Consider the following 57,127-nt stretch of genomic DNA (forward strand, 5'->3'; position numbering starts at 1 on the left):
CCCGGCCGCAATCTGCCGGGCCACGGCAATCACGCTGCGCAGCGGCATCACGATCAGCCGGGTAATCAGCCACGCGGCAATCACCCCGACCAATAAAGCTAGGGCCGATGACACAATGATCAGCAAGCTGCTCTTGGCCAACTGCGCCTGCATCGACTGGTCCTGCGCGGCATAGGCCTGGTTGACCTGCGCCACCACTTGCGCGGCCCGCTCATGCAACTGTTGGTAGACGATTTTTTCCTGGGCCAGCAGGCCGGTGTATTCGGTGAGTTTTTCGCTGAAGGCTCCGATATGCCCGACCACTTCATTGAGCACGGTCTGATAGCCAGGATCCTTGACCAGGGTCTGCAGTTGCCCGGCCTGGACCAGGGCCTGATCGGCCTGCTCGATGTGGCCTTGCCCGGCACTGTCCGCGTCGCCCTTGCGGCTCTGATCCAGGCGCACATGGGCTTCGTTCATGGCCTGCAACATCAGGCGCGAAACCTGCCCCACCTGCCCGGCCTGCTCGATAAACTCGGCGCCCTCTTTGCCTTGGCTTTCCTTGAGGTTATAGGCCCCATCGTCGGCCAGGCCGGCCTGCAATACATCGAGGTTGTTGGCGACACTGGACACCGACCAACTGGCCATTTCCAGCGCCAGGTCCTTGGCCTGGGTCAGCTCGACAAATTCGTCAAATGCCTTGCGATAGGCGCCCAGCGCCTGCTCGACCTCGCTCATGTTGAGCGCCTGGGCTTCGGCCACCAGGCTATCCACCCGTTGGTGCAGGACCTCGACCGAGTCGGCATCGCTGCGCAATGCATACTCCTGCTCAATCAAACGCACATTCAGCAGCCCCTCATTGAGCGAGGACATGCCCTTGAGCCCCACAAAACGCTGGCCAACGGTTTGCAGGGACCACACGCCAATCGCCGCCACCAGGGCCGTCAACAGCAATACCAGGGCAAACCCCAGCCCCAGCTTCCTGGCCAGCCCAAGGTTGGCAAATCGTCGTTGCACGGCCGAAATCATTGCGCAAAGTCCTCTTGGGGTGGCGAACGCCAGCAAGTCCAGTATTCGTACAACGAGATTCGCAATCCCGGGCCCTGCAACACAAGACGTTGGCGCCACAATAATGGCAAAAAGCTACACCCCCGTCGTTTTCAGAATGGTGGAGGTCGATCCTGTGGGGCCCATGGCTTTGAACAATGCCAGGGCCCGATGATCGCAGGCATAGGCCACATTGATCCGCAGCCAGTCAGCGTGCTCGCCGGTCGGGCTGAACAACTCGCCGGAAGACAGCAAGACCCCAAGCTGTCGGGCCCTTGCGTGCACCCTTGAGCCATCCCCTGAACCCGGGCGCGCCCACACAAACATGCCACCTGCGGGCACCGCAAAGACCTCCCACTCTTCATCCTCCAGCACCTGCAAGGTCTTCGCCATCTCCGCGCTCAGCCGTCGGCGCAGGCGCTGTACCCATTTGCGGTAGGTGCCGTTGGTCAGGAGACTGGCCACCATCGCTTCGGCAAAGCGTGAGGTGCCCATACCGGTCAAGGTCTTGAGCTTGAGCAATTGGCTGATGAGGGCCGTGCTGGCGGTGAGATAGCCAACCCGCAGGGCGCTGCTCAGGGTCTTGGAAAAGCTCGAGACATAGATCACCCGATCATCATGGGCCAACGCCGCCAGACGGGTACAGGAAGCATGTTGCAGGTCGCCGTAGACATCCTCCTCGACAATCAGGAAGTCCCGAGTGTGGGCCAGGTGCAACAGACGCTCGGCGACCACCCGCGACAGGCTGGTGCCCGTCGGGTTGTGATAGAGGCTGTTGATGAACAGGCACTTGGGGCGGTGGCGGGCCAGCAGCGTTTCCAGGGCCTGGATATCCGGGCCGCTGCGGGTTCTGGGCACCTCCAGCAACATGACACCGTGGAAAGCCAACTGACGATACAGGTTGCCGTAGCCAGGGCTCTCGACCACCACCGTGTCGCCGGCCTTGAGCAAGGTGCGGATCAGCAGGTCCTGGGCATGGGTCGCGCCGTGGGTGGTGAGGATCTGCTCGGCAGTGCTGGCCACCTGGATCTGTGTCAGGCGCTTGTGCAATTGCTCACGTAACGCCGGCAACCCCAGGGGCGTGCTGTAATTGAAAACCCCAGCGGTATCGGTCCGGCTGATTTCGCGAATCGCATAGCTGATGTCATCACTTTCACGCCAGGTGTCTGGCAGCCAGCCGCACCCCAGCTTCAACTCTCCCAACTGGTTATCGGTAAAGGCCCCCCACCTGCGTTCTGCCCCCTCATACCACTGGCACTCCGCCAATGGGCTGCTGGTCACCGGTTGCTCGGCGATAACAAACCCCGAACCGGCCCTTGAGGCCAAGACCCCTTCGGCCACCATGCGCTCCAGCGCCTCGATCACACTGGATTGACTGAGCAGGTTGTCCTGGGCCAGTTGCCGGATGGAAGGCAGGCGCGTTCCGGGGCTGACCCCGCTCTCCCGAATCCATGCGGCAATGGCGCTGACAATTTGCTGAACCACCGGTACAAGGGCTTGTCGATTGATCCCTAAATCCATGAGCCACCCCGCTTCAACTGTTTGGCATTTAACTCAAAACAGTTAAGCACAGAAGGCCAGGATCACCCTGTTCATAAATTTATTAAATCATTGATTTTATTGGATTATTTACCTATTGAAACACAATAACCCAGGGCATTTTGCCACCTGCGGAAACGCCCCACAGCACTGGAAATCACTTTCTCAGTGGTGCACGACGACCCGTCCTAAATAGCCGTCGCACCGCCATCCACGGCCAATGCCTGGCCAGTGGTGAACGCCGCGCCATCGCTGCACAGATACAGCACCGCGCTGGCGATTTCCCCGACCGTGCCAATGCGCCCGACCGGGTGCATGGCGGCGGCAAACTCGGCCTTGCGCGGGTCGGCTTCATAGGCACGACGGAACATGTCGGTGTCGATCACCGCCGGGCACACGGCGTTGACGCGGATTTTCTTTTTCGCGTACTCGATGGCTGCCGACTTGGTCAGGCCAATCACCGCATGCTTGGACGCCGCATAAATACTCATCTTCGGCGCAGCCCCCAACCCCGCCACCGACGCGGTATTGACGATCGCCCCACCGCCCTGGGCCAGCAGCAACGGCAGCTGATACTTCATGCACAACCACACGCCCTTGACGTTGACCCCCATGATGGCGTCGAACTCATCCAGGGTGCCATCGGCCAACTTGCCCTGTTCAATCTCGATGCCGGCATTGTTGAACGCATAGTCCAGGCGACCATAGCTGTTCAGCACTTGCTGCATCAGTTGCTGCACATCCGCCTCCAGGGTGACGTTGCAGCGCACGAACAACGCCTCGCCGCCCGCCTCGCGGATCAACGCGACGGCGCCCTCACCGCCCGCCACATCCAGGTCGGCGACCACGACCTTCAAGCCTTCGCTGGCGAATGCCAGCGCCGTGGCGCGGCCGATACCGTTGGCAGCGCCGGTGACCAGGGCGACCTGGCCGGAAAACGTCATGCTCATTGCTTATATCCTTGGATGAATGCCCGTGGGCCCAGCATAGCCAGGGCCAGGCGCCACGCGTCAGCACTATCAGAGGGCCGGTTGAGCGCCCATGCACGGCAGTGATAAGCCTGCCGGGCCCACTATCAAGCCAGCCTATCGCCGGGCATTCGCAGGTATCGGCCGACCTTGCTCCTGGCGCCTGGAAGGTCTATCACTTGAGGTTCATTTATCCAGAGTCCTTGCCATGACTGCCCAGACCAACCGCCAATTCCTGCTTGCCAAACGCCCGGTCGGTGCGGCCACGCGGGACACCTTCACCTACCAGGAAGTGCCGGTGGGCAACCTGGCGGACGGCCAGGTGCTGGTGCGCAACGAATACCTGTCCCTCGACCCGGCCATGCGTGGCTGGATGAATGAAGGCAAGTCCTACATCCCGCCGGTTGCCATCGGCGAAGTCATGCGCGCCTTGGGCGTAGGCCAGGTCATCGCCTCGAACACGCCGAAATTCGCGGTCGGGGACTACGTGAATGGCGCCCTGGGTGTACAGGATTACTTCCTCGGCGAGCCGCGCGGTTTCTATAAGGTCGATCCGAAACTGGCGCCGCTGCCGCGCTATCTGTCGGCGCTGGGCATGACCGGCATGACCGCCTACTTTGCCCTGCTCGACACCGGCGCGCCCAAGGCCGGCGATACCGTAGTGATTTCCGGCGCCGCCGGGGCGGTGGGCAGCATTGCCGGGCAGATCGCCAAGATCAAAGGCTGCCGCGTGGTAGGGATTGCTGGCGGCGCCGACAAGTGCAAGTTTTTGCTGGATGAACTGGGGTTCGACGCGGCCATCGACTACAAACACGAAGACGTGCCGGCGGCCCTCAAGCGCGAATGCCCAAAAGGCGTGGACGTGTATTTCGATAACGTCGGCGGCGATATCCTCGACGCCGTGCTCAGCCGCCTCGCGTTGAAGGCGCGGGTGGTGATCTGCGGGGCCATCAGCCAGTACAACAACAAGGAAGCCGTGAAGGGGCCGGCCAACTACTTGTCACTGCTGGTCAATCGGGCGCGCATGGAAGGGTTTGTGGTGATGGACCATGCGGCGAACTTTGCCGCCGCCGGGCAGGAAATGGCCGGTTGGATGGCGCAAGGCAAGCTCAAGAGCAAGGAAGATATTGTCGCGGGACTGGAGACGTTCCCTGAAACGCTGATGAAGCTGTTCAACGGCGAGAACTTTGGCAAGTTGGTGCTGAAGGTCAACTGACACCCCACAGCGCCCTTGTGGGATCGAGTGCCAAGCGGCACACCGTAAGCAACTGTGGGAGCTGGCTTGCCTGCGATAGCATCACCTCGGACTGACTGAAAAACCGAAGTGCCTGCATCGCTGGCAAGCCAGCTCCCAGATTTTTAGCGCAAAGGCATCAGGCGATTTCGGCAACCACCGCCGCCAGGGCCTTGGCCGGATCGGCCGCCTGGCTGATCGGACGACCGATCACCAAGTAATCAGAACCCGCATCCAGCGCCTGGCGCGGCGTAAGAATCCGCCGCTGATCGTCCTGGGCGCTGCCCGCCGGACGAATCCCCGGGGTCACCAGTTGCAGCGTAGGATGGGCAGTCTTCAACGCCTGGGCCTCCAGCGCCGAACACACCAGGCCATCGAGGCCGGCTTTCTGCGCCAGGGCCGCCAGACGCAGTACTTGCTCCTGGGGCTCGATATCCAGGCCAATACCGGCCAGGTCCTCACGCTCCATGCTGGTCAGCACGGTCACACCGATCAGCAACGGCTTGGGACCGCTGCGCTGATCCAGCACCTCACGGCACGCGGCCATCATGCGCAGGCCGCCGGAACAGTGGACGTTGACCATCCACACGCCCATCTCGGCCGCGGCCTTGACCGCCATCGCGGTGGTGTTAGGGATATCGTGGAATTTCAGGTCGAGGAACACCTCAAAACCCTTGTCACGCAGGGTGCCGACGATTTCTGCGGCACAACTGGTGAACAGCTCCTTGCCGACCTTGACCCGGCAGAGCTTGGGGTCCAACTGGTCAGCCAGCTTCAGTGCGGCGTCACGGGTGGGGTAATCCAGGGCGACGATGATAGGAGTCTGGCAGACGGACATTGGAATGGGCTCTCAGGCAAGTCGAAATCGGCGCGGATTGTAGCGCAAGCAGCGGCTTTGCGGGATCCGATGATCGGTAAATCCTCGGCAAGCGCCTATTTTTCTGGGAGAACCGACTAATATTTCAAAGTAGATACATTCACGACACGCCTGCAACATGCCCCGACAGTAGCCTCGCCCGCAGGTGACGGCAAAAACGTGACTACCCGGGACCTAGCCATTGCCGGCTCCTGCAAAGGATCAGCTCACCTTGTCCTCGCGACGAACCTGCGCCTGAGTCGCGCTCCAATCCGTCAACAGGCTATACGCCACCGCCAACAAGGTCGGCCCGATAAACAAGCCGATAAAGCCAAACGCGATCAAGCCACCAAATACCCCCAGCAACACGATCACCAGTGGCAGGTTACCGCCGCGGCTGATCAGGTAGGGCTTGAGCACGTTGTCTACGCCACTGATGATGAATGTGCCCCAGACGCCGAGGAACACCGCGTAGGTGTAATCGCCCTTCCATACCAACCAGGCCGTGGCCGGGATCCAGACCAGGGGCGGGCCCATGGGGATCAGGCTGAGCAGGAAGGTGACGATGCCCAGCACCAGTGCCCCGGGCACGCCGGCAATCAGGAAGCCGATCAGTGCCAGCAATGCCTGGGCGGCGGCGGTGCCGATCACGCCGTTGACCACCCGTTGCACCGTACCGGCCACCAGGTCGATGTAGTAGCCGGCGCGATCACCGATCAAACGCTCCAGCAGCCGGTGAACGAACATCGCCAGGCGTGGCCCGTCGCGGTAGAAAAAGAATACAAACACCAGGCTGAGGGTCAGTTCGAGGATGCCGCCGCCGATCTGCGCGCTGCGGGCCAGCAGCCAGTTGCCGACCTGCCCCAGGTAGGGCTTGATCGTGACCATCAAAGCCGCGCCCTGCTGGTCGATACTGTCCCACATGGCCACCAGCCGCTCTCCCACAAACGGGATCGAGCCCAGCCAGCTAGGTGCTTCGGGCAGGCCGTCGACCTGGAGGTCCTTGATCAGCGCCACAGCATCGCGCACATGGTCGGCCAGGTTGAAGCCCAGCCACACCAGTGGCACTGCCACCAGCAACATCCAGCCCAAGGTCAGGATCCCCGCTGCCAGCGACTCGCGGCCGCCCAGGGCGCGGGTCAACAGGCGCATCAGCGGCCAGCTGGCAAACGCCAGCACCGCGCCCCAGAACAGCGCCGACCAGAACGGCGCCATCACCCAGAAACTGGCACCAAACAGCACCAGGAGCAGGATCTGCACCAGCAGGCGATCATTGTTGAGCATGTGCTTTCTCGAAAAGAAGTCTGTTGAGGGAGAGCTTAGGCGAACGGCGCGGGTCCGTTCGCCCTGGAACGATCAGCGGATCACTTGCAGATGCAGGCCCTGGGTCTCGCCAGTAGCGGTTTCCAGGCGCGCCGCACGCACGCCCTTGTCGATCAGGCCCTGGCGCCAGGCTTCAGCGTTGGGTCCGCTCAAACTGACCCGCAAGGTGGTGTCGAGGTTCAATCCACGGGAAATCAGGGTCAACCATATTGCGTCGGGCTCAGCCCCCAGCAAAGGGAAATCCAGGTCGCCGGTGCTTTTCAGTTCGCGCAGCAGTGTGGCAGAGGTCGGCAGCAATTGCCCCAATGGCGCGCTGGCGTCCATTTGCTCAACATGCAGGTAAGCCCGGCGATTGCCGCGGGTGATGCCGTACAGCGCCACCAGAGAGTTGTCCTGAGGGGCGGCCAGGCGCAGCAAGAGGAATTCCTGCTGGCCATCGGCGCCGACCAGCTTGGCATTGCCCAACACTTCATTGGCCCAGAGGCTGCTTTCGCCACAATCACGGGCCTGGCACCAGAACAACAACTGCGCGCCCTGTTCTTGCAACGCCTCGCGCGTGGCTTTGAAGGCCGTGCTGGAACTGTGCTCGGCAGGCAGTTCATAGGTGATGGCGGTTACTTGGCCACGGGCCGTGGCCTGACCGTCGTAGCGCAACTTGCCACTGATCTTGCGGATCGCGCCCATGGGGTAGATGCGTTCTTTTTCTTCGGTGGGACGGTAGTCGACAATCTGCGCATCCACCTGACGGGCCACGCTGGGCAGATCCTGGCTTCCCGGTAGATCAGCAGCGAAGACCAACGGGCTGATGCAGCACAGCCCAAGCACACGGATAATTCCCTTGGCACTACTCATCGGATCGGTGCGCCTGGGCCGGTGGATGCCTTCGCGGTATTCGGATTGTTCATGGTTGACTCCCTTTCAATCCGCCCAGCCTCGACAGTTGCCCCCGCCAAGTCAAGGCGCGGTGAAGAACCGATTGAAACAGTCTGCAACAAGAACCGCTCCCGACTCGTCATTCAGGTGCAAATGATGGCCACCTGCAAGGGTGGTGACAGTGAACGGCACCTGCGCAAGCAGCTCGGGATGTTTGGCCAGCATGCCTTCTTGTGCGACCACCAACTGTGCAGGGCACGCCACTCGACGCACGAAGGCCATGGCCTGTTCTTCCGTCAGGCGTATTGGCGAGGCCAGGGTCAGGCGGCTGTCACTGCGCCAGGTGTAGCCGCCCGGCACCGGCATCAAGCCGCGCTGGGCCAGGAGTTCCGCGGCTTCACGGCTGACGGCCACCACGCCTTTCATTCGCGCTTCCACCGCCCGGTCGAGGGTGCCGTACACCGGTTTGCGTTTGTCCTGCAGGTTGATTTGCGCCTGCAGGGCCATGCCCAGGCGCTCGGCGGGGTCCTCGCCGGTGGCGGTCGGCGGGATCACGCCGTCGATCAATGCCAAGTGTGTCACGCGCTCCGGCATGGCCCCGGCCAGCACCGTGGAAACGACTGCCCCCAGGGAGTGGCCAAGTAATGCAAAACGTTTCCAGCCCAGCTGTTCGGCCACTTGCAGCACATCAAACACGTAATCCCACAAGGCGTACCCTGCCCCAGCCGGGCGGTGGGCCGAGTGGCCGTGGCCGGCCATGTCCAGGGCGACAATGCGCAAACCCTGCAGCTTGGGCGCCAGGCGCGCAAAGCTGTTGGCGTTGTCCAGCCAGCCATGCAGGGCGATCACCGGCAGGCCGTCTTCCGGGCCGAACAGATGGGCCGCCAGCTCAATGTGCGGCAGGCTCAGGCGCACTTCTTCGACAGGCGTGGTCATGCGCAACTGCGCTCGCGGGCTTCCCAACGGGTAAACAGGTTCTTGATCAGGGTCGCCGTGTCCTGCGGCCGCTCCAGGGGAAACATGTGGCCGCCGGGCATGGTCAGCATCTCGCCCATGGGCAGGCGTGCGACGCCGCTGGCGTGATGGCGCATCACCACCCGGCTCTGCCGGCCGCGTACTACGGCCAGTGGCACTTTCAATTGGCGGGTCTGGCCGGGGCTGGTGTGTGGCACGCCCCGATAAATGCTGATTTCCGTGGCCGGGTCGAACCGCAGGCGCAGGCGATCGCCTACCTGGTGCAGACCATGTTGCAGGTAGGCCTCCAGGCAGTCCGGGTCAAACCCGCGAAACAGTGTCTTGCCGGAAAAATACTGACGCGCGGCGTCCAGGTCGCTGAACTCTTCGCGCCGGCCCAGGGTGCGGCCAGCCGGGGTCAGGCGGTCGATCAGGCCAAAACGCTTGGCCGCGCGGATCACCCAGCGGTCGGCCAGGGTCAGCACCGGCGAGTCGAGCATCACCACCCCGCGATACAACTGCGGGCAACGCAGGGCCGCGTGCAAATGCAGCACCCCGCCCAATGAGTGGCCGACGCCCCACACCGGCTCCGGTTGCTGCTCCAGGTGGTGGATCAGTTCGTCCACCAGGTTCTGCCAATTGTCATCCACCGGAAACCGCGGGTCGTGGCCGTGCTGCGACAGGTGCGCCACCGCGTACTCCGGGGCCAGGGCATCGAACAATTTGCCGTAGGTCGCCGAAGGAAAGCCATTGGCATGAGTGAAAAACACATGTTGCGACATAACCAACCCATCATCCAAAACAGAATTCGATTGTCCTCACGCCTGGCCGCTACAGCAATGACTGTAACTGCCAGGAATGATGACACTCACGCCACACCTATCGCGCCGGCGGGTTCTCGCCCAGGGGCACCACGGCCATGGTCAGACGCGACACACAACTGGCCTTGCCCTCGTCACTGGTCAGGCGGATGTCCCAGACATGGGTGGTGCGCCCGATGTGGATCGCCCGGGCCACCGCCGTCACCCGCCCGGAACGCAGGCCGCGCAGGTGGTTGGCGTTGATTTCCAGGCCCACGCAATAGAACTTGCTGGCGTCGATACACAGGTAGCTGGCCATGGAGCCAACCATTTCGGCCAACACCACCGAGGCCCCACCGTGCAGCAGGCCATAGGGTTGATGGGTGCGGTGGTCGATCACCATGCTGGCGGTCAGGGACTGGTCGTCGAAGGTCTCGAAACGGATATCCAGCACTTCACCAATGGTGTTTTTCTGGATGGCATTGAGTTGTTCGATATTGGGGAGGGTGCGCCACAGGCTCATTGCAGTGTCCTTGTTGATTTTATTTGGGTGCTCAATCCTGCCACAGCACTGCCTCGGAACGTGCGCTCCAGGCCTGGAACTGTGGGCCGTAGGTTGACTCGATCACGTTGCGCTTGATCTTCAGGGTCGGTGTCAGAAAGCCGTTTTCCACGGCCCAACTGTCTTTCACCACCACCAGTTGACGCAAGCGCTCATGTTTATCCAGCACCTGGTTGACCTCTTCCAGCAGGCGCTCCAGGCTGCCATGCAAAGATTGCCGGGCCTCGCCGGCGGCCTCCTGCTGGCCCACTGCAGACAGCACGCACAAACCCATCGGCGCGCTCAGGCCATCACCCACCACACACACCTGCTCAATGCGCCCGTGCTCCGCCAGGCGGTTTTCGATGGGGGCCGGGGCGACGTACTTGCCCTTGCTGGTCTTGAAGATCTCCTTGAGCCGCCCGGTCAGGCGCAGGCGGCCTTCGGCATCCTGCTCGCCCTTGTCGCCGGTACGCAGGAAGCCGTCTTCGGTGAGGGTCTCGGCAGTCTTCTGCGGGTCCTTGAAGTAACCGAGCATGGTCGCGCCGCTGCGCACCAGGACTTCACCGGCCGGGTCAATGCGCACCTCCACGTCCGGGCACGGCAGGCCGATCCAGCCAATCTTCTGCTGGCCGGGGCGACAGACATGGGAATAACCACAGCTTTCGGTCATGCCATACACCTCCAGCACATCCAGGCCCAGGCGCAGGTACCAGCGCAGCAACGCCTCGGGCACCGGCGCCGCGCCGGACAGGGCCACCCGCACCGCGTCCAGGCCAAGCCCGGCGAGCACCTTGCGCCCGACGCGCTTGCCGATAAATGGCAGACGCAATAGCAGCTCCAGGCGTTTTTCCGGGATTTTGCCGTACACCCCCATCTGGAACTTGGTCCAGATGCGCGGCACGCCGAACAAGGCCGTGGGCCGGGCGCGTTGCAGGTCGGTGAGGAAGGTGTCGAGGCTTTCGGCAAAAAACACCGTTTGCCCGGTGTAGATCGCAGCCATCTCGACAAACATGCGCTCGGCCACATGGCACAGCGGCAGGTAGGACAGCAGCCGGTCGCCCTCCCCCAGGCCGAACAGCTCGGTGCCTCGGGTTGCCGCAAACGCCAGGGCGCCGAAGGTGTGCATCACGCCTTTGGGCAGGCCGGTAGTGCCGGAGGTGTAGATGATGGTGGCCAGGTCCGTGGCAGCCGGCGCCGGGTCATCCTGGATCGGTGAGCAGGCCTGCAGGTCGGCCCAAGTGAAGTCGAACGGGCCCTCGGGGCACAGCGGCAGGCTGATGGTCGCAAGCCCGGCCTTGATGCCTGGGGCCATGGCCGGCCAGTCGTCGAGCTTGCCGATAAACACCAACGCCGCCTCGGAGTGCTCCAGCACGTGGGCCACGGAGTCGGCGGTGAGGTTGGGGTACAGCGGCACCGAGACATGCCCGGCCATCCAGATCGCCAGGTCGGCGATAATCCAGTGCGCGCAGTTTTTCGAGATCAGGGCAATGTGCGAGCCCTGGGGCAACTCCCGTGCCCGCAGCCAATGGGCGGCGCAACGGGCCTGGTGGCCGACCTCGCCCCAGGTGAGGGTCTGCACCTCGCCGCCACCCGTGGGCTGGACCAGGAAGCGCTGGCGCGGATGGCGCGCCTCACGTTCAAAGAAGACCTGCAGCGGCAAACGAAAAGCGACAGACATGGGACGCGCTCCTGTGTGTTCCGATGGTAGCCAACCAAGCACTTGCTTGGTGGACTATTCCATGCACACAGGAGCACTGCAAGTCGCTTGCAGGCAGAATGCAATCAAACTGTGGGAAAGGGCTTGTGTGGGGGTGGGCTTACTCGCGAATGCGGAGTGTCAGCCAATACATTCATTGACTGATGCACCGCATTCGCGAGCAAGCCCGCTCCCACAGTTGATTGTGTTGTGCCTTAAAAATCAGGGGTTTTTCACGTTGTTGAGGCTCATCAGCCCCGCCAGCGGGAAGTCCCCTTCCAGCTCCGCCAGGCTGGCGGTGTGCATCGGTTGCGGCTGGCGCTGGTGCCCGTGCTGCAAAAAGCTGATCAGGTTGCCCACCAAAGGCTGATGGCTGACCAGCAGCACATTGTCATCGGTGTCGAGTTTTTCCAGGACTTGCAGGGGGTTGCCGTCCGGCGTCAGCCACGACACCGTGCGGATTTCTGGCACAAACCCCAACGCCTCGCGCACCAACTGGGCAGTCTGTTGCGCCCGCACATAAGGGCTGGCGATGATCGCGCTGATGGGCTGGCCGATCAGGTGCGCGGCGCTGTGCAGCACTTCTTCGCGGCCACGCTCGGTCAGGTTGCGCTGGGCATCGCTGGGTGCATGGGACTCGGCTTCACCGTGACGCAACACCCACAGCTTCATAGCTTGGGCTCCTCATCGCGCACCGGGTGCGGGGCTGGCGGCACGCTGTGGGCGGCTTCGCCTTCCGGGGCACGCGGGGTTGGCCAATCGGCAAAGGGCCAGGGTTTCTGCTCGCTGTGGAAGCTGCCAAAACGGCCAATCTGCGCGAGGAACTGGCTGAGGCTGTCGCCAAAGTTCATCAGGCCCAGGTTCGGTGCGCCGTAGATCAGGCGGTAGATCAATTGCACCACCACCAACGCCCCGAGGATGAACTGCGCTACTTGCCAGACCAGGGCAAACACCAGCATCCACAGGATGCGCAGGGCAATGGATTCATACTTGGGTGCTGCTTTCGGATCGTTCATCGCGGGTTCCTCAGTTGAAACCACTGGTGGAAATAAAGTCGACATCAGTCTTGGGCTCGGCACGCATCAGCAACTCGATGACCTGGTTCAAGGTGCGCCCTTCGAACAGGATCGCGTGCAGGCCGGCGACCAACGGCATATAGACCCCGGTTTCCTGGGCCTTGGCCTTCAGTACTTTGAGAGTATTGACCCCTTCGGCCACTTCACCCAGGCGGGTGACGGCATCTTCCAGGCTCAGGCCCTGGCCCAGGGCGAAACCGACCTGATAGTTGCGGCTTTTCGGTGACGAACAGGTGACGATCAAGTCGCCCACCCCGGCCAGGCCAAGGAAGGTCATGGGGTTGGCGCCCTGGTTGACCGCAAAGCGGGTCATTTCCGCCAGGGCGCGGGTAATCAGCATGCTCTTGGTGTTTTCCCCCATGCCCAGGGCCACCGCCATGCCGGCGATGATGGCGTAGACGTTTTTCAGCGCGCCGCCCAGTTCTACGCCAAAGCGGTCAGCACTGGCATAGACACGGAAGGTACGGCCATGCAGCACGGCCTGCACCTGTTCGCACAGGGCTTCGTCTTCACTGGCGACCACCGTCGCGGTCAAGGCATGTTCGGCCACTTCCCGCGCCAGGTTCGGCCCGGAGAGCACACCAATGCGCGCCTGGGGCGCGATTTCTTCGAGGATTTCGCTCATCAGCTTGAAGGTCTGGGCCTCGATACCTTTGGTCAAGCTGACCAGCATCTTGCCCGCCAGCCGCTCGGCATGGGGCGCCAGCACCGAGCGCAGGGCACTGGAGGGCAGCGCAACGAAGCACAGGTCGCAGTCATCCAGGGTGGCCTGCAGGTCCGTGACCGGCGTGACCGCAGCGTGAATCTTGATGCCCTTGAGATAACGGGGGTTTTCGCGGTTGACCCGGATGGCCTCGGCCTGTTCGGGATCGCGCATCCACTGGCGCACCTGATGGCCGTTTTCGGCCAGCAGATTAGCCACGGCGGTACCAAAACTTCCGCCTCCCAGGACCGCAATTGGGCGCTGTTCAGTCATATGCAATCCGTTAATCCATAAGCAGTGGCGATGGCGGCATTATACGGGCCGGCCAGACGGCGACCAGCCCTTCTGTGTTTTCCGCATTTGTCGGAAAATGGCCGAATAGACCACAGTAATTGCGATGGTGCCGACTGGCAAAAGCGCCCGCCTCAGTTAACATGGGCGGCTATCCGCAATTATCAAGGCCGTGCCGTGTATTTGGGCCCTCCTCCTCGTTCATCTCTGTTTCTGGCGCTGTTGGTCAGCACGCCGTTGCTGGCCGACGATCTGTTCCTCGACAACCAGCCACTGCCCCAGGTCCTGACGGCGACCCGACTCAAGCAGTCGGCCGCCGCCGTACCTGGCAGCATGACGGTGATCGACAGCGAACTGATCAAGGCCAGCGGCGCGCGGGATATCGCCGAGTTGCTGCGCCTGGTGCCGGGGATGATGGTGGGCTACACCTCGGGCAACCAGGCTGCCGTCAACTATCACGGCACCAACGCCAGCGAAGCGCGGCGCATGCAGGTGCTGATCGACGGCCGCTCGGTGTACCGCGCCGGCCTGGCCACGGTGGACTGGAGCGATATTCCGGTGGCCATGGAGGATATCGAGCGGATCGAGGTGTTCCGTGGGCCCAATACCGTCAGCTACGGCGCCAATGCGCTGATGGCGGTGGTCAATATCCTCACCCGCTCGCCGGCCAACAGCCAGGGCACCCGGATGAAAATGATCCGGGGCGAGCGCGGGATCAACGATTGGTATGCCAGCCAGGGCCTGGGCTGGGACACCGGCAACCTGCGGCTGTCGCTGTCCGGGCAGCAGGATGACGGCTTTGACAGCGACCGCGTGGGTGCCGACTACCGCGACAGCCGGCGCCTGAGCCGCTTCAGCCTGAAGGTCAGCCAGACCCTCGACCAGCAGCAAAGCATCGACTGGCAGATCAACGCCAAGGAAGGGACCAACCAGCGGCCATACACCTACAAGCCGGTATTTGCCGGGATTACCGATGGCGGTACCGATTCCGACGTCAGCGCCAAGGACTACGCCGCCTCCCTGCGCTGGAACTTCGATTTCAATCCCGACCACAGCCTGTATATCCAGGGTTCGGCGCAGCAATGGGATCGCCGGCAGATCTGGAAGGCCTGTGATGCCAAGGTCTCGTTCAGCCCGCAGTTGACGCAACTGTGGCAAATGAACCCCAACTACGCTGAAAAGTTGGCGCGGCACATAAAGGATTTTGAAAACGGCAGCCCACCACCCGGCTCCCCTGCCGAGCAGGCATTGGCCGAAGAAGTCCTGAAACAATGGAATGAAGGCGGCAAGGAAAGTGTCTGCGGCAATATCGACCAAAGCACCAAGGAAAGCCGCTACGACCTGGAAGTGCAGGACACCCTGAGCCTGTCCGACAGCCTGCGTCTGGTCAGCGGCATGAATTACCGCTACGACCGCGCCGACTCCGACACCTACTTCAATGGCCGGCTGGACGACACCACCTGGCGCCTGTTCGGCCACCTCGAATGGCGCGCCAGCGAACACTGGCTGTTGCAGGGCGGGGCGATGTATGAAAACACCCAACTGAGCGATAGCTCGCTGATGCCCAGGGTCGCGATCAACTATCTGATCAACCCGCGCCACGGGCTGCGGGCGGTGTACTCCGAAGCCATCCGTTCGCCGGACATGTTCGAGAACAACGTCAATTGGAGCTATAAGGTCACGAACCTCAGCTCCCCCACCTACGGGCAGAACGCCGGCCAGTATTTCGTCAAGACCCGGGGCCCGGGCGACCTCGACAGGGAACTGATGCGCTCCCGGGAACTGGGCTATAACGGCTTTTTTGCGGATATCGGGCTGAACCTTGACGTCAAACTGTTCTATGACGAAATCACCGGCATGATCAGCGAGCCCCTGCGCAATAACCAGTACATCGCCAGTAACAGTAACAGCTCGCGGTTTACCGGCACCGAAACCCAGCTGGACTGGCACCTGAGCGCCGCCGACCGCCTGCGCCTGACCTATGCTTACGTGGATGCCCACGCCAGCAACGCGCTGGACCGGCAACAGACCGCGCGCAACAGCGGCTCGGCCGGCTGGATGCGCGAGTGGGGGCAAGGCTGGTCCAGCGCGTTGTTCTATTATGGCAACGATGCACTCAACCAATATCGCTTTGAACGGGTCGATATGCGGGTCGCCAAACGCATCGCCCTGGGCAAGGCCAACTTGGAGCTGGCCGGCATGCTGCAACAACGCCTTGACCGCCAGCCCACTACCCATGTCGACAATAACTACGACCAGCGCCATGTCCTCTACTTCAGCGCGGAGCTAGAGTTCTGACATGAACCCTGCCCAGTCAAGGATGACCGCCCTCTTCCGCGCCAAGTTCTGGCGCCGCTGCCTGCTGCTCGTCAGCCTGGCATTGGCCGTGCCCGCGTGGAGCGCCGAAATCCTGCTGACCGCCGCCGAGGATGGACCCGGCGTGCAGGCATTCACTCAGGCCCTGCGCGAACAGCGCCCCGCCGATAGCGTCACCTTCAAGGCCCTGCAAGACATGCCCGCCCCCGGCCAATTACCGACCAGCACCCGCCTGATCCTGCTGGACCTGCCGAGCCTCGACTGGCGCCTGCAGGACCCCCAGGGCCCGGCCACCCTGGTGCTGCGCATCAGTCGCCTGCAAGCCCGCGAGCGCCTGGGCAGCCATGTGCCCGGCAAGATCAGCCTGCTGTGGAGCGATCCGCCCCTGGACCGGCAGCTGCGCCTGATCGCCAATATCCTGCCCCAGGCCCGGCGCATTGGCGTGCTGTACGGTAGCGACAGCGAATTCCTGCTGCCGGAACTGCGCCAGCATGCCGCAGCCCTGGACCTGGAAATCGTCGCCCAGCACTGGGACAACATTAATGACAGCCGCCCGCTGCTCAGCCTGTTTAAAAACAGCGATGTGTTGTTAGGGCTGGATGATCCCCAACTGTACAACCCGAAAACCGTGAAAAACCTGCTGTTGAGCAGCTACGCCAGGCAACTGCCACTGATCGGCCCCAATGCCGGCTTCGTGCGGGCGGGCAGTCTGGCCAGTACCTACAGCGATCAGGCCGACTGGCTGAATGTGCTTGACCGCCTGCTTGATCACGCGCCGGCCGGCTGGCCGCGCTCGCTGTACCCGGAACACTTTAAAGTCGTGGGCAACCCGCAAGTGGCGCGCTCGCTGGGGATCGAAGTGGTGGACGAGACCACCGTCGCAACCCGATTGGCCGAAGGGGAAAAACACCCATGACCTTGGTTCGCCGCTGGGATATCAACACCCGCACCCAGATCATCACCCTGGGCCCGGCCCTGTTACTGACGCTGCTACTGATCAGCTTCTTTACCTTCGTACGGATCCAGGACTTGCGCCAGGAACTGGACCACACCGGCCAACTGATCGCCAACCAGTTGGCCCCGGCCACCGAGTACGGGGTGATCTCCGGCAACAATGACGTGCTCGACAGCCTGCTGCGGGCGACGCTGGCCACGCCCCATGTGCGTTTCCTGGAAATCCAGGACAGCGCGGAAAACATCCTGGTGTATGTCGAGCAGCCGTCGGAAAAGCACGACCGTTCGCTGTCGGTGAAAGTTTTCCAGGCGCCGATTCGCCTGCAGCATATCCAGTTGGGCAACGATTTTTTCCAGGACAGCACCGCGCAGCCCAAGGCGCCACAGGCCGACTATCTGGGGCGGGTGATTGTCGGCATGTCCAATGACGCCTTCAGCCAGCGCCAACAGGAAATCCTTTTCAAGGCTGGGATCCTCGCGCTATTCGCCCTACTGTTCACCTTCCTCCTGGCGCGACGCCTGGCCGCCAGCCTGTCGCAACCGATCAGCGCCATGGGCCATGCGGTCAAGGCAATCCAGCAGGGTGATTACAAGACCCCGCTGCCGATTGTCGACGACTCCGAGCTGGGCGACCTGTCACGGCATATCAACAACCTTGCCGAAGGCCTGCACCATGCCAGTCGCGAACAGCAGCAGGCCATGGCGCAGTTGATTCAGACGCGGGAGGAAGCCGAGCGCGCCAACAGCGCCAAATCCGACTTCCTGGCGATGATGAGCCATGAACTGCGCACGCCGATGAATGGCGTACTGGGCATGCTGCAACTGCTCGAAACCACCGCCATGACCGACGAGCAGACCGAGTACGCCGCGCTGGCCTCGGAGTCCACCGAACACTTGCTCAAAGTCATCAACGACATCCTCGACTTCTCGCGTATCGAACGCTCGGCCCTGGAGCTTGAGCATATTCCGTTCAACCTGGTGGAGCTGATCAACAGCTGCGCCCAGGCCTTCCAGCACAGCGCCATACAGCGCGGGCTGGTCCTGGAGTTGCCGATCCCGCCGGGCATGGAAGCGCTGCGCGTGCAGGGCGACCCGACGCGGATCCGGCAGATCCTGGTGAACCTGATCGGTAATGCGCTGAAATTCACCGAGCAAGGCACGGTCAGCGTCGAGCCGAACTGGCAGACCCTGGACCACGAACTGCTGTGGTTCACCTGCACCGTGCGCGACACCGGGATTGGTATTTCGGCCGAGCGACTGGAACTGATGTTCGACGCCTTTCAACAGGCGGACAGCTCTATCTCCAGGCGTTACGGCGGCACCGGCCTGGGCCTGCCGATTGCCCGGACCCTGGCCGAGCGCATGGGTGGCACCTTGCGCGCCCAGAGCGACGAAGGCCTGGGATCGGTGTTTACCCTGGAAATCCCCCTGGCGATCTGCCAGCAGAGCCTGCCGCAGATTGCTCCGGACGCGCAGCACAAAGCCGGCGCCGGTGAAGGCCGCCATGTGTTGCTGGTGGAGGACAACCCGGTCAACCGCACCGTGGTCCAAGCCATGCTGCGTAGCCTGGGGTTTGAGGTGAGCGTCGCCACCGACGGCGCCGAAGCGATCCGCAGTGCCGAGAGCCTGATCTTCACCGCGATCCTGATGGATTGCCGGCTGCCGGTGATCGACGGCTATGACGCCACCCGCCAGATCCGCCAATTGCCCGGCTGCGCCGACCTGCCGATCATTGCCCTGACGGCCAATGCGCTACAGGGCGATCGCGAAGCCTGCCTGGCCGCCGGAATGAACGATTACCTGGCCAAGCCGTTCAAACGCACGGATTTGCAGCAAATCCTACAGCGCTGGGTGCATTAGATGGGCAGCATCAGCCAACTGCGACTGGCGTGAAAGACGAAAGTGCGGCAGTCTTAGGCACCCGAGCGGGCCTATAAATGAGTCCGGTTTAAAATTTCAGTGCACAAGTGTACATTCATGTCCTTGATGCTGTGACTTTCACTACAACGCAATAGTCTACCTGTAGGCTGCCGACGTGAGGCAAGCACGCTTCAGTCGGTCGGGAAGATTTACCCGGCCCTGCCGCATGGGATTATTGAGGAGCTCGCATGACCAAACAAAACGCCTTTACCCGGGAAGACCTGCTGCGCTGCAGTCGCGGTGAGCTGTTCGGCCCAGGTAACGCGCAACTGCCCGCCCCCAACATGCTGATGGTGGATCGCATCACCCTTATCAGCGAAGAGGGTGGCAAGTACGGCAAAGGTGAATTGGTCGCCGAGCTGGATATCACCCCGGACCTGTGGTTCTTCGCCTGCCATTTCGAAGGCGATCCGGTGATGCCGGGCTGCCTGGGCCTTGATGCCATGTGGCAGCTGGTCGGCTTTTTCCTCGGCTGGCAAGGCCTGCCAGGTCGCGGTCGTGCCCTGGGTTCGGGCGAAGTGAAGTTCTTTGGCCAGGTCCTGCCGACCGCCAAGAAAGTCACCTATAACATTCAAATCAAGCGCGTCCTCAAGGGCAAGCTGAACCTGGCCATCGCCGATGGTTCGGTGAGCGTCGACGGTCGCGAGATCTATACCGCCGAAGGCCTTCGCGTCGGCGTGTTCACTTCCACTGACAACTTTTAAGGGTTATCCGCATGCGCCGCGTCGTTATCACTGGTCTGGGCATCGTTTCGTGCCTGGGCAATGACAAAGAGACCGTCTCCGCTAACCTGCGTGCAAGTCGCCCTGGCATCCGCTTCAACCCGGAATATGCCGAAATGGGTCTGCGTAGCCAGGTTTCCGGCTCCATCGACCTTCCCCTCGAAGAACTGATTGATCGCAAGATCTATCGCTTCGTTGGCCATGCCGCAGCTTATGCCTACCTGGCCATGAAAGACGCGATTGCCGACTCCGGCCTGAGCGACGACCAGGTGTCCAACGTCCGCACCGGCCTGATCGCCGGCTCCGGCGGCGCGTCGACCTTGAACCAGATGGAAGCGCTGGACATCCTGCGCGAGAAAGGCGTCAAGCGCGTTGGCCCGTACCGCGTCACGCGGACCATGGGCAGCACCGTTTCCGCGTGCCTGGCCACGCCCTTCCAGATCAAGGGCGTGAACTACTCGATCTCCTCCGCCTGCGCCACCAGTGCTCACTGCATTGGCACTGCGGTCGAGCAGATCCAGTTGGGCAAGCAGGACATCGTGTTCGCTGGTGGCGGTGAAGAAGAGCACTGGAGCCAATCGTTCCTGTTCGACGCCATGGGCGCATTGTCCACCCAGTACAACGAAACCCCGGAAAAAGCCTCCCGTGCCTACGACGCCAAGCGTGACGGTTTCGTCATCGCCGGCGGTGGCGGCATGGTGGTGGTCGAGGAGCTGGAACACGCTCTGGCCCGTGGCGCGAAAATCTACGCGGAAATCGTCGGCTACGGCGCGACTTCCGACGGCTACGACATGGTCGCGCCAAGCGGCGAAGGTGCCATCCGCTGCATGCAGATGGCCATGGCCACCGTTGATACCCCAATCGACTACCTGAACACCCATGGCACCTCCACTCCGGTGGGCGATGCCAAGGAAATGGAAGGCGTGCGTGCGGTATTCGGCGACAAGGCTCCGGCCATCAGCTCCACCAAGAGCCTGTCGGGTCACTCCCTGGGCGCCGCAGGCGTTCACGAAGCGATCTACTGCCTGCTGATGATGGAAGGCAACTTCATGGCCGGCTCCGCCAACATCGACGAGCTGGACCCAGCCGTTGCCGATATGCCGATCCTGACCAAGACCCGTGAAGATGCCACCATCAACACGGTCATGAGCAACAGCTTCGGCTTCGGTGGCACCAATGCCACCCTGGTGCTCAAGCGCTGGCAGGGTAAGTAATACCCCGCAGGTTGTGCTTATGAAAACGCCCCGACTGGTTCGGGGCGTTTTTTATGGGGTGGGGTTAACTTTAGACCGCGTCGGCTTCATCGCAGGCAGGCCAGCTCCCACATTGATCGCATTCCAACTCGGTCGAGTGTGGGCTTGCCTGCGATGGCGGTCTTCAGCCCTACACCGAAAACCTCGCCACCATGGTGTTCAGATCCACCGCCAAGCGCGATAACTCCTGGCTCGCCGAACTGGTTTGATTCGCCCCTGCCGACGTCTGCATCGACAGGTCGCGGATATTCATCAGGTTGCGATCCACCTCCCGCGCCACCGCTGCCTGCTGCTCCGAGGCGCTGGCAATCACCAGGTTGCGCTCGTTGATCAGGGTAAACGCCGAGGCAATCTCCTCCAACGCCGTGCCCGCTGACTTGGCAATCTCCAGGGTCGCACGCGCCCGGCCATTACTTTGTTGCATGGAACTGACCGCCTGATCGGTGCCCTGCTGAATCCCGCCGATCATCTGCTCGATTTCCTGGGTCGATTGCTGGGTGCGATGGGCCAAGGCCCGCACTTCATCGGCGACCACCGCAAAACCACGCCCGGCCTCGCCGGCCCGCGCCGCCTCGATCGCCGCATTCAACGCCAGCAGATTGGTCTGCTCGGCAATGGAGCGGATCACATCCAATACCTTGCTGATGCCGTACACCTTCTGCGCCAAGTCCTCGACCTGGGTGGCATTGGCGGTCACGTCGTCGGCCAGGGACTCAATCGACAGCACCGTCTGGTGTACCTGTTCGCGCCCGTGCTGGGCAATGCGATCGGATTCGCGCGAGGCCTGTGAGGTAGCTACCGCATTACTGGCCACCTCCTCCACCGCCGCCGTCATCTGGTTGACCGCCGTGGCGGCCTGTTCGATTTCCTGGCTTTGCTGGTGCAGGCCACGGGTGGCGTCTTCGGTGACCGAACTGAGCTCCTCGGAAGCGGAAGCCAGTTGGCTGGAGGACTGGGAAATACGCTGGATGGTCTCGCGCAGGTTTTCCTGCATGCCCTTGAGCGCCTGCTGCAGGCGCGCTGGCTCGTCCTTGCCGCTGACGGTGATCTCGCCGGTCAAGTCGCCGCTGGCCACCCCTTGGGCGACCCTCAGCGACTGCGCCAGTGGCGACACGATGCTGCGGGTCAACAACACGGCCAGGCCGATGGTAATCAGCGCAGTCAGGGCAATCATGCCGATCACCCCTATCCGGGATTGACTGAACACTTGCTGGGCCAGTGCCGCCGCCTGATTGGCGCTGACCTTGTTGAGAGTGACCAATTCGCCCAGGGTACCGGCCATGGTATCGGCCAGATGATTCATCTCGCCATTGACCACCTCGATCGCATCTTCCAACTGGTTCTGCCGGGACAACGCCATGACCTGCTCCTGGCGTTGCAGGTACTGTTGCTGCTCAACCTTGAAGCGGTCGAACAGTACCTGGTCTTCGGGCAGCACAATCAACGCTTCATACAGCAACTGCGCGGTGTGCAACTGCTTTTTGATTTCGAGGATTTTTTGCTCATTCTGCGCCACCGCCTGAGGGTCGCGATTGACCAGCAGGCGCAGGGTCAAAGCGCGTATGCGCAGCAGATCCTGACTCATTTCACCGGCCGCCATCACACTGGGCAGCCAGTTGGTTTCCACCTGGTCGGACTGCTCGCGCATATTGGCCATTTGCAGCAAGGCGAACCCGCCCAGCACAAATACCATCAACGCCACCAATCCAAAACCCAGGCCTGCACGCGGAGCGATATTGAGACTTCTGATACTCATTGCGCTGATTCCTTTCAAGAGCGCTGCATCCACCTGCAGCGAGTTGCTCTTGAAAGGTATCGGCGTCTTCGGCTTTTTGCGTAAGACGAAAACGCGATATCAAAACGCCTTTATCTACTGAGTCTATTAGTGTAGCGATTCAGCGCACGGTAAAGCTCTTCTGGGTCAGCAGGCGATCACCCTGGAACACCATGAACCGCCACTCGCCCGGCACCACTTCGTGGCTTTCGGTGAACTCGTAGGCCATCACGTCCTGAGGCGCACCGGGCACCAGTTTCTGGGTCACTTCGAACTTGTCATGCCGCTGGCCATCGGCCGTGCGGATGCCTGGAGTGAAGTAGAGCAAAGTCAGCGGCGTGTCTTCGGCCACCTTGCCGAGCAACTGGTAACGCAGGCCAAACTTGGTCCCCAGCTTGGCCGGCACTACGGTGGTGGCCTGGATCTGCTCGTTGCTACGGCGCAACACGCGCTCGCCCGATTGCAGCTCGGCTTTCGGGCCTTCGAATACGCCGAATTCCACCGGGCCTTCGATACGGACTTCGGCACTGGCCAGGCCGCTGATCATCATCAATGCCGCCAGGGCGCTTAAACGGGTGAGGTGCATAGTGGGCTCCTTGAGTGAGATGGCGGGAGCTTATGACACCGGTATGACGGGACGATGACAAACCCGATCAACGCGCCTTGGGCAAAATCGCCAGGAAATTGTCCCGTGCGACTTTTCGCGCAACGTCTTCAGGCAAGGCATCGAGGAAGGGATTAAAGCTGCGCATCTCCTTACCCAACTTGTTGAACCGCCCTACTACATCAGACCCCAGCATAAAGCGCTCCGGGAAGCGCTCTACCAGCGCCAGCCATTGCGGACGGGGCTTTCCCGCCTCGTCCAGTAAATACGGGGTGAGCACACTCCAGGACAGGTCGATGTACAGGTTGGGATAGGCCTCCAGCATGCGGCTCAAGGTCGGCAACAGGAAGTCCAACTGCGTCTGGTGCCGGTGGATCTCCATGCTGGTGCCGGCATGGGCCCAGATAAACCGGGTATGCGGATGATTACGCAATGGCTCTTCGATCTCCGCCAGGTACAAGGGGTTGCGCTCCCGCTTGGAGGTGATGTTGGAGTGCACCAGCACCGGCAGGTCATTTTCGGCGGCCAGGTGATAGATCCGCGTCATGGCCTCGTTATTGGCCCGAGGTGTGTCACCGGAGGTCAGCGCAGTCAGGTCATCATGGCGGGTGAAGACTTCGCCAATGCCCTGCCACAGGCCCGGATACAGGTCGAGCATGCGCTGGATATGGGCCTCGGAGTTCTTGTCGTTGGGGTTGAAGCCGCTGAGGAACGGGTGGAAATGCTGGCGCTGTTCGGGGGCCAGCTCGCTGACGGCTGCCGCGACGATTACATCGGTGGCGCTATACCAGTAGGCACCCGCGTCATCTCCGGCGTAATAGCGTGGGCGCTTGGGTTCGTCTTCGTGCCACTTCTTCGCAACCGGGACGCCGGAAATCATCACATGCTCGATGCGATTATCGGCCATGGCCTTGAGCAGCTTGTCCATGCCGGCAGTCTCCTGGAAGAAGTCGACGTAATGCAGGTGCGCGTCGCTGTAGGCATAGTCGCGGGCGTGTACGGTAAGGCTGCTGGCGGCGAGCAACAGGGCAAGACTCAGGCGGGTCCAGGGCACGATACAACCTCAATAAGGGATTAGTCAGGTAGACCAGCGGCGGCCTGCCGGGGTTCAGCCGATAAAAACACGGAACACTCAGGTGCCAGCATGCTCTATAACTGCATGATCTTCATCCTGCCACCCTGTGAGGTTTACCATGCCTGTTATCGTTAATACGCTGAACACCGAGAACTTTCGCCATAGCGTCAACATCAATAACCATGAGCTGTTTACCGACCTGCCCAAGAGCCTGGGTGGCGATGACTCGGCGCCCTCGCCCCACGATTACTTCGACGCCGCGCTGGCCTCATGCAAGGCCCTGACCGTCAAGCTGTATGCGCAGAAAAAGGACATCCCCCTGACCGGCGTGACCGCGGAAGTCACCCACGACAGCACCGAGGAGCAAAAGGGCAAGTACAAGCTCAACGTCAAGCTGACCCTCAAGGGTGTGCTCACCGATGAGCAACGCACTGAGCTGCATCGCGTGGCCGACAAATGCCCGGTGCATAAACTGATGACCACCGCCGAGATCAGCATCGAGACCAAACTCGCCGAAGGTGCGTTCAGCCAGTAACACCGATTCCCTGCCTGGCGGGTTATGCTCAAGCCCTACAAACCCGCTCAGACAGGGATGCTCCATGACCACCGTGACTGTGATCCGCCCGCGCGCCGAAGATGTCGAAGGCCAGCCCATCCTGCGCCCGCTGCCCTCGCGGGAATGCCGTAGCGTCGGGCCCTTCGTGTTTTTCGACCATATGCTCCAGACCCGCTATGCCCCTGGCAACGGCATGAATATCCGCCAGCATCCGCATATTGGCTTGTCCACCCTCACCTACCTGTTTGAAGGCGAACTCCTGCACAAGGACAGCCTCGGCTCCGATCAAGTGGTACTGGCCGGTGACGTCAGCTGGATGACCGCCGGCAGCGCCATTGCCCACGTCGAACGCACGCCCGACGCGCTCAAGGTCAAGGGGTTCGATCTACATGGCCTGCAGGTGTGGCTGGCCTCGCCCAAGGCACACGAGCAAGGGCCGGGGCATTACAGCCATCACCCTGCCGCCAGCTTGCCGGTCAGTGACAACCTCGGGGTGGTGATCCGCATGATCGCCGGCAGTGGCTTTTGCCTGGAATCACCGGTGCCAGTGCTGTCACCGACGCTGTATGCCGAGGTCCATATGCAAACCGCCACCACCCTGCTGATTCCGGATGAGCATGTGGAGCGGGCGGTGTATGTGCTGGAAGGTGATGCGCAGCTCGAGGGCGAACCCGTGGAACCCCATAGCCTGGTGGTGCTGCCGGCGGGCCAGAGCATGGCGCTGTTTGCCGAGACCGACTGCCATCTGGTGGTCTTCGGCGGTGCACCTCTGGATGGGCCACGGCGGATCAACTGGAATTTTGTCGCCAGTGACCCGGCATTGATCGAACAGGCTCGCCAGCGCTGGGCGGCCGGGGATTGGCCGACAGTGCCGGGCGAGGCAGGGAGAATTGAGCTGCCTCTGAGATAGCTATCGCGGGCAAGCCCGCCCTCACACTTGGAATGCCCTCCAACATGTGCGGGCTTGCCCGCGATGGGGCCAACTCAGGCGCTAAATATTCAGCCCTTGAACACTTCATCCAACAAATTATGCATCGCCTGGAACGCTCGCCCAGCGGTCTTGGCGTCGTACATCATCTTGCCCGGCACATTCGCCTGCGGGTCAGTGAACGAATGCACCGCGCCACCGTAGCTCAGCAATTGCCAATCCACCCCGGCCGCGTTCATCTCGTCTTCAAAGGCAGGCAACTGCTCTTTGGGCACCAACGGGTCAGAAGCGCCATGCAGCACCAGCACCGAACCCTTGATGTTCTTCGCGTCTGCCGGGTTGGGCGTGTCGAGGGTGCCATGGAACGACACCGCCGCCTTCAGCGGCGCGCCGGTACGCGCCAGCTCCAGAGAGCAGCAACCGCCAAAGCAGAAGCCAAAGGTCGCCAGCTTCGAGGTATCGACAGCCGCTTCGGCCTGGCCTTGCAGTTGTTCAAGGGCCGCCTGCATGCGCTTGTTGAGCAGCCCACGGTCATTCTTCAACGGCATCATTGCCGCGCCGGCTTCATCACCGTTCGACGGGCGCACCTGTTGCCCGTATAGATCGGCGATCAACACCACATAGCCCTTGCCGGCCACGGCCTTGGCGATCTCTTCGGCGCCTGCGCTGACCCCCATCCAGTTCGGCGCCATCAACAGGCCCGGCAGCGGGCCCTGGTGGCTGGCATCGAAGGCTAGGCGGCTTTCATAAGACTGGCCATCAATCTGATAGACCACGGAACGCACGGTGACTTGGCTCATCATTTTCTCCGGTTGATATCCATGAAAACGAAAAACCCCGCCGAAGCGGGGTTTTCTTGCAGCGTTGTTAAACCGACAGTTCAACCAACAGCTTGTTCAGTCGGCGCACGTAGGCGGCCGGGTCTTTCAAGCTGTCCCCTGCGGCCAGGGCCGCCTGGTCGAAGAGGATGTGCGACAGGTCGCCAAAGCGCTCTTCACTCTGCTCGCCGTCGAGTTTCTCGATCAGCGGGTGAGCCGGGTTGAATTCGAAGATCGGCTTGGAATCCGGCACCTTCTGCCCGCTGGCTTCAAGGATCTGGCGCATTTGCATGCCCAGGTCCTGCTCGCCAATGGCCAGGATCGCCGGGGAGTCGGTCAGACGGTGGGAAACCCGCACTTCGCTGACAGCATCGCCCAGGGCGGTCTTGATGCGTTCAACCAGGCCTTCTTTGGACTTGGCCACTTCTTCAGCGGCTTTTTTGTCCTCTTCCGAATCCAGGTTACCCAGGTCCAGGTCACCACGGGCCACGTCGACAAAGCTCTTGCCGTCGAAGTCGCTGAGGTAGCTCATCAGCCACTCGTCGATACGGTCGGTGAGCAGCAGCACTTCGATGCCTTTCTTGCGGAAGACTTCCAGGTGCGGGCTGTTCTTGACCTGGGCGTAGGTTTCGCCGGTCAGGTAATAAATCTTGTCCTGACCTTCCTTGGCGCGAGCCAGGTACTCGGCCAGAGACACCACCTGCTCGCCGTCTTCGCCTTGAGTCGAGGCAAAACGCAGCAGGCCGGCGATTTTTTCCTTGTTGGCGAAATCTTCAGCCGGGCCTTCTTTCATGACCTGGCCGAAGTTTTTCCAGAAGCCCTTGTACTGCTCAGGCTCGTTCTTCGCCAGTTTTTCCAGCATGTCGAGTACACGCTTGGTCAGCGCCGACTTCATGGAATCGATGATCGGGTCTTTCTGCAGGATTTCCCGCGACACGTTCAGCGACAGGTCGTTGGAGTCGACCACGCCCTTGATAAAGCGCAGGTACAGCGGCAGGAAGGATTCCGCCTGATCCATCACGAACACGCGCTGCACGTAGAGCTTCAGGCCTTTGGGCGCTTCACGCTGGTACAGGTCGAACGGAGCACGGGCCGGGACGTAGAGCAGCGAGCTGTATTCCAGCTTGCCTTCGACCTTGTTGTGGCTCCAGCTCAGTGGGTTCTCGTAGTCGTGGGCGATGTGCTTGTAGAACTCCTGGTATTCCTCGTCCTTGACCTCGGTACGCGGACGGGTCCACAGGGCGCTGGCGCGGTTGACCACTTCCCATTCCTGGGCTGGAGCCTCCTCGCCTTCGGCCGCCGCTTGTTCTTTCGGCAGTTCGATCGGCAGCGCGATATGGTCGGAGTACTTCTTGATGATATTGCGCAGGCGCCAGCCATCGGCGAATTCGTCTTCACCGGACTTGAGGTGCAGCACGATGCGGGTACCACGGTCGGCCTTGTCGACGGTGGCGATTTCGAATTCGCCCTCGCCCTTGGAGGCCCAGTGCACGCCTTCGCTGGCGTCGAGGCCGGCGCGGCGGCTGAACACTTCAACTTTGTCGGCGACGATAAAGGCCGAGTAGAAGCCCACGCCGAACTGGCCGATCAGGTGCGAATCTTTCTTCTGGTCGCCCGACAGGTTCTTCATGAAATCGGCGGTGCCGGATTTGGCGATAGTGCCCAAATGGGTAATCGCATCTTCACGGCTCATGCCGATGCCGTTGTCTTCGAGGGTGACGGTCTTGGCGTCCTTGTCGAAGCTCACACGGATTTTCAGTTCCGCGCCACCTTCCAGCAACTCAGGCTTGGACAGGGCTTCGAAACGTAATTTGTCGACAGCGTCAGAGGCGTTCGAGATCAATTCGCGAAGGAAAATTTCCTTGTTGGAATACAGCGAATGGATCATGAGGTGCAGCAGCTGCTTCACCTCGGTCTGGAAGCCCAGGGTTTCCTTTTGAGTTTCCACACTCATGGTCATCAAACTCCAATTGGATGGCAGTGGCCGCACCCGAAAGGGTTAGCGGCGGGTTGTCATCAAAGTTGGGGGCTAAGACCAGGATTTCAAGGGCGGGCCTGCTCCTGAATCTTGAAATGCGCGCGAGCGGTCGCGATAGGTTCGGCCGGGGTGCTTTGCCAGGCAGTGATTGCCACATTGGCCACCCGCCGTCCCTGGCGCCAAACCTGGCAGGTGGCAAAGGTGTCGCGAAACTGCCCGGCCCGCAGGTAATCCAGGGAAAAATCGACGATCTTGGGCAAGCCTTTTTCAACCCCTGGGGTGCCCGTGGCCACCCATAAATGAAAGGCCGCCGACAGCTCCATAAAGCCTGCGATCACACCGCCATGGATGGCCGGCAATATCGGGTTACCAATATTGTCCTTGTTGGCCGGCATGCGAAACAGCAACTCATCCCCCAGGCGCGTGCATTCAACACCGATCAGCCTGGCGTAGGGGATCAGTTCGAGCAGCGCCTTATAGTCGCCCCGGTGATGGGCCTGTTGCATGCGGGTCTTGAATTGATGGGTCATGCCTGTTCTCCCTTGATGCTGCTGCCCAGTCCTTTGGTGCCCTTCAGGCGTTTGCCCATGCGCATGAACGTGCCCACCACATGGGCAATCGGCTGCTGGGGGTCATCCTGATAAGCGAAGCCACGGGTGAAAATCACATCGGTGGTCACCCGATAGCATTGGGCAAAACCGAACACCGCCTTGTGCGGCTCGGCCGGGTGCATGTAATCAATGCGCAAATCCAGGGTCGGGCAGACCTCAAACTCCGGGAGCACACACAGAGTGGCCATGCCACAGGCCGTGTCCATCAGGGAGGTCAGGGCGCCGCCATGGATAATCCCGGTTTGCGGGTCACCTACAATCTGCGCGCTATAGGGCAAGAGCAAAGTCATGCCCTGGGGGCTCGCATCATGTACTTGGATGCCCAGGACCTGACAGTGACGCAGGGCCGAAACAAAACGTGCGGCACGCTCTAAAAGGGGGCTATCGGTCATTGGATAAAGACTCTTATTAGTAGTGATCCGGCGAAACAAATACCCCGGAAGAAAGTTCCTGAGCGAAACAGCCTATATATCTGTGGGATTAAAGGAACTAATGCGTGCACCCCATGCTCGAAAGGCCAGTAGATATCTTCAATAAGGAGAAACACCCCATGCGCAAGACTTTCGCTGTTTCCTTGATGTTGGCTGCCGCCCTTGGCCTCGCTGCCTGCGATAAAAAATCCGAGGACAAAGCTCAGGATGCCAACCAGCATGCTGAACAAGCTCAAGAAAAAATGAGCGAAGCTCAGGATAAAGTGAACGACGCTGCAAAAGAAAACGCCGAAGCCGCCAAAGCCCAAGCTGAATCTGACGCCGCCGCTGCTAAAGAAGCTGCTCCAGCTACACCTGCAACCGGTTCCTGATACCGCGGTTTAAATACCACGTTGCAAAAGAAAGCCCGCTTAATAGCGGGCTTTACTTTGTGCGGAGCTTTTATCAAATCAGCAAAGTGCGAAATGTCGGACTAAGCATCAACAACAGTGAACACAGTAACCCCACCACCCACACCAGGCTGCGCTGCCATGCCAAGTCGGCCCAGTAGCACGCAAGATAGACTACCCGCGCAATCACAAAGATGATCGCCAGCCAATCAATCAGGTAGCCCTGGGTCTGAGTGGTATGGGCCATCAATACACCCACTGCAAACAAGATAAACGCTTCAAAACTGTTTTGATGAGCGGCCACTGCCCGTGCGCCGAAGCCGGTCAATTGCGCTTGCTGGCTGCGGGGAAGGTGGTTGTCATACCCGCCCTGCTCTTTCATGGCCTTGCCCACGGGCATGCGCGCCACAAAAATCAGCAGTGCACTGATAAATACACACCAGAACGGAATACTCACGATGTTGCCTCCTTGGTCGCTTCAGGCATCGGTGCCTCTGTAGGGGTATAGACCATGACCTCCAGAACGTCGGAATGAAATTCCCGGCGATACAACACCAGCACCACCCCGCTGCTCATCAGCATGAACAGCCAGGGGCTGACAAACCAGGCAAGCATGGTCATGCCGAAGTAATAGGAACGCAGGCCGAAGTTGAACTGGTTGGCGGCCATCGAAATCACCCGCGCAGCCCGTGAGGCAAACGCCTTGCGCTCCTGCTCGGAGACGTGGCGTTCACCGACCATCGGCGCCGAGCCAATCAGGATCGCCGCGAAGTTGTACTGGCGCATGCACCAACTAAAAGTAAAGAACGCATAGACAAACACCAGAGCCAGGCACAGCAGCTTGATCTCCGACATACCCTGGGACGCCTGCTGCACCATGGGAATATCCGCCAGCAGCGAGACCGCGCGCTCCGAAGCCCCCAGCACGGTAAGGATACCGGCGAGGATGATCAGGGTGCTGGAGGCGAAAAACGAGGCGTTGCGTTCCAGGTTGCCAATCACGCTGGCATCGGCGATGCGGTTGTCGCGCAGGAGCATGCGGCGCATCCAGTCTTCGCGATACAGGTGCAGCACACTGGCCAGGCAGGCCGTGTCCCGGGCTTTCCAGCTGGCGTAGCGGGTGTAGCCGCCCCAGCAGATGACGAACCACAGTGCAGCAAGCAAGTGAATCAGGTTGGCTTCGACAAATGACATGCGGGTCCTCTAAACAATAGGGCTGGCTAACTCGGTCAGTATGGGAGCAAGCCAGCCCCCACACTGACCGTGCTCCTGATCTGGAAAATTCATAACCCTTTCGACGTTAGCCCACAAAAAAAGACACTGCCCACCGCCCATAAAAAATGCCCCGGATCGTTTGATACGGGGCATTTCGATGTCAGCGTGTGACGAGCGCTTTAGGCGATGGCTTCGCTGCGCTTGCCGAGCATACGGTCAACCCCGAATGCAGCCACCAGGGTAATCACACAAGGCACCAGCCAGGCCAGGCCTTGCTCGCTCAATGGCAGGTTAGCCATTTGCGCAGGCATCCAACCCGCCAGCCCCGCCCCCTTAAGGGCGTCGATGGTGCCAAAGATAAACGACACCAACATCACCGGACCCAGGATGCGGCCATGCTCATGCCAGAAGTCTTTGCAGAAGCTCAGCGCCACCAGCACGATGCACGGCGGGTAGATGGCGGTCAGTACCGGGATCGAGAACGCGATCAGCTTGGTCAGGCCCAGGTTAGACACCAGCAGCGAAAACGCAGCAAGGATCACCACCAGAGTCTTGTAGGACAGTGGCAATACCCGGCTGAAGTACTCGGCGCAGGCACAGGTCAGGCCCACGGCGGTGACCAGGCACGCCAGGGAGATCAGTACCGCGAGGAAACCGCTGCCCAGGGAGCCAAAGGTGTGTTGAACATAGGCGTGCAACACGGCTGCGCCGTTGGCTGCACCGGCGGCCACTTCGTGGCTGCCCGAACCGAGGCGGAACAGGCTGATGTACACCAGCGCCAGGCCCAGGCCGGCAATCAGCCCGGCAATGATCGCGTAGCGGGTGATCAACTGCGGCGACTCGACACCACGGGAGCGGATAGCGTTGACGATCACGATGCCAAACACCAGCGCGCCCAGGGTATCCATGGTCAGGTAACCATTGATAAAGCCCTGGGAGAACGGTGCGGCGACGTACTCAGGCGTAGCAACGCCGATATCACCCGCAGGCAGAGCAAAGGCCGCGATACCCAGGACCGCCAGCGCAATGATTTTCAGCGGCGCGAGAAAACGGCCGACGGTATCCAACAGGCGCCCTGGGTACAGGGAGATGAAGAACACCAGCAGGAAGTACACCGAGCTGTAGAGGAACAGTGCCAGCGGGCTTTCGCCGGTCAATGGCGCCAGGCCGACTTCAAACGACACCGTCGCGGTACGCGGGGTGGCGAACAATGGCCCGACTGCCAGGTAGCACGCGGCAGCCAGGATGCCACCGGCGACCTTGCCGATAGGGCTGCTCAACGCGTCCATGCCACCGCCGACCTTGGCCAGGGCGATGACCGTAACCACCGGCAAACCGACTGCGGTGATCAGGAAACCCAGCGCCGCCATCCAGACATGCGGCCCGGACTGCAAACCAACGATAGGCGGGAAGATGATGTTGCCGGCGCCCACGAACAGGGCAAAAGTCATAAAGCCCAACGCCAGGATATCCTGGCCTTTCAACACTTTCATTTGAGGAAATACCACACTACTGAATCGGAATTTAGAGGGGGATTCCCTATGGATGAGGGAAATACTGCCGGCCCTTATGGGGACCGACCGGTCTAGCACGCGGCTTCCTTTTGGGATGCAGGCGCATAAAGAGGCGGCAAGAGTACCGAATTTGTCTGACAAACGCACTGTTGCGGGGCGAGCTGTCCGATAAGCGACACTTTGATGTCGCGTTTTCATACTTAATTTGGCAATGCTGTCCACTGTGGGAGCTGGCTTGCCTGCGATGCAAGCGGCGCGGTGATACAGGCAAGCCAAGGTGATGCAATCGCAGGCACGCCAGCTCCCACAGTGGATGGCAGAATGCACAAAGGCCACCCGAAGGTGGCCTTTGTGTGGTGAAGCGTCAGTTAAGCGCGAGGCTTACTTGATCGCCCAGCCAGTCAGCTCGGACAAAGCCTTGCCGATGTCTGCCAGCGAACGCACGGTTTTCACGCCTGCGTCTTCCAGGGCAGCAAACTTCTCGTCTGCAGTACCCTTGCCGCCAGAGATGATTGCGCCAGCATGGCCCATGCGCTTGCCCGCAGGGGCAGTCACACCAGCGATGTAGGAAACAACTGGCTTGGTCACGTGTGCCTTGATGTAGGCAGCCGCTTCTTCTTCAGCCGAACCGCCGATCTCACCGATCATCACGATCGCTTCGGTCTTCGGGTCTTCCTGGAACAGTTTCAGGATGTCGATGAAGTTCGAGCCTGGGATCGGGTCACCGCCGATGCCGACGCAAGTCGACTGACCGAAACCGGCGTCAGTGGTCTGCTTCACAGCTTCGTAGGTCAGGGTGCCGGAACGGGAAACGATACCGACTTTGCCTGGCAAGTGAATGTGACCTGGCATGATGCCGATCTTGCATTCGCCTGGAGTGATCACGCCTGGGCAGTTAGGGCCGATCAGGGTAACACCCAGCTCGTCGCACTTAACTTTAGCGTCCAGCATGTCCAGGGTAGGAATGCCTTCGGTGATGCAAACGATCAGCTTGATGCCGCCGAATGCCGCTTCCAGGATGGAGTCTTTGCAGAAAGGAGCTGGAACGTAGATCACGCTGGCGGTGGCGCCAGTTTGAGCTACAGCTTCTTTCACGGTGTTGAACACTGGCAGGCCCAGGTGCTCGGTGCCGCCTTTGCCCGGAGTTACGCCACCAACCATCTTGGTGCCGTATTCGAGGGCTTGCTGGGTGTGGAAGCTACCTTGCGAACCGGTAATACCCTGGCAGATAACTTTGGTGTCTTTATTGATCAGGACGCTCATTATTTGCCCTCCGCAGCTTTGACAACTTGTTGAGCAGCGTCGGTCAGGCTGGTTGCAGCGATGATGTTCAAACCGCTTTCTGCCAGTACTTTAGCGCCCAGTTCAGCGTTGTTACCTTCAAGGCGTACAACAACCGGGATTTTCACGCCGACTTCTTTCACTGCACCGATGATGCCTTCGGCAATCATGTCGCAACGAACGATGCCGCCGAAGATGTTGACCAGTACTGCAGCGACGTTGGAGTCGGACAGGATGATCTTGAATGCTTCGGTAACGCGTTCTTTGGTAGCACCGCCGCCTACGTCGAGGAAGTTGGCTGGTTTGCCGCCATGCAGGTTGACGATGTCCATGGTACCCATGGCCAGGCCAGCACCGTTGACCATGCAACCGATGTTACCTTCCAGGGCTACGTAGTTCAGTTCGAACTTGGCAGCGTGCGCTTCGCGCGGATCGTCTTGCGACGGATCATGGAAAGTCTTCAGCTTAGGCTGACGGTACATGGCGTTGGCGTCGATGTTGATCTTGGCGTCGAGGCAATGCAGATCGCCGTCAGCCTTGATCACCAGCGGGTTCACTTCCAGCAGGGCCAGATCGTGATCCTGGAACAGTTTGGCCAGACCTACGAAGATCTTGGCGAACTGGGCAACTTGCTTGCCTTCCAGACCCAACTGGAAAGCCAGCTCGCGACCCTGGAATGGCTGAGCGCCAACCAGTGGGTCGATAGTGGCTTTCAGAATTTTTTCTGGGGTTTCGTGAGCGATCTTCTCAATGTCCACGCCACCTTCGGTGGAAGCCATGAACACGATGCGACGGCTCGAACGGTCAACGACAGCGCCCAGGTACAGCTCTTTAGCGATATCAGTGCACGATTCAACCAGGATCTTGGTGACTGGCTGGCCATTGGCGTCAGTCTGGTAAGTCACCAGACGCTTGCCCAGCCACTGCTGTGCGAAGGCCTTGGCGTCTTCTTTGCTGCGAACCAGCTTAACGCCGCCCGCTTTACCGCGACCACCAGCGTGGACCTGGGCTTTGACAACCCATTCAGTACCGCCGATTTTGTCGCAAGCTTCTGCTGCTGCTTCCGGGGTGTCTACTGCGTAGCCCTTGGAAACTGGCAGGCCGTACTCAGCGAACAGCTGCTTACCCTGATACTCGTGAAGATTCATGCTTTTTACCGTCTTCGTTAGGTACTGCGCATTCGGCGCTGCGCTCATTATGAGTGCCGCGCCACCTGTGACTGCTGCTTGCCCAGCTCCACCGCCCTAAGGCCGGCAAAGCTGCGCAAGACTGCGTCCAGCGGATATTCCGCGGTGAGTCTTGCGCGCAAGGCTCACGACGGGCAACCGCCGTGGTTTCTTATTATCTTGCTTAGCGCTTCTTCTTGTTGGCAATGTGGATGGCATGGCCATTCACTGCCAACGCGGCTTCGTGCAGCGCTTCAGACAGGGTCGGATGGGAGAAAACCATCATGCCGATGTCTTCGGCGCTGGTGCCGAATTCCATACCAATAGCGCCCTGCTGAACCAGCTCTGCTGCGCCTGGGCCAATCACGTGGACACCCAGTACGCGGTCAGTCTTGGCATCAGCGATGACTTTGACAAAGCCGCCAGTGTCGTTCGCTGCCATGGCACGGCCAGAAGCGGCAAACGGGAAGGTGCCGACGTTAACTTCAACGCCTTCAGCTTTCAACTGCTGTTCGTTCTTACCAACCCATGCAATTTCCGGGTGGGTGTAGATGACCGAAGGGATCAGGTCGTAGTTCATCTGGGTCTTGTGACCCTTGATGCGCTCAACCACCATGATGCCTTCTTCGGAAGCCTTGTGCGCGAGCATCATGCCGCGAACCACGTCGCCGATGGCGTAGACGCCAGGTACGGTGGTAGCGCAGTGATCGTCAACGTGGACAAAGCCACGCTCGTCGATGGTCACGCCGCTGTCAGCTGCCAGCAGATCAGTGGTCACTGGACGGCGACCAACGGCAACGATCAGCTTGTCGAAAGTGATGGTCTGTTCGCCATCCTTGTCGGTGTAGGTCACGACAACTTCTTCGCCGTTGACTTTCGAGCCGGTCACGCGGGCGCCCAGCTTGATGTCCAGACCTTGTTTGGTCAGGGTTTTCAGCGCTTCTTTGGACACTGCGGTGTCGGCAGCCAGCAGGAACGTGTCCAGGGCTTCCAGCACGGTCACTTGCGAACCCAGACGGGACCAGACCGAACCCAGTTCCAGGCCGATCACGCCAGCGCCGATCACGCCCAGGCGTTTTGGTACCGCTTGGAATTCCAGGGCGCCGGTCGAATCGACGATCACGTTCTGATCAACAGGAGCAGGCGGAATGTCGATTGGACGGGAGCCTGGAGCCAGGATCACGTTTTCGGCTTCGATGATTTCAGTCGAACCGTCTGGCTTGGTGATTTCAACTTTCTTGCCGGCCAGCAGTTTGCCGTGACCTTGCAGGGAAGTGACGCCATTGGCCTTGAACAGGGTAGCAACGCCAGAGGTCAGGCCTTTGACGATGTTGGCCTTGCGGCCGACCATTGCTGGCACGTCCATGGTCACGCCAGCGTGGTTGATGCCGTGGATGGCAAAACCGTCCTGGGCTTCGTGGAATTTCCAGGAGCTGTCCAGCAGCGCCTTGGAAGGAATGCAACCGACGTTCAGGCAAGTACCGCCCAGGGCCAGTTTGCCTTCCTTGTCGGTGTATTTTTCGATGCAGGCAGTCGAGAGGCCCAGTTGAGCGGCCTTGATGGCGGCCACGTAGCCGCCAGGGCCCGCACCAATCACTACAACGTCAAATTTCTGAGACATGAAAATAGATCCTCTATTTTAGCGACAAGCTTCAAGCCTCAAGTTGCGAGCCAAGCTGCTCATTCCGGCAGCTTGCAGCTCGCAACCCGAAGCTGCTTCTATCAGATATCCAGGAGCAAGCGAGCCGGGTCTTCCAGCAGATTCTTGATGGTCACCAGGAACGTCACGGCTTCTTTACCGTCGATCAGGCGGTGATCGTAGGACAGTGCCAGGTACATCATCGGACGGATCACGACCTGGCCGTTGATGGCCATCGGACGCTGGATGATGTTGTGCATGCCCAGGATCGCAGCTTGTGGCGGGTTGACGATCGGGGTCGACATCATCGAACCGAAGGTACCACCGTTGGTGATGGTGAAGGTACCGCCGGTCATCTCGTCGATGGTCAGCTTGCCGTCACGGGCTTTCTTGCCGAAGCCGGCGATGCCGCCTTCGATTTCAGCCAGGCTCATCAGCTCGGCGTTACGCAGGACCGGTACCACCAGGCCACGGTCGCTGGACACGGCAACGCCGATGTCAGCATAGCCGTGGTAGACGATGTCGCCGCCGTCGATGGAAGCGTTGACTGCCGGGAAGCGTTTCAGGGCTTCGGTGGCCGCTTTCACGAAGAACGACATGAAGCCCAGGCGCACGCCATTGTGGGACTTCTCGAACAGGTCCTTGTACTTCGAACGCAGGGCCATGACTTCAGTCATGTCGACTTCGTTGAACGTGGTCAGCATGGCCATGTTCGACTGTGCTTCAACCAGGCGCTTGGCCACGGTGGCACGTACGCGAGTCATCGGTACGCGCTTCTCGGTGCGGTCGCCAGCAGCGAATACAGGCGCAGCGGCAGCTGGAGCAGCAGCCTTGGCAGGTGCGGCAGCCGGAGCGTTTTTCTTGGCTTCGACAGCAGCAACCACATCTTCCTTGGTCACACGGCCGTCTTTGCCGGTGCCTTTGATGGAAGCCAGGTTGATGCCGTTTTCTTCAGCCAGCTGACGCGCAGCCGGTGCAGCGATTGGATCTTCACCACCCGCAGCCGGAGCGGCAGCAGCAGGTGCGGCAGCCGGAGCAGCAGCGGCGGCTGGAGCAGCGGCAGCAGCACTGCCCTCTTCGATCGAACCCAGTACCTGGTTGGACAGGACGGTAGCGCCTTCTTCGGCAACGATGGCGCCCAGGACGCCGTCGGCTTCGGCCAACACTTCCAGAACAACCTTGTCGGTCTCGATGTCGACAATCAGGTCGTCACGCTTGACGGCCTCGCCTGGTTTCTTGTGCCAGGTGGCAACGGTGCCATCGGCAACCGATTCCGGGAATGACGGGGCTTTGATTTCGATAGCCATTATCTGTGGGTCCTTAAAATTCGGTTTCAGTCAGCGCGAAGGCGTTAAACAGTGAAAGCATCTTGCAGCAGTTTTTCCTGCTGCTCGGCGTGCATCGACGCGTAACCACACGCAGGTGCAGCAGAAGCATCACGGCCGGCATACTCCAGGCTCAGGGCCTTGTTGTGGTTACCGATGCTGCGACGCAGATGATGCTGGCTGCTGTACCACGCGCCCTGGTTCATCGGTTCTTCCTGACACCACACCACGTGGGTGAGGTTGGTGTAAGGCGCGATGGCCTCCATCAGGTCGTCTTCCGGGAACGGGTAAAGCTGCTCGATACGCACGATGGCGATGTCTTCGCGGCCTTCGGCACGACGTTTTTCCAGCAAGTCGTAGTAAACCTTGCCGCTGCACAGGATCAGGCGAGTGACCTTGGCTGCGTCCAGGGTGTCGATTTCCGAAATAACGGTCTGGAACGAACCGTCGGCGAGATCTTCCAGGGTCGAGATGGCCAATTTGTGACGCAACAGCGATTTCGGAGTCAGCACTACCAACGGCTTACGCAGCGGGCGGATCACCTGGCGACGCAGCAAGTGGTAGATCTGGGCCGGGGTAGTCGGCACGCACACCTGGATGTTGTGCTCAGCGCACAATTGCAGGTAACGCTCCAGACGGGCCGAGGAGTGCTCCGGACCCTGACCTTCATAACCGTGTGGCAGCAACATGGTCAGACCGCACAGACGGCCCCACTTGTGCTCGCCGCTGGTGATGAACTGGTCGATCACCACCTGGGCACCGTTGGCGAAGTCGCCGAACTGGGCTTCCCAGATCACCAGCGCGTTTGGCATGGTGGTCGAGTAACCGTATTCGAACGCCAGAACCGCTTCCTCGGACAGGAACGAATCGTACAGATCGAAACGTGGCTGGCCTTCATACAGGTTCCGCAACGGGATGTAGGTGCCCGCGTCTTTCTGGTTGTGCAATACCGCGTGACGGTGCGAGAACGTACCGCGGCCGATGTCCTGGCCAGTCATGCGGATCGGGTGACCTTCGAACGCCAGGGTCGCGTACGCCATGGTTTCAGCGTAACCCCAGTTGATCGGCAGGCCGCCGGCTTGCATCTTCTGACGGTCTTCGTAGATCTTCGCAACCTGGCGCTGTACGACGAAGCCTTCTGGAATTTCCAGCAGCTTGGCGGACAGTTCCTGCAGGGTTTTCAGATCGAACGAGGTGTCATGACGTGCAGTCCAGGCGTGGCCCAGATACGGACGCCAGTCCACGAACAGCTCTTTGTTCGGCTCTTTGACCAGGCTTTTTACTACATGCAGACCATTGTCCAGGGCGTTGCGGTATTCATCGATCTTCGCCTGAACACGCGCGTCATCCAATACACCGGCCTTGGTCAGGCTTTCGGCGTACAGCTCACGGGTGGTGCGCTGCTTGGTGATCTGCTGGTACATCAACGGTTGGGTGCCGCTAGGCTCATCCGCTTCGTTGTGACCGCGACGGCGGTAGCAAACCAGGTCGATGACCACGTCACGCTTGAACTGCATGCGGTAGTCAATGGCCAGTTGGGTCACGAACAATACGGCTTCCGGATCATCCCCATTCACATGGAGGATCGGCGCCTGGATCATCTTGGCAACGTCGGTCGCGTACTCGGTAGAGCGTGCGTCCAGCGGATTGCTGATGGTGAAACCAACCTGGTTGTTGATAACGATGTGAACCGTGCCGCCGGTCTTGAAGCCGCGAGTCTGCGACATCTGGAACGTTTCCAGGACCACGCCTTGACCGGCGAAAGCCGCGTCACCGTGGATGGAAATCGGCAGAACCTTCTCACCGGTGGAGTCGTTGCGACGATCCTGACGAGCACGCACCGAACCCTCGACCACTGGAGAAACGATTTCCAGGTGGGACGGGTTGAACGCCATGGCCAGGTGAACTTCACCGCCGGTGGTCATCACGTTGGACGAGAAGCCCTGGTGGTATTTAACGTCACCAGAACCCAGCTCGACCTTCTTCTTGCCTTCGAACTCGTCGAACAGCTCGCGCGGGTTCTTGCCGAAGGTGTTGACCAACACGTTCAGGCGACCACGGTGAGCCATGCCGATCACGATTTCCTTGGTGCCGTAGGAGCCGGAACGCTGGATCATCTCGTCAAGCATCGGAATCAGGCTCTCGCCGCCTTCCAGGCCGAAACGCTTGGTGCCTGGGTATTTGGTGCCCAGGTATTTTTCAAGGCCTTCGGCAGCGGTGACGCGCTCAAGCAGGTGGCTGCGCACATCGGCGGACAGCACCGGACGGCCACGCACGCCTTCCAGGCGATGCTGGAACCAGTGGCGCTGCTCGGAATCGGTGATGTGCGTAAATTCAGCGCCGATGGTGCGGCAATATGTCTGCTGCAACGCTTCGTGAATTTCGCGTAGGCTCGCTTCCTCTTTGCCGATGAACAGGTCGCCGGCACGGAAGGTCGTATCAAGATCGGCATTGGTCAAGCCGTAGTGATTGATCGACAGGTCCGCAGGTGCAGGACGCTGCCACAGCCCCAGCGGATCAAGCTGGGCTGCCTGGTGGCCACGCATACGGTAGGCCTGGATCAGTCGCAGTACTTCAACTTGCTTCTTCTCGTGCTCACTGCTCACGCTTCCGGCGGAAACCGGCTGGGCGCGGCGCTGGTTCTTTGCCAGCAGCACAAATTGATCGCGAATTGTTGCATGCGATACATCGGTGGCAGCGTTGCCGTCTGAAGACAACGTCTGAAATTTGGTGCGCCATTCTTCTGGCACAGCGTTAGGGTCGTGCAGGTAGAGCTCATAAAGCTCTTCCACATAGGCAGCGTTACCACCTGAAAGATAGCCGCTGTTCCACATGCGCTGCATCACGCTTTCTTGCATGCTTGGTCACCCTCGATTTGGGGACACCACCGGCGAAAACACCGAGTTTGCTTGCAAAAGGCCAAGTGCAGCGACCAAAACAAGCCACTTAGGATCACGCTGATAGTTCGGGTACCAACCCGAATGCCCCTGCTTGTCTCATTTCTTCAAAATAAGAGCCGCGGCTTTGTAAGTCGCTGCTCAAGTTAAAACTACGGCGCCGGTTGAAGCCTGCGCCGTAGCATTTACGGGCACAACGGTCCTGCTTTTACTACAACGTCTTACACGCCGCTTTGCAGCAGCATGTTACGGATGTGACCAATGGCCTTAGTCGGGTTCAGGCCTTTGGGACATACGTTGACGCAGTTCATGATCCCGCGGCAGCGGAATACGCTGAACGGGTCATCCAGTGAAGCCAGGCGCTCGGCCGTCTTGGTGTCACGGCTGTCTGCCAGGAAGCGATAAGCTTGCAGCAGTGCAGCTGGACCCAGGAACTTGTCCGGGTTCCACCAGAAGGACGGGCAAGAGGTCGAGCAGCAAGCGCACAGGATGCACTCGTACAGACCGTCGAGCTTTTCGCGCTCTTCCGGGGACTGGAGACGCTCGATGGCCGGAGCCGGCGTGTCGTTCTGCAGGAATGGCTTAACCTTTTCGTATTGCTTGTAGAAGATGCTCATATCGACGACCAGGTCACGGATAACCGGCAAACCTGGCAGTGGACGTACAACAAGCTTGTTCTTCTTGACCACGGCCGACAGCGGCGTGACGCAAGCCAGGCCGTTTTTGCCGTTGATGTTCATGCCGTCGGAGCCGCAGACACCTTCACGGCAAGAGCGACGATAGGAGAAACCCTCGTCCTGCTCTTTGATCAGGGCCAGCACATCCAGCACCATCAGGTCTTTACCACCGGTATCGACCTCAAATTCCTGCATGAACGGCGCAGCGTCCTGATCAGGGTTGTAGCGATAAACACTGACTTTCAACATGGCAGCCACCCTTAGTAAGTCCGAATCTTCGGTTCAAACGTCGGAACCGTCTTCGGCGAGAAGTTCACGGCACGCTTGGTTACGCGCTTGTCACCCGGGAAGTACAGGGTGTGGCACAACCAGTTTTCGTCATCGCGATCTTCAAAGTCTTCACGAGCGTGAGCACCACGGGATTCTTTACGAACCTCGGCGGCAATCGCAGTCGCTTCAGCCACTTCCAGCAGGTTTTGCAGTTCAAGGGCCTCGATACGAGCGGTGTTGAACGCCTGGCTCTTATCGTTGATCTTGACGTTGGCAATCCGCTTGCGCAGGTCTGCCAGCTGGGTAATACCCTTCTGCATGTATTCGCCAGTACGGAATACACCGAAGTAGTTCTGCATGCAGCTTTGCAGCTCGCGACGCAGGGTTGCTACGTCTTCGCCATCAGTACGCTCGTTCAGAGCATTCAGGCGTGCCAGGGCAGCCTCGATGTTGGCGTCGGTCGCGTCATCGTATTCGATGCCGTCGGTCAGGGCTTTTTCCAGGTGCAGGCCGGCAGCGCGGCCGAATACCACCAGGTCGAGCAGCGAGTTGCCGCCCAGACGGTTGGCACCGTGAACCGATACGCAAGCCACTTCGCCTACCGCGAACAGACCATGAATGATCTCGTCCACGCCTTCGGCGTTCTGGGTGATCGCCTGGCCATGAATGTTGGTCGGCACGCCGCCCATCATATAGTGGCAAGTTGGAACCACTGGTACTGGAGCAACCACCGGGTCAACGTGTGCGAAGGTCTTGGACAGTTCGCAGATACCTGGCAGGCGGCTGTGCAGCACTTCTTCGCCCAGGTGATCGAGCTTCAGCATCACGTGGTCGCCGTTCGGGCCGCAACCGTTGCCGGCGATGATTTCTTTAACCATCGAACGGGCAACCACGTCACGACCGGCAAGGTCCTTGGCGTTCGGAGCATAACGCTCCATGAAACGCTCGCCGTGCTTGTTGATCAGGTAACCGCCTTCACCACGGCAACCTTCTGTAACCAGTACACCGGCGCCGGCGATGCCGGTTGGGTGGAACTGCCACATTTCGATGTCTTGTACCGGCACGCCTGCACGCAGGGCCATGCCAACGCCGTCACCGGTGTTGATCAGGGCGTTGGTGGTCGAAGCGTAGATACGACCTGCACCGCCCGTCGCCAGCACGGTAGCCTTGGCGCGGATGTAGGTGGTTTCACCGGTTTCGATGCAGATAGCGATCACGCCGACGAATGCGCCGTCCTGGTTCTTCACCAGGTCAACCGCGTAGTACTCGTTCAGGAACGTGGTGCCGGCTTTCAGGTTGCCCTGATAAAGAGTGTGCAGCAGCGCGTGACCGGTACGGTCGGATGCCGCGCAGGTACGGGCAGCCTGGCCGCCTTTACCGTAATCCTTCGACTGGCCGCCGAATGGACGCTGGTAGATACGACCCTGTTCGGTACGGGAGAACGGCAGACCCATGTGGTCCAGCTCGAACACCGCAGCCGGGCCTTCCTGACACATGTACTCGATAGCGTCCTGGTCGCCGATATAGTCGGAACCCTTGACGGTATCGTACATGTGCCAGCGCCAGTCATCGTTCGGATCCGCAGAAGCGATGGCGCAGGTGATGCCACCCTGGGCCGATACGGTGTGGGAACGGGTCGGGAACACCTTGGTGATCACGGCAGTCTTGTGACCACCCTGGGCCAGCTGCAGTGCAGCGCGCATGCCGGCGCCGCCGCCACCAATAATGATGGCGTCAAAAGAAATCGTTGGAATGTTAGCCATGAATCAGATACCCCAGAGAATCTGCACACCCCAGACGAAGTAAGCGAACATCGCGACGCCGCATACTGCCTGGAAAAGGAAACGTACTGCAGTCGCGGACTTGCCCAGCGCCATCGGCGTCAGGTAGTCGGTCGCGATGGTCCACATGCCGACCCAGGCGTGAGCACCCAGGGCCACAAGGGCGAGCAGACTGAAGATACGCATCCCGTTGTGGGAGAACAGACCGTGCCATTGGGCGTAGCCAATGCCAGGGTTTGCAACGAGGTACCCGATCAGGAAAATGAAATAAGCCGCGAGAACGACCGCAGACACACGCTGCGCCATCCAGTCATAGAGGCCTGAACGCGATAGGTTCGTAACGCTGGTTACCATATCCAAACTCCTGCCAGAACGATCAGCACCACGGAAATGGCGATGATGATTTTCGAGCCCAGGCGGCCGCCTTCCAGCGTCTCACCGATGCCCATATCCATGATCAAGTGGCGCACACCGGCTACCAGGTGATACAGCAGAGCGGACAGGAGGCCCCATGCTACGAACTTGGCCAGCGGGCTGGTCAAGCATGCCTTCACCTCGGCGTATCCTTCCTCGGAACCCAGGGATTTGCTCAATGCATAAAGCATGATGCCCAAGCCCAGGAACAGGATGATGCCGGAAACACGGTGCAGGAACGACGTAACGCCGGTGATGGGGAGTTTGATGGTCCTTAGGTCTAGGTTTACAGGTCGTTGGCTATTCACGGCTTTTTTTCACACTGAAGAGCCCCTAACAATCAGGGCAAAGTTGTTGGGGAGTGCACTGGTCAGGTAAGCACCACCCAGGGAGTGCGACCCCCAATGAAAGCAAGCCCAAAAGCCCTTGGCGGTCGGTGGCCGAGTATAGACAGTTAGGCTACTAATGACAACGCGCACTCCTCACCCTAATAGCTGATTGCGCTGACGGGATAAAAGGCGTAAACGGCAGGCAATTTCGAGGAAAAAGTACGGTTAAAGCCTTCTGGAGCAAGACTTTAGGCAAATTGACATCTGGATTTATATCAATATAGTGGTGCGGGCCCTGCGTGGGGGGTCTGTCTGATGATTTGAAGCATAAATAGGAGGCCACATGGCTGACAAAAAAGCGCAGTTGATCATCGAGGGCGCAGCCCCCGTCGAGCTGCCCATTTTAACCGGCACCGTTGGTCCCGATGTTATCGACGTACGGGGCCTGACGGCCACGGGCCGTTTCACTTTCGACCCAGGCTTCATGTCGACCGCTTCTTGCGAGTCGAAGATTACCTATATCGACGGCGACAATGGCATTCTGCTACATCGCGGCTACCCGATCGAACAACTGGCCGAGAAATCGGACTACCTGGAAACCTGCTACCTGCTGCTAAATGGCGAATTGCCAACAGCCGAGCAAAAGGCCCAGTTTGTCAGCACCGTGAAGAACCACACCATGGTTCACGAGCAGTTGAAGACCTTCTTCAACGGCTTCCGTCGCGACGCGCACCCAATGGCCGTCATGTGCGGTGTAGTCGGCGCCCTGTCGGCCTTCTATCACGACTCCCTGGACATCAATAACCCGCAGCATCGCGAAATCTCCGCGATCCGCCTGGTTGCCAAGATGCCCACCCTGGCCGCAATGGTTTACAAGTACTCCATGGGCCAGCCCATGATGTACCCGCGCAACGACCTGACGTACGCGGAAAACTTCCTGCACATGATGTTCAACACCCCGTGCGAGATCAAACCGATCAGCCCGGTACTGGCCAAGGCCATGGACCGGATCTTCATCCTCCATGCCGACCACGAACAGAACGCCTCGACGTCCACCGTGCGCCTGGCGGGCTCCTCGGGTGCCAATCCGTTCGCCTGTATCGCCGCGGGCATCGCTGCACTGTGGGGCCCTGCCCACGGCGGTGCAAACGAAGCCGTATTGACCATGCTCGATGAAATCGGCGATGTGTCCAACATCGACAAGTTCATCGCCAAGGCCAAGGACAAGAACGATCCGTTCAAGCTGATGGGCTTCGGTCACCGGGTCTACAAGAACCGCGACCCGCGCGCCACCGTCATGAAGCAGACCTGCGACGAAGTGTTGAAGGAACTGGGCATCAACAACGATCCGCAACTCGAACTGGCCATGCGCCTGGAAGAGATCGCGCTGACCGACCCGTACTTCATCGAACGCTCGCTGTACCCGAACGTCGACTTCTACTCGGGGATCATCCTCAAGGCGATCGGCATTCCAACCAGCATGTTCACCGTGATCTTCGCCCTGGCGCGGACCGTGGGCTGGATCTCCCACTGGAAAGAAATGCTCTCCAGCCCGTACAAGATTGGCCGCCCGCGCCAGCTGTACACCGGCTACGAGTCGCGTGACATTACCAAGCTGGAAGACCGCAAGTAAGCATTCAACTGCTTAGCTGCATTGAGAACGGCCTCCCTTAGTGGAGGCCGTTTTGTTTGTGCTGCCTGACATACCGCTTTCGCGAGCAAGCCCACAGTTGACCGCATTTCAAAGGATGAACGCGGTCAACTGTGGGCTTGCTCGCGAAGGCTATAACGCAGGCAACACAGAACCCCAGGCAAAAAAACCCGGCCTTTCGACCAGGGCATTTCTTACTGAGCTACAACCTAAGCGGTTGACCGCCCCGCGCGCCCCAGGCCAGTCTGCGAACGCACAAACTGCGGGAAGCGCTTTCACTGCCGCCACCGACTTATCGGTGATGGAGAAGAGCCAGTGATCATCCAGAACAGCGCCGGGTACTCCCATAGCTGACCGCATCGCCCGGGCGAACATCATTCAACTGTGGGAGCCAGGCTTGCCCGCGATGAGGCCGACCCAAACACTACAAATCATCCAGCCAAAAAAATGCCCCGGCCTTTCGACCGGGGCATTTCTTATTGAGCTACAACCTTAGTGGTTGACCGCCCCGCTCGCCCCCAGGCCAGTCTGCGAACGCACAAACTGCGGGAAGTACAGCGCCCGTTCTTTCACTGCCGCCGCCGACTTGTCGGTGATGGAGAAGAACCAGATACCCACGAACGCGATGATCATCGAGAACAGCGCCGGGTACTCGTACGGGAAGATCGCTTTTTCATGGTGCAGGATCGAGACCCAGATGGTCGGGCCCAGGACCATCAGGCCAACCGCACTGACCAGACCCAGCCAGCCACCAATCATCGCGCCACGGGTGGTGAGGTTTTTCCAGTACATGGAAAGCAGCAGCACCGGGAAGTTACAGCTGGCGGCAATGGAGAACGCCAGGCCGACCATGAACGCGATGTTCTGGCTTTCAAACAGGATACCCAGACCAATCGCCAGCACTGCCAGGGCGATGGTGGTGATCTTCGACACGCGAATCTCATCCTTCTCGTTGGCCTTGCCTTTCTTGATCACGCTGGCATACAGGTCATGGGACACCGCCGAAGCACCGGCCAGGGTCAAACCGGCAACCACCGCGAGGATGGTGGCAAACGCCACGGCCGAGATGAAGCCCAGGAAGATACTGCCGCCCACCGCGTTGGCCAGGTGCACCGCCGCCATGTTGTTACCACCCAACAGAGCGCCTGCTGCATCCTTGAACGCCGGGTTGGTGCTGACCAGCAGAATCGCGCCGAAGCCGATGATAAAGGTCAGGATGTAGAAGTAGCCGATAAAGCCAGTGGCATACAGCACGCTCTTGCGGGCTTCTTTAGCGTCACTCACGGTGAAGAAGCGCATCAGGATGTGTGGCAGGCCAGCTGTACCGAACATCAGGGCCAGGCCCAGGGAGAACGCCGAGATCGGGTCTTTTACCAGGCCGCCAGGGCTCATGATCGCCTCACCTTTAGGGTGAACCTTGATCGCCTCGGAGAACAGCAGGTTGAAGTCGAAGTTGACGTGCTTCATCACCATCAGTGCCATGAACGAAGCACCGGACAGCAGCAGCACTGCCTTGATGATCTGTACCCAGGTGGTCGCCAGCATGCCGCCGAACAACACATAGAGGCACATCAGGATACCCACCAGGATCACCGCAACATGGTAATCAAGGCCGAACAGCAGTTGGATCAGCTTGCCGGCGCCGACCATCTGCGCAATCAGGTAGAACGCCACCACCACCAGCGAACCACAAGCCGACAGGCTGCGGATCTGGGTTTGCCCGAGGCGATAGGACGCTACGTCGGCAAACGTGTACTTGCCCAGGTTACGCAGGCGCTCGGCGATCAGGAACAGAATGATCGGCCAGCCCACCAGGAAGCCGATCGAGTAGATCAGGCCATCGTAGCCAGAGGTGAACACCAGTGCGGAAATCCCCAGGAAGGACGCCGCCGACATGTAGTCGCCGGCAATCGCCAGACCGTTCTGGAAACCGGTGATCTTGCCGCCAGCGGCATAGTAGTCAGCCGCCGAATTGTTACGTTTGGACGCCCAGTAGGTGATGCACAATGTTGCGCCGACAAAGGCGACAAACATCAGGATCGCCGCAACGTTCAACGGTTGCTTGTGCACTTCACCGGTCAATGCGTCCGCCGCCCAAACGGCAGGAGCAAAAAGCGAAGCGCCGAATACAGCCAATAGACGACGGATCATTGCGCAGCCTCCTTGAGAATCGCATTGTTCAGGTCGTCGAATTCGCCATTGGCGCGTCGCACGTAGATGCCTGTGAGCACAAAGGCCGAGACAATCAGCCCAACCCCCATCGGGATCCCCCAGGTGATGGACGACTCAGGGCTGATCTTGGCCCCCAAGACTTGTGGCCCATAAGCAATCAACAGGATGAATCCGGAATACAGCCCGAGCATGATCGCCGAGAGAATCCAGGCGAACCTTTCCCTTTTTCTCACCAGCTCCTTGAAGCGCGGGCTGTTTTGAATCGAGAGGTAAATGCTGTCGTTCATTGTTTTTATCCTCGCAGCACAGCTTTTTATTATTGGGACATATCCACTGTATGCGGCTGCGGGAGAGGTTCCAGACGACCTTAGTCTTAGAACCAGTGTAACGAGGGTTTGGGAGGTGACAGAAACAATTGCGGGAGGGAGCTTATGGGAGAGCTGGCTTGCCCGCGATGGCGGTGAATCAGTCAGGTATCCATCAACTGATCCACCGCCATCGCGGGCAGGCCAGCTCTCACACAAGGCCCATCACCAATACTTTTCAGGGGGTCAAGGAGCGGTCCACTCAGCCACACGCTCAGGGTGCTTGGCCACCCAATCCTTGGCCGCCGCATCTGGCTTGGCACCTTCCTGGATAGCGAGCATTACTTCGCCGATTTCATCCTTGGAGGCCCACTGGAATTTCTTCAGGAATGCCGCGACTTCCGGGGCTTTCTTTTCCAGGCCCTTGCTGCCGATGCTATTGACCGTCTCGGCGGCGCCATAGATGCCTTTTGGATCGTCAAGGAAACGCAGCTTCCACTTGGCGAACATCCAGTGTGGCACCCAGCCGGTCACCGCAATGGAATCCTGCTTGTCTTCGGCACGGGTCAACTCAGCGATCATTGCCGCCCCGGAACTGGCCTGCAGCTTATAGTCCAGGCCATATTGCTTGATGGCTTCGTCAGTCTTGAGCATCACGCCTGAACCGGCATCAATGCCAACGATCTTGTTCTTGAAGGTGGTGTCGGTCTTCAAGTCCTCGATGGACTTGGCCTTGACGTACTCCGGCACGATCAAACCGATCTTCGCATCCTTGAAGTTGGGGCCGTAGTCGACCACTTTGTCCTTGTTCTTGGTCCAATACTCGCCGTGGGTGACCGGCAGCCAGGCCGAAAGCATGGCGTCAAGTTTGCCGGTGGCCACGCCCTGCCACATGATCCCGGTGGCAACCGCCTGCAGTTTCACGTCATAGCCGAGTTTTTGCTTGATCACTTCAGCCGCCACGTGGGTGGTGGCGACACTGTCCGACCAGCCGTCCACATAACCGAGGCTCAGGGTCTTGCTGTCGGCGCTGGCCAGTGTGGAACTCATCGCAACTACCAAGGTGGCAGCTGCGCCCAAGAGTCGTCGCATCTTCATAGTGCTTCCCCGAAAGTGCTGCGCCCGACGGATGCCGAGCGACGTCAACCTGTTGTCATGTGGTGCCGTTCGATCATCAACCTGCTGAACCTGTGGACCTGCTCTGACTACGACCTCAGCGGAGCAAGAAACGACATCACAACGCCAGCAGGAAAATTCCTAGGACGCAGCGTCAAAATCCCGCCCGAACTTTGCATGTCAAAATTATGCGGTCCCCCTGAAAACCGGCAAATGCAGGTAAGATGCGCGGCTTTGTTCCCACACGGCCTGACCATGACCGCGACTGCCCGCTTCCCCTTCATGCCTTATGTATTTGCCTTGCTGCTCGGCCTGTTCGCGCTGGGCGGCTACTGGTATGGCCTCGGCCAGCCAGTTGTGCTGCCGGACGTCGCCAGCGCCAGCCACAAGTTGCAATGCGCGTCCTACACACCCTTCGACAAGGACCAGTCACCGTTCGACCAGCCGTTCAAACTGCGCCCCGAGCGCATGGACGCCGACCTGGCATTGCTGGCCACGCGCTTTGAGTGCATCCGCACCTACTCCATGACCGGCCTCGAAGCCCTGCCGGACCTGGCGCGCAAACACGGCCTGAAGTTGATGATCGGTGCCTGGATCAACAGCAACCCGGTGGACAACGCCAAGGAGGTCGACCTGCTGATCGCCTCGGCCAATGCCAACCCTGACGTGGTCACGTCGGTGATCGTCGGCAACGAAGCCCTGTTGCGCAAGGAAATCACCGCCACGCAGTTGGTGAAGCTGATCGAAAAGGTCAAAAGCCAGATCCAGCAGCCGGTCACCTATGCCGATGTCTGGGAGTTCTGGCTGCAACACCCGGAAATTGCCCCGGCGGTGGATTTCCTGACCATTCACTTGTTGCCGTATTGGGAAGATGACCCGGCGGGGATCGACCAGGCTCTGCGCCATGTCGGCGATATTCGCCAGACCTTCGGCAACCGCTTCGCCCCCAAGGACGTGATGATTGGCGAAACCGGCTGGCCCAGCGAAGGCCGCCAGCGGGAAACCGCAGTGCCGAGCCGGGTCAACGAAGCCAAGTTCATTCGCGGTTTTGTCGCCATGGCCGAAGCCAATGGCTGGCATTACAACCTGATCGAAGCCTTTGACCAGCCGTGGAAACGCGCCAGCGAAGGGGCGGTCGGCGGTTACTGGGGGCTGTTTGATGCCGATCGCCAGGACAAGGGCATCCTGGCCGGCCCGGTCACCAATGTGCCGTACTGGCCGCTGTGGCTGGGCGTTGGCGGGCTGATCCTACTGGGCACCCTGGTGCTCGGCGGGCGTGTGCGCAGTACCCGCGCCGCGTTGTTGCTGCCATTACTGGGCGCGGTGGCGGCGGGCTCGATTGGCAGCTGGGCCGAACTGACCCGAGTGACCGCGCGCTTCACTGATGAATGGATCTGGGCCGGGCTGTTGCTGGCCCTGAACCTGTTGGTGCTCGCCCATGGGGCCCTGGCCTTGAGCGCTCGCCAGGGTTGGCGCGCACGGGCCTACGCCTGGCTGGAGCAGCGCGCTGGCTGGTTGATTGCATTCGCAGGGTTCGCCACGGCGGTAATGATGCTGGCACTGGTGTTCGACCCACGCTACCGCAGCTTCCCCACTGCCGCCCTGCTGCTGCCGGCGCTGGTCTACCTGCTGCGCCCGGTCAGGGGGCCACGCCGGGAAATAGCCCTGCTGACCTTCATCATCGGCGCCGGCATTGCACCGCAGCTGTACCGCGAAGGCTTGATGAACCAGCAGGCCCTGGGTTGGGCGCTGGTCAGTATGTTGATGGTTGCAGCCTTGTGGCGTTGCCTGCGGGTGCGCAATCCCTGAGATCGCTATCGCACCGCTCCCACATTTTGATTTGTGAATACATTCAAATGTGGGAGCGGGTTTGTCTGCGATGAGCATCGGTATCTACACAACTCTTTAGCTTATTGGGTTTGTGTACATATCCGTTGCTGCGGTCACGGCCACTTAGGGTTCCGCCCTTACGGCGGCTCACTTTGGAGAAGCGCCAAAGTAAGCAAAACGCTCTTGCCCCACCACTCGGTGCCTCGCCTAGGCTCGGCATGCCCGCAGTCAGGCATTGCTCCGTGGGCCCGCCGCGATCGGCCATCCATGGCCGTGTCGCGGCTACCCCGGCATCCATGCCGGGGTGCCCACTGCGCAATACCTGCCTGCGGCCAGCGTGGTTTAACGGGGCGCCTAAGATCAAGATCAAAAGCCAGATCAAAAGCAGAGCAACAACAAAGCCAGAGCGCGAAGCTGCATTCCCTGTGGGAGCTGGCTTGCCTGCGATGACGGTGTCTCAGCCAATACATTTATCGACTGATACACCGCCATCGCAGCGATGCGGCGACCCGACAAGCCAGCTCCTACAGGGAGACCGCGCACGCCTCGACGATCAGGTCGGCTGTCGGGCCGCCTCGCTTTGCTTGTGATTTTGATCTTAGGCGCCCCGTTAAACCACGCGGGCCGTCGGCTTTTCCAAAGTGAGCCGCCGTCAGGGCGGCCCCCTGAGTGGCCATGACCCCAGCATCGGATATGCACACAAACCCAATAAGCTAAAGAGTTGTGTAGATACCTATGCTGCGATTGGCCCTATCAGGCAGCCCGAGGCGCCCTGACCAACCGCAACCCGGCAATCACCAAGGCAAACACCGCAAAATTGGTGTTGTACAACGCCAATGCCGGAACCCCGAACGCCAGCCCCAACACCGCCAAACCCCAACCGGCACGGCCTGGCAGTACAAACGCCAGCACCGAGGTGACCAGCGCCACCCAGCCCATGACCTTGAAGTGGATCATCAAACCCAGGTTCGCCCGTAACTGGCACTCCCAGCGGCTGGCATCGTCAACGCAGATGCCCACCCACTGCCCGTCCTCCATAAACCCATAACGGGCGCCATAACTGGCAGCCAGCCATAACGGCAAGGCCAACAGCAGCAGGATCAGCGGCAAACGACGGGACATAAGGGCACTCCGATAGACGAAAACGGCGCCCAGCTTAATCTCCCCAGGGCCATTGGCAAGGGTTGCGCACAGATAACTATTCATCAAAGCGTGCCAAAGTGTATCGTCTGCATACTATTACCTCGATTCCTATGTTTTTTCCGATATTAAGTGCCGATGGCTGGCACTTCGGCGATAACGCGGTGGTCATAGCCTGCGAACTTCATTAAGCACGTTTCCTCTTAGGGATTTAGTCATGCTCCGTTCCTTGCGCTGCGCTGCCCTGTTGGGTGGCCTTTTTTTGAGTGCGTCAGCACTGGCGGTCGACGTCGACCCGGCCAGCTATGGCTATCCTTTGACCAACCCGTTCGAAGCGACCATCGCCACAACGCCACCGGACTTGCGGCCGGATTTGCCATCCATTGATGACATCAACCAATCCGACTACAACCTGAACATGCGCCCGGAGCGTGAATTCAGCCTGCCCGACAACTTCTGGGCGGTGAAGAAGCTCACCTACCGCATTGCCAAACAGGATCGCGCCGCGCCACTGATCTTCCTGATCGCCGGCACCGGTGCGCGTTTTGACAGCTCTCTCAACGAATACCTGAAAAAGCTGTACTACAAGGCCGGCTACCATGTCGTCCAACTGTCGTCGCCCACCAGCTTCGACTTCATCAGCGCCGCCTCGCGCTTTGCCACACCTGGCATCACCCAGGAAGACGCCGAAGACATGTACCGCGTGATGCAGGCCGTGCGCGCACAAAACGCCACGCTGCCGGTCACCGACTTCTACCTCACCGGCTACAGCCTGGGGGCGCTGGACGCGGCGTTCGTCGCCAAACTGGACGAAACCCGACGCAGCTTCAACTTCAAGAAAGTGCTGCTGCTGAACCCGCCGGTCAACCTCTATACCTCCATCACCAACCTCGATAAGTTGGTGCAGACCGAGGTCAAGGGCATCAATAACAGCACCACCTTCTATGAGCTGGTGTTGAACAAGCTGACCCGCTACTTCCAGCAAAAGGGCTATATCGACATGAACGATGCCCTGCTCTACGACTTCCAGAACTCCAAGGAGCACCTGACCAACGAGCAGATGGCGATGCTGATCGGCACCTCGTTCCGCTTCTCGGCGGCCGATATCGCCTTTACCTCGGACCTGATCAACCGTCGCGGCCTGATCATCCCGCCCAAATACCCGATCACCGAAAGCACCAGCCTCACGCCGTTCCTCAAGCGTGCGCTGCAGTGTGATTTCGACTGCTACCTGACCGAACAAGTGATCCCGATGTGGCGCGCCCGCTCCGACGGCGGCAGCCTGCTGCAGCTGATCGACCAGGTGAGCCTGTACGCCCTTGAGGATTACCTGCGTGACAGCCCGAAAATCGCCGTGATGCACAACGCCGACGACGTGATCCTCGGCCCTGGCGACCTGGGCTTCTTGCGCAAGACCTTCGGCGATCGCTTGACCGTCTACCCGCTGGGCGGCCACTGCGGCAACCTCAATTACCGCGTCAACGCCGACGCCATGCTGGAGTTTTTCCGTGGCTAAACATCTCCTGCTTCTTGCCGCCTTACTCTGTGCGGGCGTTGCCAACGCGGACAACAGCAAGGCTCATGCACCGACCGTGATCGACCAGGATGGCTTCAAGGAGCCCTTGAGCAAGCTCAAGTTCAACCCTGGCCTGGATCAGCGCGAGTTCGAGCGCTCGACCCTCAACGCCCTCAACGTCTATGACCCGCTGGAGTCGTGGAACCGTCGGGTGTACCACTTCAACTACCGCTTCGACCAATGGGTATTCCTGCCCGTGGTCGACGGCTATCGCTACGTCACCCCCAGCTTCCTGCGCACCGGCGTCAGCAACTTCTTCAACAACCTGGGCGACGTGCCCAACCTGATGAACAGCCTGCTGCAACTCAAGGGCCACCGCTCCCTGGAGACCACCGGCCGCCTGTTGGTCAACACCACTATCGGCATCGCCGGACTGTGGGACCCAGCCACCGCCATGGGCCTGCCGCGCCAGAGCGAAGACTTCGGCCAGACCCTGGGCTTCTACGGCGTACCGGGCGGCGCCTACCTGATCCTGCCGATCCTCGGCCCATCGAACCTGCGCGACACCGGTGGCCTGCTCGTCGACTACACCGCCGAATCGCAGATCAACTACCTCAACGTGTCCGAAGTCAGCTCCAACCACCCGGAAATCTGGGCCCTGCGCGCAGTAGACAAGCGCTACCAGACCAGCTTTCGCTACGGCCAGATGAACTCGCCGTTCGAGTATGAAAAAGTGCGGTATGTGTATACCGAGTCGCGCAAGTTGCAGATTGCCGAATAACGTTACCCAGCGTGCAAAAAGGCCATCGAAACGTTCGATGGCCTTTTTTTTCGGCTGTCAGCAGCCCACCCCTCGGAACCAGTTCGTACGCCCCTGCCACTTAAAGTCCAGGCCCCCATGCTGATAAGCCCGACACAAAACAGGCTGACCGCACTCTGCCCACCTCGAACTTTCCAGTGGAACTTCAACATGACGATATCGGTTTCCCAACCCACCCTCACGGCACCCACCCTCGCCGCGCCCCCGACGGCTGAATCCCAAGCCTCAACAAAACCTCATCTGGACGCCCCCAGAGGCGCCTATGGCCGACCGCGCGGCGATAATCGCAGCGCAGGGCAAATCTTCAAAGACACCCCGATCCTCAAGGACATCCTCAAACAAGATGGTCCTTTTGCAAGCAACTTCATCAATCAGCTCAAGCAGCAAACCGGCGATTGGAGCACAGCCAATCGCGACCCCGAATCACGTGCCAATGCCGCCTATAACCTGGCCAAAGTGGCAACCTATATTGATGGCCGCGAGGACTTGGAGCGTCAGGGCCCAGCCCAGCAAAACGATCAGCACGTACAGGGTTTTGGCCAGTTCGGCAGTGTTTCCGCAGGCTCGGAAGCGCAGCTGTTCAAGGCATTCAGCGAAAAAGGCTACAGCGCGCTGCGGTAACGCCTAGCCCCTCAAGGCGCGCCACGCCTTGCTCGCTACAGACACCAGCGCCAGCACCACCGCCCCGGCGATGATCCCCGCGACGGCATTGAGCAGGGTCGGCACCAGCCAGGAGATGCCACCGATGCTCTGGCTCACGCTTTCAATCCAGTGATGCACCGCGGGCACGCCGTGGGTGAGGATGCCGCCACCGACCATGAACATTGCCGCCGTGCCGATCACCGACAGGCTTTTCATCATGTACGGTGCGGTTCGCAGAAGTCCGTTGCCGATATCACGTACCCACTGGCCGGGCTTTTGCGACATCCACAGGCCCAGGTCATCGAGCTTGACGATACCGGCCACCAGGCCGTACACGCCGATGGTCATGACCAGGGCGATGCCCGACAGCACGATCACTTGCTGCATCAACGGCGCATCCGCCACGGTGCCCAGGGTGATCGCGATGATTTCAGCCGAGAGGATAAAGTCGGTGCGGATGGCGCCCTTGATCTTGTCCTTTTCGAAGGCCACCAGGTCCGTTGCCGGATCGGCCACGGCTGCGACCAACTGGGCATGTTCGGCCTGATCTTCGGCCTTGCTGTGGAGGAATTTATGAGCGAGCTTTTCAAAGCCCTCGAAACACAGATAGGCGCCGCCGAGCATCAACAGTGGGGTGACCGCCCAGGGCGCGAAGGCGCTGATCAACAGCGCGGTGGGCACCAGGATCAGCTTGTTGATAAACGAGCCCTTGGCAACCGCCCACACCACCGGGATTTCCCGCTCGGCGCGCACGCCGGAAACTTGCTGGGCATTGAGCGCCAAGTCATCCCCCAGCACCCCGGCGGTTTTCTTGGCGGCCATTTTTGTCATCAGGGCCACGTCGTCGAGGACGGCGGCGATGTCATCAATCAATACCAACAAGCTGCTTCCTGCCATGAATCGGACGTCCTTAATGTGGGATATTTCGCAGCATAGCGTGGTACAAAGCGTCGCGGGCAGATTCTTGAGGCCCGCGGATCGCCGGTGCTACCATGCGCAACCGCCTGTCCTGGCAAGGAATCATCTGGTCTATGAGCACCATTCGCGAGCGCAACAAAGAACTGATCCTGCGGGCAGCCAGCGAGGAGTTTGCCGACAAGGGCTTCGCCGCGACCAAAACCAGCGACATCGCCGCCAAGGCCGGGCTACCCAAACCCAACGTCTATTACTACTTCAAGTCCAAGGACAACCTCTACCGCGAGGTGCTCGAAAGCA

The 57,127-nt window shown here is 60.1% G+C and carries 51 protein-coding genes and 2 pseudogenes (2 of these 53 running past the window's edge); 15 read left to right on the top strand and 38 right to left on the bottom strand.

Features of this window, described 5'->3' with window-relative positions; genetic code table 11:
- The 3 genes and pseudogenes from JFT44_RS29065 to JFT44_RS08845 form a co-directional block, all read right to left on the bottom strand.
- Positions 1–1,008 (bottom strand): annotated as a pseudogene (locus tag JFT44_RS29065) (HAMP domain-containing protein) (its annotated part extends 234 nt beyond the left edge of the window); the annotation flags it as partial.
- A gap of 114 nt (positions 1,009–1,122) precedes the next feature.
- Complete coding sequence (locus JFT44_RS08840; protein ID WP_198830561.1) at positions 1,123–2,547, bottom strand: PLP-dependent aminotransferase family protein; 1,425 nt, start codon at positions 2,545–2,547, stop codon at positions 1,123–1,125.
- A 206-nt stretch (positions 2,548–2,753) separates the two neighbouring features.
- Positions 2,754–3,515, bottom strand: a complete 762-nt coding sequence (locus JFT44_RS08845; RefSeq protein ID WP_198830562.1) for an SDR family oxidoreductase — start codon at positions 3,513–3,515, stop codon at positions 2,754–2,756.
- A gap of 226 nt (positions 3,516–3,741) precedes the next feature.
- Here JFT44_RS08845 and JFT44_RS08850 point away from each other — a divergent pair, with 226 nt between their 5' ends.
- Complete coding sequence (locus JFT44_RS08850) at positions 3,742–4,749, top strand: NADP-dependent oxidoreductase (RefSeq protein ID WP_120732282.1); 1,008 nt, start codon at positions 3,742–3,744, stop codon at positions 4,747–4,749.
- Between the two features lie 157 nt (positions 4,750–4,906).
- Here JFT44_RS08850 and pyrF read toward each other — a convergent pair whose 3' ends face one another.
- From pyrF to JFT44_RS08900, 10 genes are all read right to left on the bottom strand, one after another.
- Positions 4,907–5,605: an orotidine-5'-phosphate decarboxylase gene (gene pyrF / locus JFT44_RS08855; RefSeq protein WP_057438885.1), complete on the bottom strand. Its 699-nt coding sequence runs from the start codon at positions 5,603–5,605 to the stop codon at positions 4,907–4,909.
- A gap of 240 nt (positions 5,606–5,845) precedes the next feature.
- Positions 5,846–6,907 carry an AI-2E family transporter gene (locus tag JFT44_RS08860; RefSeq protein WP_057959002.1) on the bottom strand — a complete coding sequence of 354 codons (1,062 nt, stop codon included), beginning with the start codon at positions 6,905–6,907 and terminating at the stop codon, positions 5,846–5,848.
- 72 nt (positions 6,908–6,979) lie between these two features.
- The gene (locus JFT44_RS08865) at positions 6,980–7,798 is read right to left on the bottom strand and encodes a DUF4892 domain-containing protein (protein ID WP_198830563.1); all 819 of its coding nucleotides are present in this window, start codon (positions 7,796–7,798) and stop codon (positions 6,980–6,982) included.
- Positions 7,799–7,900: 102 nt separating this feature from the next.
- Positions 7,901–8,755, bottom strand: coding sequence for an alpha/beta hydrolase (locus JFT44_RS08870; RefSeq protein ID WP_057438910.1), 855 nt, complete (start codon positions 8,753–8,755; stop codon positions 7,901–7,903).
- On the bottom strand, positions 8,752–9,555 hold the full coding sequence (locus JFT44_RS08875) for an alpha/beta fold hydrolase (protein ID WP_057438882.1): 804 nt from the start codon (positions 9,553–9,555) through the stop codon (positions 8,752–8,754). Before JFT44_RS08875 ends, JFT44_RS08870 begins: the two co-directional genes overlap by 4 nt.
- Before the next feature lie 97 nt (positions 9,556–9,652).
- On the bottom strand, positions 9,653–10,096 hold the full coding sequence (locus JFT44_RS08880; protein WP_198830564.1) for a hotdog fold thioesterase: 444 nt from the start codon (positions 10,094–10,096) through the stop codon (positions 9,653–9,655).
- Between the two features lie 31 nt (positions 10,097–10,127).
- Positions 10,128–11,795, bottom strand: a complete 1,668-nt coding sequence (locus tag JFT44_RS08885) for an AMP-binding protein (protein ID WP_120732280.1) — start codon at positions 11,793–11,795, stop codon at positions 10,128–10,130.
- Between the two features lie 240 nt (positions 11,796–12,035).
- Complete coding sequence (sixA, locus tag JFT44_RS08890) at positions 12,036–12,485, bottom strand: phosphohistidine phosphatase SixA (protein ID WP_057958998.1); 450 nt, start codon at positions 12,483–12,485, stop codon at positions 12,036–12,038.
- Positions 12,482–12,829, bottom strand: coding sequence for a DUF4389 domain-containing protein (locus tag JFT44_RS08895; protein ID WP_057438879.1), 348 nt, complete (start codon positions 12,827–12,829; stop codon positions 12,482–12,484). Before JFT44_RS08895 ends, sixA begins: the two co-directional genes overlap by 4 nt.
- A gap of 10 nt (positions 12,830–12,839) precedes the next feature.
- Entirely contained in the window at positions 12,840–13,865 is a 1,026-nt protein-coding gene (locus JFT44_RS08900; protein ID WP_057958997.1) for an NAD(P)H-dependent glycerol-3-phosphate dehydrogenase, read from the bottom strand.
- A gap of 195 nt (positions 13,866–14,060) precedes the next feature.
- Here JFT44_RS08900 and JFT44_RS08905 point away from each other — a divergent pair, with 195 nt between their 5' ends.
- From JFT44_RS08905 to fabB, 5 genes are all read left to right on the top strand, one after another.
- Positions 14,061–16,181 carry a TonB-dependent siderophore receptor gene (locus tag JFT44_RS08905; RefSeq protein WP_198830565.1) on the top strand — a complete coding sequence of 707 codons (2,121 nt, stop codon included), beginning with the start codon at positions 14,061–14,063 and terminating at the stop codon, positions 16,179–16,181.
- Positions 16,182–16,203: 22 nt separating this feature from the next.
- The gene (locus tag JFT44_RS08910; RefSeq protein ID WP_057958995.1) at positions 16,204–17,115 is read left to right on the top strand and encodes an ABC transporter substrate-binding protein; all 912 of its coding nucleotides are present in this window, start codon (positions 16,204–16,206) and stop codon (positions 17,113–17,115) included.
- Positions 17,112–19,013 carry an ATP-binding protein gene (locus JFT44_RS08915; RefSeq protein WP_198830566.1) on the top strand — a complete coding sequence of 634 codons (1,902 nt, stop codon included), beginning with the start codon at positions 17,112–17,114 and terminating at the stop codon, positions 19,011–19,013. The genes JFT44_RS08910 and JFT44_RS08915 overlap by 4 nt, the downstream gene beginning before the upstream one ends.
- Before the next feature lie 248 nt (positions 19,014–19,261).
- Complete coding sequence (fabA, locus tag JFT44_RS08920) at positions 19,262–19,777, top strand: 3-hydroxyacyl-[acyl-carrier-protein] dehydratase FabA (RefSeq protein ID WP_057958993.1); 516 nt, start codon at positions 19,262–19,264, stop codon at positions 19,775–19,777.
- Between the two features lie 11 nt (positions 19,778–19,788).
- Positions 19,789–21,009: a beta-ketoacyl-ACP synthase I gene (fabB, locus tag JFT44_RS08925; RefSeq protein ID WP_057438874.1), complete on the top strand. Its 1,221-nt coding sequence runs from the start codon at positions 19,789–19,791 to the stop codon at positions 21,007–21,009.
- Positions 21,010–21,178: 169 nt separating this feature from the next.
- Here the strand turns inward: fabB and JFT44_RS29070 are convergent, their stop codons facing one another.
- The 4 genes and pseudogenes from JFT44_RS29070 to JFT44_RS08940 form a co-directional block, all read right to left on the bottom strand.
- Entirely contained in the window at positions 21,179–22,042 is an 864-nt protein-coding gene (locus JFT44_RS29070) for a methyl-accepting chemotaxis protein (protein ID WP_374067573.1), read from the bottom strand.
- Positions 22,034–22,804, bottom strand: a pseudogene (locus tag JFT44_RS29075) (MCP four helix bundle domain-containing protein); the annotation flags it as partial. The pseudogene JFT44_RS29075 and the gene JFT44_RS29070, both read right to left, overlap by 9 nt.
- Positions 22,805–22,943: 139 nt before the next feature.
- Entirely contained in the window at positions 22,944–23,408 is a 465-nt protein-coding gene (locus JFT44_RS08935; protein ID WP_057438872.1) for a DUF3859 domain-containing protein, read from the bottom strand.
- Positions 23,409–23,475: 67 nt separating this feature from the next.
- Positions 23,476–24,480 (bottom strand): amidohydrolase family protein, encoded by a 1,005-nt coding sequence (locus JFT44_RS08940; protein ID WP_057958991.1) that lies wholly within the window; start codon positions 24,478–24,480, stop codon positions 23,476–23,478.
- Between the two features lie 139 nt (positions 24,481–24,619).
- Between JFT44_RS08940 and JFT44_RS08945 the strand changes: the two genes are divergently transcribed.
- Both JFT44_RS08945 and JFT44_RS08950 read left to right on the top strand, forming a co-directional pair.
- On the top strand, positions 24,620–25,036 hold the full coding sequence (locus tag JFT44_RS08945; RefSeq protein ID WP_057958990.1) for an OsmC family protein: 417 nt from the start codon (positions 24,620–24,622) through the stop codon (positions 25,034–25,036).
- Positions 25,037–25,100: 64 nt separating this feature from the next.
- Positions 25,101–25,967, top strand: coding sequence for a pirin family protein (locus JFT44_RS08950; protein WP_198830567.1), 867 nt, complete (start codon positions 25,101–25,103; stop codon positions 25,965–25,967).
- 89 nt (positions 25,968–26,056) lie between these two features.
- Here JFT44_RS08950 and JFT44_RS08955 read toward each other — a convergent pair whose 3' ends face one another.
- From JFT44_RS08955 to JFT44_RS08970, 4 genes are all read right to left on the bottom strand, one after another.
- On the bottom strand, positions 26,057–26,785 hold the full coding sequence (locus JFT44_RS08955; protein ID WP_057958988.1) for a dienelactone hydrolase family protein: 729 nt from the start codon (positions 26,783–26,785) through the stop codon (positions 26,057–26,059).
- A gap of 67 nt (positions 26,786–26,852) precedes the next feature.
- Positions 26,853–28,757: a molecular chaperone HtpG gene (gene htpG / locus JFT44_RS08960; RefSeq protein WP_057438909.1), complete on the bottom strand. Its 1,905-nt coding sequence runs from the start codon at positions 28,755–28,757 to the stop codon at positions 26,853–26,855.
- An 89-nt stretch (positions 28,758–28,846) separates the two neighbouring features.
- Entirely contained in the window at positions 28,847–29,311 is a 465-nt protein-coding gene (locus JFT44_RS08965) for a PaaI family thioesterase (protein ID WP_057958987.1), read from the bottom strand.
- Complete coding sequence (locus JFT44_RS08970; protein WP_057438867.1) at positions 29,308–29,784, bottom strand: PaaI family thioesterase; 477 nt, start codon at positions 29,782–29,784, stop codon at positions 29,308–29,310. The genes JFT44_RS08965 and JFT44_RS08970 overlap by 4 nt, the downstream gene beginning before the upstream one ends.
- A gap of 158 nt (positions 29,785–29,942) precedes the next feature.
- On the opposite strand from JFT44_RS08970, the gene JFT44_RS08975 reads away from it, so the two are divergent.
- Positions 29,943–30,194 carry a hypothetical protein gene (locus JFT44_RS08975; RefSeq protein WP_029292691.1) on the top strand — a complete coding sequence of 84 codons (252 nt, stop codon included), beginning with the start codon at positions 29,943–29,945 and terminating at the stop codon, positions 30,192–30,194.
- 73 nt (positions 30,195–30,267) lie between these two features.
- On the opposite strand, the gene JFT44_RS08980 is transcribed toward JFT44_RS08975, so the two are convergent.
- The 12 genes from JFT44_RS08980 to sdhC form a co-directional block, all read right to left on the bottom strand.
- Complete coding sequence (locus JFT44_RS08980; RefSeq protein WP_057438866.1) at positions 30,268–30,669, bottom strand: MAPEG family protein; 402 nt, start codon at positions 30,667–30,669, stop codon at positions 30,268–30,270.
- Complete coding sequence (locus JFT44_RS08985; RefSeq protein WP_057958986.1) at positions 30,666–31,406, bottom strand: DUF599 domain-containing protein; 741 nt, start codon at positions 31,404–31,406, stop codon at positions 30,666–30,668. The genes JFT44_RS08980 and JFT44_RS08985 overlap by 4 nt, the downstream gene beginning before the upstream one ends.
- Before the next feature lie 200 nt (positions 31,407–31,606).
- A complete protein-coding gene (brnQ, locus tag JFT44_RS08990; RefSeq protein WP_057444573.1) occupies positions 31,607–32,920 on the bottom strand; it encodes a branched-chain amino acid transport system II carrier protein in 1,314 nt (437 codons plus the stop codon).
- A gap of 402 nt (positions 32,921–33,322) precedes the next feature.
- On the bottom strand, positions 33,323–34,204 hold the full coding sequence (gene sucD, locus JFT44_RS08995; RefSeq protein ID WP_057438865.1) for a succinate--CoA ligase subunit alpha: 882 nt from the start codon (positions 34,202–34,204) through the stop codon (positions 33,323–33,325).
- Entirely contained in the window at positions 34,204–35,370 is a 1,167-nt protein-coding gene (gene sucC / locus JFT44_RS09000; RefSeq protein ID WP_003233235.1) for an ADP-forming succinate--CoA ligase subunit beta, read from the bottom strand. Before sucC ends, sucD begins: the two co-directional genes overlap by 1 nt.
- 202 nt (positions 35,371–35,572) lie before the next feature.
- Entirely contained in the window at positions 35,573–37,009 is a 1,437-nt protein-coding gene (gene lpdA / locus JFT44_RS09005) for a dihydrolipoyl dehydrogenase (RefSeq protein ID WP_057958985.1), read from the bottom strand.
- A gap of 101 nt (positions 37,010–37,110) precedes the next feature.
- Positions 37,111–38,334, bottom strand: coding sequence for a 2-oxoglutarate dehydrogenase complex dihydrolipoyllysine-residue succinyltransferase (odhB, locus tag JFT44_RS09010; RefSeq protein WP_057438862.1), 1,224 nt, complete (start codon positions 38,332–38,334; stop codon positions 37,111–37,113).
- Positions 38,335–38,378: 44 nt separating this feature from the next.
- On the bottom strand, positions 38,379–41,210 hold the full coding sequence (locus tag JFT44_RS09015) for a 2-oxoglutarate dehydrogenase E1 component (protein WP_057958983.1): 2,832 nt from the start codon (positions 41,208–41,210) through the stop codon (positions 38,379–38,381).
- Between the two features lie 260 nt (positions 41,211–41,470).
- Positions 41,471–42,175 (bottom strand): succinate dehydrogenase iron-sulfur subunit, encoded by a 705-nt coding sequence (locus JFT44_RS09020; RefSeq protein ID WP_057438860.1) that lies wholly within the window; start codon positions 42,173–42,175, stop codon positions 41,471–41,473.
- A gap of 11 nt (positions 42,176–42,186) precedes the next feature.
- Complete coding sequence (gene sdhA, locus JFT44_RS09025; protein WP_029292672.1) at positions 42,187–43,959, bottom strand: succinate dehydrogenase flavoprotein subunit; 1,773 nt, start codon at positions 43,957–43,959, stop codon at positions 42,187–42,189.
- 3 nt (positions 43,960–43,962) lie between these two features.
- Positions 43,963–44,331, bottom strand: a complete 369-nt coding sequence (gene sdhD, locus JFT44_RS09030) for a succinate dehydrogenase, hydrophobic membrane anchor protein (protein ID WP_029292670.1) — start codon at positions 44,329–44,331, stop codon at positions 43,963–43,965.
- Positions 44,325–44,699, bottom strand: coding sequence for a succinate dehydrogenase, cytochrome b556 subunit (sdhC, locus tag JFT44_RS09035; RefSeq protein WP_003172804.1), 375 nt, complete (start codon positions 44,697–44,699; stop codon positions 44,325–44,327). The genes sdhD and sdhC overlap by 7 nt, the downstream gene beginning before the upstream one ends.
- A gap of 364 nt (positions 44,700–45,063) precedes the next feature.
- Here sdhC and gltA point away from each other — a divergent pair, with 364 nt between their 5' ends.
- Complete coding sequence (gene gltA, locus JFT44_RS09040; protein ID WP_003222994.1) at positions 45,064–46,353, top strand: citrate synthase; 1,290 nt, start codon at positions 45,064–45,066, stop codon at positions 46,351–46,353.
- 510 nt (positions 46,354–46,863) lie between these two features.
- Here the strand turns inward: gltA and JFT44_RS09045 are convergent.
- The 3 genes from JFT44_RS09045 to JFT44_RS09055 all read right to left on the bottom strand — a co-directional run bounded on the left by JFT44_RS09045 (position 46,864) and on the right by JFT44_RS09055 (position 49,946).
- The gene (locus tag JFT44_RS09045; RefSeq protein ID WP_057958982.1) at positions 46,864–48,522 is read right to left on the bottom strand and encodes a cation acetate symporter; all 1,659 of its coding nucleotides are present in this window, start codon (positions 48,520–48,522) and stop codon (positions 46,864–46,866) included.
- A complete protein-coding gene (locus JFT44_RS09050) occupies positions 48,519–48,830 on the bottom strand; it encodes a DUF485 domain-containing protein (protein WP_057958981.1) in 312 nt (103 codons plus the stop codon). Before JFT44_RS09050 ends, JFT44_RS09045 begins: the two co-directional genes overlap by 4 nt.
- Before the next feature lie 264 nt (positions 48,831–49,094).
- Complete coding sequence (locus JFT44_RS09055; RefSeq protein ID WP_057438857.1) at positions 49,095–49,946, bottom strand: glycine betaine ABC transporter substrate-binding protein; 852 nt, start codon at positions 49,944–49,946, stop codon at positions 49,095–49,097.
- A 273-nt stretch (positions 49,947–50,219) separates the two neighbouring features.
- Here JFT44_RS09055 and JFT44_RS09060 point away from each other — a divergent pair, with 273 nt between their 5' ends.
- Positions 50,220–51,773, top strand: coding sequence for a glycosyl hydrolase family 17 protein (locus JFT44_RS09060; protein ID WP_198830568.1), 1,554 nt, complete (start codon positions 50,220–50,222; stop codon positions 51,771–51,773).
- Positions 51,774–52,547: 774 nt separating this feature from the next.
- Here the strand turns inward: JFT44_RS09060 and JFT44_RS09065 are convergent.
- A complete protein-coding gene (locus JFT44_RS09065; protein WP_169876529.1) occupies positions 52,548–52,916 on the bottom strand; it encodes a hypothetical protein in 369 nt (122 codons plus the stop codon).
- Between the two features lie 235 nt (positions 52,917–53,151).
- Here JFT44_RS09065 and JFT44_RS09070 point away from each other — a divergent pair, with 235 nt between their 5' ends.
- From JFT44_RS09070 to JFT44_RS09080, 3 genes are all read left to right on the top strand, one after another.
- Positions 53,152–54,450: a serine/threonine protein kinase gene (locus JFT44_RS09070; RefSeq protein ID WP_057438855.1), complete on the top strand. Its 1,299-nt coding sequence runs from the start codon at positions 53,152–53,154 to the stop codon at positions 54,448–54,450.
- Complete coding sequence (locus JFT44_RS09075) at positions 54,443–55,231, top strand: VacJ family lipoprotein (RefSeq protein ID WP_057958978.1); 789 nt, start codon at positions 54,443–54,445, stop codon at positions 55,229–55,231. The genes JFT44_RS09070 and JFT44_RS09075 overlap by 8 nt, the downstream gene beginning before the upstream one ends.
- Positions 55,232–55,348: 117 nt before the next feature.
- On the top strand, positions 55,349–55,891 hold the full coding sequence (locus JFT44_RS09080) for a hypothetical protein (protein ID WP_198830569.1): 543 nt from the start codon (positions 55,349–55,351) through the stop codon (positions 55,889–55,891).
- Positions 55,892–55,894: 3 nt separating this feature from the next.
- Here JFT44_RS09080 and JFT44_RS09085 read toward each other — a convergent pair whose 3' ends face one another.
- Positions 55,895–56,809, bottom strand: coding sequence for a DUF808 domain-containing protein (locus JFT44_RS09085; protein WP_198830570.1), 915 nt, complete (start codon positions 56,807–56,809; stop codon positions 55,895–55,897).
- Positions 56,810–56,943: 134 nt separating this feature from the next.
- On the opposite strand from JFT44_RS09085, the gene JFT44_RS09090 reads away from it, so the two are divergent.
- Positions 56,944–57,127 carry the 5' portion of a TetR/AcrR family transcriptional regulator gene (locus JFT44_RS09090; protein WP_057438851.1) on the top strand. Its footprint extends 422 nt past the window's final position, so only the first 184 of its 606 coding nucleotides appear in the window; it begins with the start codon at positions 56,944–56,946; its stop codon lies beyond the right edge, outside the window.

The organism is Pseudomonas sp. MF5691 (genome assembly GCF_016405645.1).
Classification (GTDB): domain Bacteria; phylum Pseudomonadota; class Gammaproteobacteria; order Pseudomonadales; family Pseudomonadaceae; genus Aquipseudomonas; species Aquipseudomonas shahriarae.

What these genes read in the sequence shown, in the direction of transcription:
- JFT44_RS08840 (WP_198830561.1), bottom strand. Translation starts at nt 2,547, where the DNA reads ATGGATTTAGGGATCAATCGACAAGCCCTTGTACCGGTGGTTCAGCAA.
- JFT44_RS08845 (WP_198830562.1), bottom strand. Translation starts at nt 3,515, where the DNA reads ATGAGCATGACGTTTTCCGGCCAGGTCGCCCTGGTCACCGGCGCTGCC.
- JFT44_RS08850 (WP_120732282.1), top strand. Translation starts at nt 3,742, where the DNA reads ATGACTGCCCAGACCAACCGCCAATTCCTGCTTGCCAAACGCCCGGTC.
- pyrF (WP_057438885.1), bottom strand. Translation starts at nt 5,605, where the DNA reads ATGTCCGTCTGCCAGACTCCTATCATCGTCGCCCTGGATTACCCCACC.
- JFT44_RS08860 (WP_057959002.1), bottom strand. Translation starts at nt 6,907, where the DNA reads ATGCTCAACAATGATCGCCTGCTGGTGCAGATCCTGCTCCTGGTGCTG.
- JFT44_RS08865 (WP_198830563.1), bottom strand. Translation starts at nt 7,798, where the DNA reads ATGAGTAGTGCCAAGGGAATTATCCGTGTGCTTGGGCTGTGCTGCATC.
- JFT44_RS08870 (WP_057438910.1), bottom strand. Translation starts at nt 8,755, where the DNA reads ATGACCACGCCTGTCGAAGAAGTGCGCCTGAGCCTGCCGCACATTGAG.
- JFT44_RS08875 (WP_057438882.1), bottom strand. Translation starts at nt 9,555, where the DNA reads ATGTCGCAACATGTGTTTTTCACTCATGCCAATGGCTTTCCTTCGGCG.
- JFT44_RS08880 (WP_198830564.1), bottom strand. Translation starts at nt 10,096, where the DNA reads ATGAGCCTGTGGCGCACCCTCCCCAATATCGAACAACTCAATGCCATC.
- JFT44_RS08885 (WP_120732280.1), bottom strand. Translation starts at nt 11,795, where the DNA reads ATGTCTGTCGCTTTTCGTTTGCCGCTGCAGGTCTTCTTTGAACGTGAG.
- sixA (WP_057958998.1), bottom strand. Translation starts at nt 12,485, where the DNA reads ATGAAGCTGTGGGTGTTGCGTCACGGTGAAGCCGAGTCCCATGCACCC.
- JFT44_RS08895 (WP_057438879.1), bottom strand. Translation starts at nt 12,829, where the DNA reads ATGAACGATCCGAAAGCAGCACCCAAGTATGAATCCATTGCCCTGCGC.
- JFT44_RS08900 (WP_057958997.1), bottom strand. Translation starts at nt 13,865, where the DNA reads ATGACTGAACAGCGCCCAATTGCGGTCCTGGGAGGCGGAAGTTTTGGT.
- JFT44_RS08910 (WP_057958995.1), top strand. Translation starts at nt 16,204, where the DNA reads ATGACCGCCCTCTTCCGCGCCAAGTTCTGGCGCCGCTGCCTGCTGCTC.
- JFT44_RS08915 (WP_198830566.1), top strand. Translation starts at nt 17,112, where the DNA reads ATGACCTTGGTTCGCCGCTGGGATATCAACACCCGCACCCAGATCATC.
- fabA (WP_057958993.1), top strand. Translation starts at nt 19,262, where the DNA reads ATGACCAAACAAAACGCCTTTACCCGGGAAGACCTGCTGCGCTGCAGT.
- fabB (WP_057438874.1), top strand. Translation starts at nt 19,789, where the DNA reads ATGCGCCGCGTCGTTATCACTGGTCTGGGCATCGTTTCGTGCCTGGGC.
- JFT44_RS29070 (WP_374067573.1), bottom strand. Translation starts at nt 22,042, where the DNA reads ATGCAGGAAAACCTGCGCGAGACCATCCAGCGTATTTCCCAGTCCTCC.
- JFT44_RS08935 (WP_057438872.1), bottom strand. Translation starts at nt 23,408, where the DNA reads ATGCACCTCACCCGTTTAAGCGCCCTGGCGGCATTGATGATGATCAGC.
- JFT44_RS08945 (WP_057958990.1), top strand. Translation starts at nt 24,620, where the DNA reads ATGCCTGTTATCGTTAATACGCTGAACACCGAGAACTTTCGCCATAGC.
- JFT44_RS08950 (WP_198830567.1), top strand. Translation starts at nt 25,101, where the DNA reads ATGACCACCGTGACTGTGATCCGCCCGCGCGCCGAAGATGTCGAAGGC.
- JFT44_RS08955 (WP_057958988.1), bottom strand. Translation starts at nt 26,785, where the DNA reads ATGAGCCAAGTCACCGTGCGTTCCGTGGTCTATCAGATTGATGGCCAG.
- htpG (WP_057438909.1), bottom strand. Translation starts at nt 28,757, where the DNA reads ATGAGTGTGGAAACTCAAAAGGAAACCCTGGGCTTCCAGACCGAGGTG.
- JFT44_RS08965 (WP_057958987.1), bottom strand. Translation starts at nt 29,311, where the DNA reads ATGACCCATCAATTCAAGACCCGCATGCAACAGGCCCATCACCGGGGC.
- JFT44_RS08970 (WP_057438867.1), bottom strand. Translation starts at nt 29,784, where the DNA reads ATGACCGATAGCCCCCTTTTAGAGCGTGCCGCACGTTTTGTTTCGGCC.
- JFT44_RS08975 (WP_029292691.1), top strand. Translation starts at nt 29,943, where the DNA reads ATGCGCAAGACTTTCGCTGTTTCCTTGATGTTGGCTGCCGCCCTTGGC.
- JFT44_RS08985 (WP_057958986.1), bottom strand. Translation starts at nt 31,406, where the DNA reads ATGTCATTTGTCGAAGCCAACCTGATTCACTTGCTTGCTGCACTGTGG.
- brnQ (WP_057444573.1), bottom strand. Translation starts at nt 32,920, where the DNA reads ATGAAAGTGTTGAAAGGCCAGGATATCCTGGCGTTGGGCTTTATGACT.
- sucD (WP_057438865.1), bottom strand. Translation starts at nt 34,204, where the DNA reads ATGAGCGTCCTGATCAATAAAGACACCAAAGTTATCTGCCAGGGTATT.
- sucC (WP_003233235.1), bottom strand. Translation starts at nt 35,370, where the DNA reads ATGAATCTTCACGAGTATCAGGGTAAGCAGCTGTTCGCTGAGTACGGC.
- lpdA (WP_057958985.1), bottom strand. Translation starts at nt 37,009, where the DNA reads ATGTCTCAGAAATTTGACGTTGTAGTGATTGGTGCGGGCCCTGGCGGC.
- odhB (WP_057438862.1), bottom strand. Translation starts at nt 38,334, where the DNA reads ATGGCTATCGAAATCAAAGCCCCGTCATTCCCGGAATCGGTTGCCGAT.
- JFT44_RS09015 (WP_057958983.1), bottom strand. Translation starts at nt 41,210, where the DNA reads ATGCAAGAAAGCGTGATGCAGCGCATGTGGAACAGCGGCTATCTTTCA.
- JFT44_RS09020 (WP_057438860.1), bottom strand. Translation starts at nt 42,175, where the DNA reads ATGTTGAAAGTCAGTGTTTATCGCTACAACCCTGATCAGGACGCTGCG.
- sdhA (WP_029292672.1), bottom strand. Translation starts at nt 43,959, where the DNA reads ATGGCTAACATTCCAACGATTTCTTTTGACGCCATCATTATTGGTGGC.
- sdhD (WP_029292670.1), bottom strand. Translation starts at nt 44,331, where the DNA reads ATGGTAACCAGCGTTACGAACCTATCGCGTTCAGGCCTCTATGACTGG.
- gltA (WP_003222994.1), top strand. Translation starts at nt 45,064, where the DNA reads ATGGCTGACAAAAAAGCGCAGTTGATCATCGAGGGCGCAGCCCCCGTC.
- JFT44_RS09045 (WP_057958982.1), bottom strand. Translation starts at nt 48,522, where the DNA reads ATGATCCGTCGTCTATTGGCTGTATTCGGCGCTTCGCTTTTTGCTCCT.
- JFT44_RS09050 (WP_057958981.1), bottom strand. Translation starts at nt 48,830, where the DNA reads ATGAACGACAGCATTTACCTCTCGATTCAAAACAGCCCGCGCTTCAAG.
- JFT44_RS09055 (WP_057438857.1), bottom strand. Translation starts at nt 49,946, where the DNA reads ATGAAGATGCGACGACTCTTGGGCGCAGCTGCCACCTTGGTAGTTGCG.
- JFT44_RS09060 (WP_198830568.1), top strand. Translation starts at nt 50,220, where the DNA reads ATGACCGCGACTGCCCGCTTCCCCTTCATGCCTTATGTATTTGCCTTG.
- JFT44_RS09065 (WP_169876529.1), bottom strand. Translation starts at nt 52,916, where the DNA reads ATGTCCCGTCGTTTGCCGCTGATCCTGCTGCTGTTGGCCTTGCCGTTA.
- JFT44_RS09070 (WP_057438855.1), top strand. Translation starts at nt 53,152, where the DNA reads ATGCTCCGTTCCTTGCGCTGCGCTGCCCTGTTGGGTGGCCTTTTTTTG.
- JFT44_RS09080 (WP_198830569.1), top strand. Translation starts at nt 55,349, where the DNA reads ATGCTGATAAGCCCGACACAAAACAGGCTGACCGCACTCTGCCCACCT.
- JFT44_RS09085 (WP_198830570.1), bottom strand. Translation starts at nt 56,809, where the DNA reads ATGGCAGGAAGCAGCTTGTTGGTATTGATTGATGACATCGCCGCCGTC.